At 54.8% G+C, this 57,346-nt stretch carries 50 protein-coding genes and 1 tRNA gene (1 of these 51 only partly in view); 25 read left to right on the forward strand and 26 right to left on the reverse strand.

Annotated elements, in window-relative coordinates; all coding sequences use genetic code 11:
• Positions 1 to 864 carry the 5' end (the start) of an SIR2 family protein gene (locus Q0915_RS08210; protein WP_299481899.1) on the reverse strand. It extends 894 nt beyond the left edge of the window, so only the first 864 of its 1,758 coding nucleotides appear in the window; its start codon is at positions 862 to 864; its stop codon lies beyond the left edge, outside the window.
• Positions 865 to 1,247: 383 nt separating this feature from the next.
• On the reverse strand, positions 1,248 to 4,937 hold the full coding sequence (locus tag Q0915_RS08215) for a vitamin B12-dependent ribonucleotide reductase (RefSeq protein ID WP_299481901.1): 3,690 nt from the start codon (positions 4,935 to 4,937) through the stop codon (positions 1,248 to 1,250).
• A gap of 635 nt (positions 4,938 to 5,572) precedes the next feature.
• Between Q0915_RS08215 and Q0915_RS08220 the strand changes: the two genes are divergently transcribed.
• From Q0915_RS08220 to Q0915_RS08230, 3 genes are all read left to right on the forward strand, one after another.
• Positions 5,573 to 6,298 carry a response regulator gene (locus Q0915_RS08220; RefSeq protein ID WP_299481904.1) on the forward strand — a complete coding sequence of 242 codons (726 nt, stop codon included), beginning with the start codon at positions 5,573 to 5,575 and terminating at the stop codon, positions 6,296 to 6,298.
• 238 nt (positions 6,299 to 6,536) lie between these two features.
• On the forward strand, positions 6,537 to 7,595 hold the full coding sequence (locus tag Q0915_RS08225) for a hypothetical protein (protein ID WP_299481907.1): 1,059 nt from the start codon (positions 6,537 to 6,539) through the stop codon (positions 7,593 to 7,595).
• Between the two features lie 378 nt (positions 7,596 to 7,973).
• A complete protein-coding gene (locus tag Q0915_RS08230) occupies positions 7,974 to 8,360 on the forward strand; it encodes an NADH:ubiquinone oxidoreductase subunit NDUFA12 (RefSeq protein ID WP_299481909.1) in 387 nt (128 codons plus the stop codon).
• A 148-nt stretch (positions 8,361 to 8,508) separates the two neighbouring features.
• Here Q0915_RS08230 and aat read toward each other — a convergent pair whose 3' ends face one another.
• The 5 genes from aat to Q0915_RS08255 form a co-directional block, all read right to left on the reverse strand.
• Positions 8,509 to 9,189, reverse strand: a complete 681-nt coding sequence (aat, locus tag Q0915_RS08235) for a leucyl/phenylalanyl-tRNA--protein transferase (protein ID WP_299481912.1) — start codon at positions 9,187 to 9,189, stop codon at positions 8,509 to 8,511.
• A 49-nt stretch (positions 9,190 to 9,238) separates the two neighbouring features.
• Positions 9,239 to 10,585: an acetyl-CoA carboxylase biotin carboxylase subunit gene (accC, locus tag Q0915_RS08240; protein WP_299481915.1), complete on the reverse strand. Its 1,347-nt coding sequence runs from the start codon at positions 10,583 to 10,585 to the stop codon at positions 9,239 to 9,241.
• A 14-nt stretch (positions 10,586 to 10,599) separates the two neighbouring features.
• Positions 10,600 to 11,073, reverse strand: a complete 474-nt coding sequence (gene accB, locus Q0915_RS08245; RefSeq protein ID WP_299482160.1) for an acetyl-CoA carboxylase biotin carboxyl carrier protein — start codon at positions 11,071 to 11,073, stop codon at positions 10,600 to 10,602.
• Positions 11,074 to 11,375: 302 nt separating this feature from the next.
• Positions 11,376 to 12,143: a DsbA family protein gene (locus Q0915_RS08250; protein WP_299481918.1), complete on the reverse strand. Its 768-nt coding sequence runs from the start codon at positions 12,141 to 12,143 to the stop codon at positions 11,376 to 11,378.
• A 59-nt stretch (positions 12,144 to 12,202) separates the two neighbouring features.
• Positions 12,203 to 13,453, reverse strand: coding sequence for a M48 family metalloprotease (locus tag Q0915_RS08255; protein WP_299481921.1), 1,251 nt, complete (start codon positions 13,451 to 13,453; stop codon positions 12,203 to 12,205).
• A gap of 401 nt (positions 13,454 to 13,854) precedes the next feature.
• On the opposite strand from Q0915_RS08255, the gene Q0915_RS08260 reads away from it, so the two are divergent.
• Positions 13,855 to 15,018, forward strand: coding sequence for an aminotransferase class I/II-fold pyridoxal phosphate-dependent enzyme (locus Q0915_RS08260; protein ID WP_299481924.1), 1,164 nt, complete (start codon positions 13,855 to 13,857; stop codon positions 15,016 to 15,018).
• A gap of 82 nt (positions 15,019 to 15,100) precedes the next feature.
• Here the strand turns inward: Q0915_RS08260 and Q0915_RS08265 are convergent, their stop codons facing one another.
• Positions 15,101 to 18,103: a ribonuclease E/G gene (locus Q0915_RS08265; protein ID WP_299481927.1), complete on the reverse strand. Its 3,003-nt coding sequence runs from the start codon at positions 18,101 to 18,103 to the stop codon at positions 15,101 to 15,103.
• Between the two features lie 664 nt (positions 18,104 to 18,767).
• Between Q0915_RS08265 and Q0915_RS08270 the strand changes: the two genes are divergently transcribed.
• From Q0915_RS08270 to prfB, 3 genes are all read left to right on the forward strand, one after another.
• Positions 18,768 to 20,069 (forward strand): N-acetylmuramoyl-L-alanine amidase, encoded by a 1,302-nt coding sequence (locus Q0915_RS08270; protein ID WP_299481930.1) that lies wholly within the window; start codon positions 18,768 to 18,770, stop codon positions 20,067 to 20,069.
• A 187-nt stretch (positions 20,070 to 20,256) separates the two neighbouring features.
• Entirely contained in the window at positions 20,257 to 22,701 is a 2,445-nt protein-coding gene (locus Q0915_RS08275; protein WP_299482163.1) for a penicillin-binding protein 1A, read from the forward strand.
• Positions 22,702 to 22,855: 154 nt separating this feature from the next.
• Positions 22,856 to 23,987, forward strand: a protein-coding gene (gene prfB, locus Q0915_RS08280) for a peptide chain release factor 2 (RefSeq protein WP_299481933.1) whose coding sequence is annotated in 2 segments (ribosomal slippage) — positions 22,856 to 22,924 and positions 22,926 to 23,987 — 1,131 coding nt in all. Because the reading frame shifts where the segments join, the coding sequence is not laid out codon by codon here.
• Positions 23,988 to 24,037: 50 nt separating this feature from the next.
• On the opposite strand, the gene Q0915_RS08285 is transcribed toward prfB, so the two are convergent.
• From Q0915_RS08285 to bcp, 3 genes are all read right to left on the reverse strand, one after another.
• On the reverse strand, positions 24,038 to 25,276 hold the full coding sequence (locus Q0915_RS08285) for a M23 family metallopeptidase (RefSeq protein WP_299481936.1): 1,239 nt from the start codon (positions 25,274 to 25,276) through the stop codon (positions 24,038 to 24,040).
• A 204-nt stretch (positions 25,277 to 25,480) separates the two neighbouring features.
• The gene (locus tag Q0915_RS08290; RefSeq protein ID WP_299481939.1) at positions 25,481 to 26,317 is read right to left on the reverse strand and encodes a ferritin-like domain-containing protein; all 837 of its coding nucleotides are present in this window, start codon (positions 26,315 to 26,317) and stop codon (positions 25,481 to 25,483) included.
• A 35-nt stretch (positions 26,318 to 26,352) separates the two neighbouring features.
• Entirely contained in the window at positions 26,353 to 26,820 is a 468-nt protein-coding gene (bcp, locus tag Q0915_RS08295; RefSeq protein WP_299481942.1) for a thioredoxin-dependent thiol peroxidase, read from the reverse strand.
• A gap of 244 nt (positions 26,821 to 27,064) precedes the next feature.
• Here bcp and Q0915_RS08300 point away from each other — a divergent pair, with 244 nt between their 5' ends.
• Complete coding sequence (locus Q0915_RS08300) at positions 27,065 to 30,310, forward strand: AsmA-like C-terminal domain-containing protein (protein ID WP_299481945.1); 3,246 nt, start codon at positions 27,065 to 27,067, stop codon at positions 30,308 to 30,310.
• A gap of 46 nt (positions 30,311 to 30,356) precedes the next feature.
• Here Q0915_RS08300 and tyrS read toward each other — a convergent pair whose 3' ends face one another.
• A complete protein-coding gene (tyrS, locus tag Q0915_RS08305) occupies positions 30,357 to 31,610 on the reverse strand; it encodes a tyrosine--tRNA ligase (RefSeq protein ID WP_299481948.1) in 1,254 nt (417 codons plus the stop codon).
• A gap of 584 nt (positions 31,611 to 32,194) precedes the next feature.
• Between tyrS and Q0915_RS08310 the strand changes: the two genes are divergently transcribed.
• Positions 32,195 to 32,464 carry a tyrosyl-tRNA synthetase gene (locus Q0915_RS08310; protein WP_299481951.1) on the forward strand — a complete coding sequence of 90 codons (270 nt, stop codon included), beginning with the start codon at positions 32,195 to 32,197 and terminating at the stop codon, positions 32,462 to 32,464.
• 138 nt (positions 32,465 to 32,602) lie between these two features.
• Positions 32,603 to 33,640, forward strand: a complete 1,038-nt coding sequence (locus Q0915_RS08315; RefSeq protein ID WP_299481953.1) for a P1 family peptidase — start codon at positions 32,603 to 32,605, stop codon at positions 33,638 to 33,640.
• 71 nt (positions 33,641 to 33,711) lie between these two features.
• On the opposite strand, the gene glnA is transcribed toward Q0915_RS08315, so the two are convergent.
• Both glnA and Q0915_RS08325 read right to left on the reverse strand, forming a co-directional pair.
• A complete protein-coding gene (gene glnA, locus Q0915_RS08320) occupies positions 33,712 to 35,121 on the reverse strand; it encodes a type I glutamate--ammonia ligase (protein ID WP_299481956.1) in 1,410 nt (469 codons plus the stop codon).
• Between the two features lie 125 nt (positions 35,122 to 35,246).
• The gene (locus Q0915_RS08325; RefSeq protein WP_006934743.1) at positions 35,247 to 35,585 is read right to left on the reverse strand and encodes a P-II family nitrogen regulator; all 339 of its coding nucleotides are present in this window, start codon (positions 35,583 to 35,585) and stop codon (positions 35,247 to 35,249) included.
• A 367-nt stretch (positions 35,586 to 35,952) separates the two neighbouring features.
• On the opposite strand from Q0915_RS08325, the gene Q0915_RS08330 reads away from it, so the two are divergent.
• The 4 genes from Q0915_RS08330 to Q0915_RS08345 all read left to right on the forward strand — a co-directional run bounded on the left by Q0915_RS08330 (position 35,953) and on the right by Q0915_RS08345 (position 41,420).
• The gene (locus Q0915_RS08330) at positions 35,953 to 37,500 is read left to right on the forward strand and encodes an NAD(P)H-hydrate dehydratase (RefSeq protein WP_299481959.1); all 1,548 of its coding nucleotides are present in this window, start codon (positions 35,953 to 35,955) and stop codon (positions 37,498 to 37,500) included.
• 88 nt (positions 37,501 to 37,588) lie between these two features.
• A tRNA-Leu gene (locus Q0915_RS08335) sits at positions 37,589 to 37,673 on the forward strand.
• Between the two features lie 128 nt (positions 37,674 to 37,801).
• Positions 37,802 to 39,175, forward strand: coding sequence for a DUF6538 domain-containing protein (locus Q0915_RS08340; RefSeq protein ID WP_299481962.1), 1,374 nt, complete (start codon positions 37,802 to 37,804; stop codon positions 39,173 to 39,175).
• A gap of 121 nt (positions 39,176 to 39,296) precedes the next feature.
• Positions 39,297 to 41,420 carry a hypothetical protein gene (locus Q0915_RS08345; RefSeq protein ID WP_299481965.1) on the forward strand — a complete coding sequence of 708 codons (2,124 nt, stop codon included), beginning with the start codon at positions 39,297 to 39,299 and terminating at the stop codon, positions 41,418 to 41,420.
• Between the two features lie 69 nt (positions 41,421 to 41,489).
• Here the strand turns inward: Q0915_RS08345 and Q0915_RS08350 are convergent, their stop codons facing one another.
• Entirely contained in the window at positions 41,490 to 41,936 is a 447-nt protein-coding gene (locus Q0915_RS08350) for a hypothetical protein (RefSeq protein WP_299481968.1), read from the reverse strand.
• A 323-nt stretch (positions 41,937 to 42,259) separates the two neighbouring features.
• Here Q0915_RS08350 and Q0915_RS08355 point away from each other — a divergent pair, with 323 nt between their 5' ends.
• Positions 42,260 to 42,757: a thermonuclease family protein gene (locus tag Q0915_RS08355; RefSeq protein ID WP_299481971.1), complete on the forward strand. Its 498-nt coding sequence runs from the start codon at positions 42,260 to 42,262 to the stop codon at positions 42,755 to 42,757.
• Between the two features lie 131 nt (positions 42,758 to 42,888).
• On the opposite strand, the gene Q0915_RS08360 is transcribed toward Q0915_RS08355, so the two are convergent.
• Entirely contained in the window at positions 42,889 to 43,371 is a 483-nt protein-coding gene (locus tag Q0915_RS08360) for a hypothetical protein (protein WP_299481974.1), read from the reverse strand.
• Between the two features lie 205 nt (positions 43,372 to 43,576).
• On the opposite strand from Q0915_RS08360, the gene Q0915_RS08365 reads away from it, so the two are divergent.
• Positions 43,577 to 44,203, forward strand: a complete 627-nt coding sequence (locus Q0915_RS08365; protein WP_299481977.1) for a hypothetical protein — start codon at positions 43,577 to 43,579, stop codon at positions 44,201 to 44,203.
• Complete coding sequence (locus Q0915_RS08370; protein ID WP_299481980.1) at positions 44,203 to 45,264, forward strand: ImmA/IrrE family metallo-endopeptidase; 1,062 nt, start codon at positions 44,203 to 44,205, stop codon at positions 45,262 to 45,264. The genes Q0915_RS08365 and Q0915_RS08370 overlap by 1 nt, the downstream gene beginning before the upstream one ends.
• A 37-nt stretch (positions 45,265 to 45,301) precedes the next feature.
• Here the strand turns inward: Q0915_RS08370 and Q0915_RS08375 are convergent, their stop codons facing one another.
• From Q0915_RS08375 to Q0915_RS08395, 5 genes are all read right to left on the reverse strand, one after another.
• Complete coding sequence (locus Q0915_RS08375; protein WP_299481983.1) at positions 45,302 to 45,895, reverse strand: hypothetical protein; 594 nt, start codon at positions 45,893 to 45,895, stop codon at positions 45,302 to 45,304.
• A gap of 86 nt (positions 45,896 to 45,981) precedes the next feature.
• Positions 45,982 to 48,258: a YCF48-related protein gene (locus Q0915_RS08380; RefSeq protein WP_299481985.1), complete on the reverse strand. Its 2,277-nt coding sequence runs from the start codon at positions 48,256 to 48,258 to the stop codon at positions 45,982 to 45,984.
• A 202-nt stretch (positions 48,259 to 48,460) separates the two neighbouring features.
• A complete protein-coding gene (locus Q0915_RS08385) occupies positions 48,461 to 48,688 on the reverse strand; it encodes a hypothetical protein (protein WP_299481988.1) in 228 nt (75 codons plus the stop codon).
• A 95-nt stretch (positions 48,689 to 48,783) separates the two neighbouring features.
• The gene (locus Q0915_RS08390) at positions 48,784 to 49,074 is read right to left on the reverse strand and encodes a hypothetical protein (RefSeq protein ID WP_299481991.1); all 291 of its coding nucleotides are present in this window, start codon (positions 49,072 to 49,074) and stop codon (positions 48,784 to 48,786) included.
• Complete coding sequence (locus Q0915_RS08395; protein WP_299481994.1) at positions 49,071 to 49,517, reverse strand: hypothetical protein; 447 nt, start codon at positions 49,515 to 49,517, stop codon at positions 49,071 to 49,073. The genes Q0915_RS08390 and Q0915_RS08395 overlap by 4 nt, the downstream gene beginning before the upstream one ends.
• A gap of 246 nt (positions 49,518 to 49,763) precedes the next feature.
• On the opposite strand from Q0915_RS08395, the gene Q0915_RS08400 reads away from it, so the two are divergent.
• Together Q0915_RS08400 and Q0915_RS08405 are read left to right on the forward strand one after the other, a co-directional pair.
• Positions 49,764 to 50,474 (forward strand): hypothetical protein, encoded by a 711-nt coding sequence (locus Q0915_RS08400; RefSeq protein WP_299481997.1) that lies wholly within the window; start codon positions 49,764 to 49,766, stop codon positions 50,472 to 50,474.
• A gap of 196 nt (positions 50,475 to 50,670) precedes the next feature.
• Positions 50,671 to 50,838 carry a hypothetical protein gene (locus Q0915_RS08405; RefSeq protein WP_299482000.1) on the forward strand — a complete coding sequence of 56 codons (168 nt, stop codon included), beginning with the start codon at positions 50,671 to 50,673 and terminating at the stop codon, positions 50,836 to 50,838.
• A 71-nt stretch (positions 50,839 to 50,909) separates the two neighbouring features.
• Here Q0915_RS08405 and Q0915_RS08410 read toward each other — a convergent pair whose 3' ends face one another.
• Entirely contained in the window at positions 50,910 to 51,146 is a 237-nt protein-coding gene (locus Q0915_RS08410) for a hypothetical protein (RefSeq protein WP_299482003.1), read from the reverse strand.
• Positions 51,147 to 51,166: 20 nt separating this feature from the next.
• Entirely contained in the window at positions 51,167 to 51,655 is a 489-nt protein-coding gene (locus Q0915_RS08415) for a helix-turn-helix domain-containing protein (RefSeq protein ID WP_299482005.1), read from the reverse strand.
• Positions 51,656 to 51,681: 26 nt separating this feature from the next.
• Between Q0915_RS08415 and Q0915_RS08420 the strand changes: the two genes are divergently transcribed.
• From Q0915_RS08420 to Q0915_RS08440, 5 genes are read left to right on the forward strand one after another with little or no spacing between them, the layout of a single operon-like run.
• Complete coding sequence (locus tag Q0915_RS08420; RefSeq protein ID WP_299482008.1) at positions 51,682 to 51,951, forward strand: YdaS family helix-turn-helix protein; 270 nt, start codon at positions 51,682 to 51,684, stop codon at positions 51,949 to 51,951.
• A complete protein-coding gene (locus Q0915_RS08425; RefSeq protein WP_299482011.1) occupies positions 51,948 to 52,493 on the forward strand; it encodes a hypothetical protein in 546 nt (181 codons plus the stop codon). Before Q0915_RS08420 ends, Q0915_RS08425 begins: the two co-directional genes overlap by 4 nt.
• Positions 52,490 to 52,732 (forward strand): hypothetical protein, encoded by a 243-nt coding sequence (locus Q0915_RS08430; RefSeq protein ID WP_299482014.1) that lies wholly within the window; start codon positions 52,490 to 52,492, stop codon positions 52,730 to 52,732. The genes Q0915_RS08425 and Q0915_RS08430 overlap by 4 nt, the downstream gene beginning before the upstream one ends.
• Complete coding sequence (locus tag Q0915_RS08435) at positions 52,729 to 53,292, forward strand: GcrA family cell cycle regulator (RefSeq protein ID WP_299482017.1); 564 nt, start codon at positions 52,729 to 52,731, stop codon at positions 53,290 to 53,292. Before Q0915_RS08430 ends, Q0915_RS08435 begins: the two co-directional genes overlap by 4 nt.
• Entirely contained in the window at positions 53,292 to 53,834 is a 543-nt protein-coding gene (locus tag Q0915_RS08440) for a hypothetical protein (protein ID WP_299482020.1), read from the forward strand. Before Q0915_RS08435 ends, Q0915_RS08440 begins: the two co-directional genes overlap by 1 nt.
• 58 nt (positions 53,835 to 53,892) lie before the next feature.
• Here Q0915_RS08440 and Q0915_RS08445 read toward each other — a convergent pair whose 3' ends face one another.
• The gene (locus tag Q0915_RS08445) at positions 53,893 to 54,720 is read right to left on the reverse strand and encodes a hypothetical protein (RefSeq protein ID WP_299482023.1); all 828 of its coding nucleotides are present in this window, start codon (positions 54,718 to 54,720) and stop codon (positions 53,893 to 53,895) included.
• A 68-nt stretch (positions 54,721 to 54,788) separates the two neighbouring features.
• Between Q0915_RS08445 and Q0915_RS08450 the strand changes: the two genes are divergently transcribed.
• On the forward strand, positions 54,789 to 55,133 hold the full coding sequence (locus tag Q0915_RS08450) for a DUF4326 domain-containing protein (RefSeq protein ID WP_299482026.1): 345 nt from the start codon (positions 54,789 to 54,791) through the stop codon (positions 55,131 to 55,133).
• On the opposite strand, the gene Q0915_RS08455 is transcribed toward Q0915_RS08450, so the two are convergent.
• The gene (locus tag Q0915_RS08455; protein WP_299482029.1) at positions 55,120 to 55,866 is read right to left on the reverse strand and encodes a hypothetical protein; all 747 of its coding nucleotides are present in this window, start codon (positions 55,864 to 55,866) and stop codon (positions 55,120 to 55,122) included. The genes Q0915_RS08450 and Q0915_RS08455 overlap by 14 nt on opposite strands.
• Before the next feature lie 71 nt (positions 55,867 to 55,937).
• Positions 55,938 to 57,146 (reverse strand): DUF6161 domain-containing protein, encoded by a 1,209-nt coding sequence (locus tag Q0915_RS08460; RefSeq protein ID WP_299482032.1) that lies wholly within the window; start codon positions 57,144 to 57,146, stop codon positions 55,938 to 55,940.
• Positions 57,147 to 57,346: the final 200 nt, after the last annotated feature.

Raw genomic sequence — 57,346 nt, forward strand, 5'->3', positions numbered from 1 at the left:
CAGCTGAACTGGCACCAAGCGTGGTGCAGGTCGCCCGGCCATCACCAGATCAAAGAGCGGTTGAGGCAGGTCAGTCGTTTTAGTGATGTCGGCGCTCAGTTCGTCAAAGGTCGCACACTCGACGACAGCTACGTCAACGCCGGCGAGCTGGGCCCGTTTCAGGAACTCAGACACAGAGGGCAGCAAGCGGGAGGCCGACGCGGTGAGCCAGTAAAGTCCATTCGGGAAAGGCGAAGGCGCATCAAGCACGGCGGTCAATGCTTCCATGATCGAGGCGTCGCGACCACTATAGCCGATAAATACCATCCCGAAACGCTTGCCGGCTTCCACCAAAACATGACGCATTCGGATGTCCTGCTGCTCTAACTCCGAACCCGTATTCTTGATCGAGGTCGACTGATAATCGCCATGAAGCTTGGCGATCATCGGCCAGTCGGATTCATTGAGGCAGCGCAGGGCTCGATCGGCGGAGTCGAGCGCTGCCACTGTCGGACGTTTCTGATCGACGACAGGAAGGATTGCGTTTGCGGAAAGTGCTGCCTCTTCAATCAGCGGATCGAAGTTCGTCGTGAACACACAATCTACTTTGCCGGCGGCCATCAAGCTTCCCAGCACCTTGTGCCCAAAACAGGGCGTACCCTTGGAGATCGCATCGTTTATGTACTGCCGTCGATGCCGAGGCTGCGGGTATACAGCTTCGAAGGCCGCGGCATACTCCATTGGGTCACCGTCGGGGGGCAGGTGTGAAGTTTGTTTGAAGAATGCGTCAATCCTGTCGATCCAGATGGGATCGGCTGTATCGATCTCCCGCTTCGAAAGGTTCGTCTCGCGGCAAAAGATCTGAGCCTTGAAATCCCGGATCATGGCGTATCCGGTTGGAATGCCGGCAGCTGCCGATGCGCCGGCTCCGAGGAACCATGCAACAAGATTTGGCCTAAGTTCGAAGGCGGTTGCGAATTGAGAGGCGGTTATTGTCGGGACTGGGTTGATAACTGCGTTCCTTCAACCGACTTACACGGAGAATATTACTCAGGGTTGCATAGCCCTGTAAAGTCGAACTGGCTGTTTCACACAGAAACGCTCTTAAGAACGGACATCGCAACCGACCGAAATCAACAGAATAGTGAAAACCCGCCCGATCGTCTCCGATGGGCGGGTTTTGTGTCCCTAGGGCCGTTTGAGCCATTTATTGGCCTAAATAGTCCATCCTATGCCGTCACGGACAGCACCCGACTAAATCGTGCTCGTCACGAGCAGCCGCTTGTCGAGCCGCAAGTGTCGCACTTCAGGCAGGTGCCGTTGCGGACCATCGTGAAGTTGCCGCATTCGGAGCAGCTTTCGCCTTCATAGCCTTTCATGCGGGCCTGGGCGATTTGCTGGGCCGCGGTCGACACCTGTGGGGCAGGGCTGGTTACGGTTGTTACCTCAACAGCCGCTGCGCCTTCAGCACCACGGGCAAAGGCGGTTGCTACCGCGGAGACCTGGGCAGCCGGAGTGTTTGCGGTCTGCACCGAAATGGCTTCCGTTGTTTCTCCGGCAGGTTCGCCAGCGCTTGAGACCAGACGGAACCTTTCGGTCTGTCCGCGCACAAGGCCGTGCGAGACGATCTGGCCACTCTGGCCGCGGTCTTCGCCCGAAGAGAGGCCTTCTCCGGTGCTGCCGAAGACTTCCGGTGGCACATGAGCAAGGTCGTGGCGGCCGAGATAGGACACGGCAAGTTCGCGGAAGACATAGTCGAGGATCGACGTAGCATTCTTGATCGCATCGTTGCCCTGGACCATGCCGGCCGGCTCGAACTTGGTGAAGGTGAACGCGTCGACATATTCCTCGAGCGGCACGCCATATTGCAGGCCAAGCGACACCGAGATGGCGAAGTTGTTGATGAAGGCGCGCAAGGCCGAACCTTCCTTGTTCATATCAAGAAAGATTTCGCCGAGACGTCCGTCATGATATTCGCCCGTGCGCAGGAACACGGTATGACCGCCGATCTTGGCCTTCTGGGTGTATCCCTTGCGGCGTGCCGGCAGCTTTTCCTGTTCGCGAACGACACGCTCGACGATCCGTTCCACGATCCGCTCTGCAACCACTTCCGCTTTTGCGGCCTGCGGCTTGGCTGCGATCTCCTCGATGGCATCTTCCTGCTCGTCGTCCTCGTCGGCCAGAAGCTGGGCATTGAGCGGCTGAGACAGTTTGGAGCCGTCGCGGTAGAGCGCATTCGCCTTCAGAGCCAGCTTCCAGGAAAGCATATACGCTTCCTTGCAGTCCTCGACTGTCGCATCGTTCGGCATGTTGATCGTCTTGGAGATCGCACCGGAGATGAAGGGCTGGGCTGCAGCCATCATGCGAATGTGGCTTTCTACCGAGAGGAATCGCTTGCCGATACGGCCGCACGGGTTTGCACAGTCAAAGACCGGGTAGTGCTCTTCCTTCAGGAATGGAGCGCCTTCCAGGGTCATGGCGCCGCAGACATGTGTGTTCGCCGCTTCGATGTCGGCCTTGGAGTAGCCAAGGAACGACAGGAGATCGAATTCGGCGTCCTCCAGCTGTTCATCGGAAACACCGAGCGTTTTCAGCTGGTCATCGCCGAGGGTCCAGCGGTTGAAAACGAACTTGATGTCGAAGGCCGACTTCATGCCGTCCTTTAGCTTGCCGAGGCTTTCCTCGGTGAAGCCTTTCGCAGAGAGGCCTGCCGGGTTGATGCCCGGTGCCTGGTCGATCGATCCGTGACCCACGGCATAGGCTTCGATTTCCCCGATTTCGGCTTCCGAGTAGCCGAGCACGCGCAGGGCTTCCGGAACGGCGCGGTTGATGATCTTGAAGTAACCACCGCCGGCAAGCTTCTTGAACTTCACCAGCGCAAAGTCTGGCTCGATACCGGTCGTGTCGCAGTCCATGACAAGACCGATGGTGCCGGTCGGGGCGATCACGGTCGACTGGGCATTTCGGTAGCCGTTCTTTTCGCCGAGCTCCAGGGCGCGGTCCCATGCTTTCCTGGCGCGCTCGATGATCCCCTTGTCCGGGCAGCTTGCATGATCAAGCGCGACCGGAGGTGTGTTCAGACCCTCGTAGCCAGTCGTCTCGCCATGCGCGGCGCGGCGGTGATTGCGGATCACCTTCAGCATGTGCTTGGCGTTTTTCTTGTAACCCGGGAAGGACCCGAGTTCGCCTGCCATTTCCGCGGACGTGGCATAAGCAACGCCGGTCATGACCGCTGTCAGGGCACCACAGAGTGCGCGTCCTTCATCGGAGTCATAGGAAATGCCAGACGTCATCAGGAGGCCGCCGATATTGGCGTAGCCAAGACCGAGCGTGCGGAATTTATAGGAGAGTTCCGCGATTTCCTTCGACGGGAACTGCGCCATCAGCACAGAGATTTCGAGAACGATCGTCCACAGGCGGACAGCGTGCTCGTAATTGTCGATGGCAAAGGACCGGTCTTCATTGCGGAACTGCATCAGGTTCAGGGACGCAAGGTTACAGGCCGTGTCATCCAGGAACATGTATTCAGAGCAGGGGTTCGATGCGCGGATTTCACCGTCGGCGAGGCATGTGTGCCAGTCGTTGATGGTCGTGTGATACTGAAGACCCGGATCAGCGGATGCCCATGCGGCATAACCGATCTGTTCCCAAAGCTCCTTCGCCTTGACGGTTTTCAACGTTTCGCCGGTGCGGCGCGCCGTGAGATCCCACTCGCTGTCTTCAAGGACTGCCGACAGGAAGCCGTCAGTCACCCGGACGGAGTTGTTGGAGTTCTGTCCGGCGACCGTCAGGTAAGCTTCGGAGTCCCAATCGGTGTTGTAGATCGGGAATTCGATCTTGGTGAAGCCCTGCCGTGCGAACTGCATGACGCGCTGGATGTAGTTCTCCGGCACCATCATTTTCTTGGCCGCACGGATCTCGCGCTTCAGGGCCGGGTTCTTGGCAGGGTCGAAACAATCGCCATTGTCGGCCTCGCAGTTGACGCAGGCACGCATGATTGCGGAGAGGTGTTTCTGACAGATCTTGGAACCGGTCACGAGCGCCGCGACTTTCTGCTCTTCCTTGACCTTCCAGTTGACGTATTCCTCGATATCGGGGTGATCGACATCAACCACGACCATCTTGGCCGCGCGGCGGGTCGTGCCGCCGGACTTGATCGCACCTGCTGCGCGGTCGCCGATTTTCAGGAAGCTCATCAGTCCTGATGACTTGCCGCCGCCGGACAGTCTTTCGCCTTCGGAACGCACGAACGAAAAGTTCGACCCGGTGCCGGAGCCGTATTTGAAGAGCCGCGCTTCGCGAACCCACAGGTCCATGATGCCGCCATCGTTGACGAGATCGTCCTGAACGGACTGGATGAAGCAGGCATGCGGCTGCGGGTGCTCGTACGCCGTTTTCGATTTGGTCAGTTTGCCGGTCTGGAAATCGACATAGAAATGGCCCTGGCTCGGTCCATCGATGCCATAAGCCCAGTGGAGGCCGGTGTTGAACCATTGCGGGGAATTCGGGGCGACTTTCTGAGTCGCGAGCATGTAGCGCAGCTCGTCATAAAAGGCCTGGGCATCCGATTCCTGTTCGAAATATCCGCCCTTCCAGCCCCAGTAAGTCCACGTGCCGGCCAGGCGGTCGAAAACCTGCCGCCCGTCGATCTCCGAGCCATAGCGCTCGTCTTCCGGCAGATCGCTCATGGCGTCTTCGTCGGCCTCATGACGCCAGAGGAAGGAGGGAACAGTGTTCTCTTCAACCGCTTTCAGCCTGGCTGGAACACCTGCCTTGCGGAAATATTTCTGAGCCAGGATGTCGGAGGCGACCTGAGAGAACTGGGCCGGAACCTGAATATCCGCAAGACGGAACACGATCGATCCGTCCGGGTTGCGGATCTCGCTCGTAGCTGTCCGGAATTTAATGCCGGCGTAAGGCGATTGGCCTTCCTTGGTATAGCGCCGCTCTATCCGCATTCTCAAAGTCCCCTTGTATCCCCAGCTGGTTCTGCCCGAACCAGTCAGTCCCGCATCTGATGTCCAGCGAAAAAGTCCGATTGCTCTTCTGCCGGATTTCGCTTCCTCAAAAGAAGCGCCTACCTCTATTTAGCGTATCGTGTTTCCGGGTCTACTATATATAGTAGTCGTCAACAGATTTGTCACGAAACGCGCTGTGAATTCGGCACACAAAACCCGTTCCCCGGATTGCCTGCAAAGCGAGGAATTGGCACGCGGATACTTTAGTGTTTTGGATGACCGAGGTGCCTGACAAGGCTCCCGATTACGCACATCGCAATAATGAAAAACTAATGTAAATGAATTCTAAAGGTCAAGGTGTCGACGACAACAGCTTGTGGCGAGCCTGTGGGCAAACGCAAAATATTGTGTGCCGGTGTGGATTGTGGGGAGTGGCGCGGGACCAGCGGGATGCTTTGGTAAATTGCGCTTGCATTCCGCGAAACGCGCAGCTGACTCACCGAGCGCACTTCCTTGTGGATGAGACTCATCCCGGTTTTATGAAAATTTGAAGAAAATCACGACTAGCGATTTCAGCGCGGTTTAAGCCGGCTTTGCTTTAGTGCGGGGATTACTGGGAAAGGGACCCGCATTTAATGAAGCATCACGCCGCCTTTGGCCTTGCGATGGAAGATATCGACGCGGTTGTCGTGGAAGACAGCAAACCGATGCAAACGATTCTCCGATCGATTCTCCTGAGCTTCAAGGTAGCGCGTGTTCGGGTTTTTGATTCGGTCGATGAAGCGCTGGAAGCGAGCCTTGCCGAACCTCCCAATGTGATTCTGACGGACTGGCGAATGGAGCCGACATCAGGATACCAGTTTTTGCGCCTTGTCAGGCACCGGCACATGGAGCCGCTTTGCTATGTACCGATTCTCTTCATAACCGCGCATGGCACGCGACCGCTGGTCGACAAGGCCTTGCGCGCCGGGGCACATCATGTGCTCGTCAAGCCGGTTTCGCCGTCAACGCTCTTCAAGCGACTGCGGTGGCTGTTGGCTGACGATCGGCCGATGGTTCTTGAGAATTCGGGTTTTTACAATATCTACGGCATCCAGAAGACCATGGACGAGCAGGCCGAGAAGATGCAGTCCTTGGCTGGTGCGCGGCTGCACCACAAGCTGGCGATCCAGAAACGCGCCGAGGTTGAGGAAGTCGTCGAAGAAGAGTTCGTAAAGAAACCCAAGGAAGAACCGCCGCCCGTGAAAGAACCGGTCTTCGCCGGCGTCAAAAAGGGTGGAACGAAGGCCAAACATTCCGCAGCGGCCCGGCATATCCGCAATGCCGAATACGTTAAATCCAAGGACCTGAAACTTCATTGAGACGTAGCGCCAGCGAAAGGCGCAATGCAACCGCCAGTGTCTGGTTAAGCAAAATCAGGATGCATTTTCAACTTGTGCAAACCAAGTTTGGTATGTCACGCTCGTTATGAAATGTTCTCAGGGAATTTTACCTGACAGCCGTAAAAGCGCGAAAACGCGCACAAATAATTGACAATGTAACATTTTTTTAGAGGTAACCCTGGCAGGGCAGATCGCGAATTATTTGGAGCGCTCCAAAATGATCGATGCAGCCACAAGGAAACGTTTGCTAGAAAAGCTCGGCTTCGTTCCGTCGATGGACGAAGTGCCTGCACACGATCAAGCACCGTGGCCACCAGCGGGTGGGCGGGAATATGATGTCTCAACAGGGCGCAAGTCGTGGGGAAGCATAGCAAGAGAACACAATCTCGATGCCGAAGACCTGATTTATTTTAATTTTGAGACCAGCGATCATAGAAAGATCAATTGGTATCTGCATCACTATGTTGGGTGCTGGCAATCGACAGACCGGAGGAACTTCGATTTCGAGGGCGCGTTTCCGGGCAAGATTTACGTACCACCCCCGAATTATGATCGAAAAGGTAGATTCTTGTCCGTCGAAGCAGCTAAATTCATAGCTGCCTATGCGAAAGACTATCCCTCGCTGGTTTGGACAGAGCGCGGGATTGCGGTGTCGAGTGGTGATTTGCGAAGTTTGGTGGCGCATTTGCACTCCGGTAAAATTCGCGTCGTTCGTGATAGTGAATTTCTTTCACGCGAAAACGCGAGAGCAGCTTACATGAAACCGTATATCGCGCAGTTTTACGGGTTCTCGAGTGCTGGTGCTGGGTTGTTGTTCGTAAAAGATGATTTTAAATTCAGCGATATTTTTGATGCACATACATTCATTCACGAAGCGACCCACGCTGTCTTCTGGTTAAAGGGATATCGGAACACCTCTGAGCTCGAAAATGAAGTGATGGCGCGACTTGCAGCGGAACTGTGGCACCACCGCCGATCTGAGGCGACATTCGACATGTGGTACGCTCGTGGTGAATTTCGTTTTAAGGAACAGTATGATTTGGCGAAGCTTCTCAAGGACTCCAAAGGTCAGCCAAAAGTAATTGACGTCTTCGATCGCCAAATACCTTTTTTTGAGTGGACGCTTGGCGACCATCGTAATCAAACACATGCCTGGAGAAATCCTGTTGAGAAACTTAAAGAAAAAATAGCAAAACACTATAATAGTATCGATCCAAGAAGCCCTACAACCGACCCCCGCATCAGGTATTATTTGCGACATAAAGATGGATTTTAGGGTCATTCTCTGGATGTATTTCACAGGTGTCGACACTAACTTCACTTAGATTGGGTTGACGACCTTCGAGCTTCAATTTTTCGCACGGTAGGACGAAGTTTCGGGTTCAACTTTTTTTGGAGGACAGAAAGTGCCCGGGACAGTGTAGAGCGGAACTTGGAACGTCTTTAAACCAATGCGCTTCTTGGCTTGCCAAAGGACACCGCCCTAAACACTGCTAGTGGTTAGCCGGTTCGAATTCCTTTGAATATGGCGTGCCCTGCGACAGTGCGGTACTGGACAGACGTCGTTCTTGGCGCCATAGTCCGCCGAACTCCGGTGCACCGGCTTGTTGAACCGGTCTGACGCCACTTGTCACCTAGGGACCTTCTGAGGGCCATGAAAACGTTTCTTCTCGAATTCTTCACCTGGTGGAACAGCCAGACGATGGGCACGCGCTTTTTCACCTGGCGCAAGGGTGAATTTGTCGGTGAGGACGAGGCAGGCAACAAATACTACAAGGAACGGGGCGGCAAGAAGCGTTGGGTGATCTACAGCGGTCTTGCAGAGGCGTCCGCCATACCACCGGGTTGGCACGGCTGGATGCACCATCGCGTTGACACGCCGCCTTCGGAAGAAACGTATCATCCCAAGCACTGGCAGCAGAAGCATCACGGGAACCAGACCGGAACGCCTGATGCGTATCGCCCGCATGGGTCGATCCTGACACCGGAAAAACGCCCCGAAGTCACGGGCGACTACGAGGCCTGGACACCCGGGAATTAACGAGACAGGTATTGCTGCATTTCAAAAAGCCCCGCACATGCGGGGCTTTTTTGGTTTTTTGAATGGAGTAGTTTCAACAGGTGCCGGCTGGTTTCGGGACCAACGGGACGGATATGCTCCTTACTGCCGGAAAGATCCGGAAGTCCGGTCAGCTGGCTTTCCAGCTGTCCAGCACGGCCAGCACTTCCTGTCCATTTGCCTGGGGTGAGAGCGCATAAAAGTCCGTTTCCAGCTGCAGGGCCTCGGCCAGCTGCTTGTTGTAGTCGGCCTGGGAAACTTCAAGCGTACCGAAGCGGCTGAGATGATCCGTCACAAACTGAGTATCGAGCAGGGAGTAGCCACCGACAGTCAACCGCGCCACAAGATGCGCGAGACACACTTTTGAGGCGTCGGTCTTGAAGGCGAACATGCTTTCACCGAAAAAGGCGCCGTTCAGGCTGACCCCGTACAGTCCACCCACCAGATCACCGGCCTGCCATGCCTCGATCGTGTGGCAGTAGCCCATCTCGAAGAGTTCACCATAGAGACGGCGGATTTCCCGGTTGATCCAGGTTTTCTGGCGGCCGGGCATCGGTTCCGCACAACCGTCGATAATGCGTTGAAAATCAGTGCTGACCCGAATTTCAAAGACATCGTTGCGAATGGTACGACGCAAGCGCCGCGGCAGGTGAAACGAATCCAGCGGAAGGGTGCCGCGATGTTCCGGCTCCAGCCAGAACAGGCCCGGATCATCTGCCGACTCAGCCATCGGAAAGAGCCCGCAGGCATATGCTTTGAGCAGCACCTGCGGCGTAATTTCCATTACGATGTCATCTTTGTAACCTGCCATATGGCCTCGCTTACCGGTTGCAAGGGGCTGTCCCTGTGCAAGCGTCCGGTCAGTTCGACTTGTCGGCCAGGTACTTCTCGAGCCAGTGAATGTCGTACTGACCGTTCGCGATCGCCTGATTGTCCACCAAATCGCGGAAAAGCGGAATAGTAGACTTGATCTCGTCAACGACAAATTCGTCGAGGCACCGGCGCAACCGCATCATGCACTCCACGCGATTTCGACCATGAACAATCAGCTTGCCGATCAAGCTGTCGTAGTAAGGCGGGATCTTGTAGCCCTGATAAACGCCTGAATCGACACGCACACCGAGACCGCCAGGTGGATGATAGTAGGTAATCGTGCCGGGCGAGGGTGCGAACGTGACCGGATCTTCCGCATTGATACGGCATTCAATGGCGTGGCCATCGAATTTGATATCGTCCTGTGTCATATCAAGATCGCCACCAGCGGCGATCCGGATCTGTTCGTTGACAAGATCAATCCCCGTGATCATTTCGGTTACGGGGTGTTCCACCTGAAGCCGGGTGTTCATCTCAATGAAATAGAACTCACCGTTTTCATACAGGAATTCCACGGTTCCGACGCCGCGGTATTTCAGTTTCCGCATGGCATTTGCCACGATTTCACCGATCCTGTCGCGTTGCTCGGAATTCAGGCTCGGGGAAGGGGCTTCCTCGAGCACCTTCTGGTGCCGGCGCTGTAGGGAACAATCCCGTTCGCCAAGGTGCACGGCATTGCCCTTGCCATCGCCGAGCACCTGAATCTCGATGTGACGGGGCTTGCCGAGGTACTTTTCCATGTAGAGCGCGTCGTCGCCAAAGGCAGCCTTTGATTCGGCGCGCGCTGTCGACAGGGCTGTCTCAAGATCGTTTTCGGTTTGCGCGACCTTCATGCCGCGTCCTCCGCCGCCTGCAGCGGCCTTGACCAGAACCGGATAGCCGATGCCGCGCGCGATTGCGTGCGCGTCGTCGTTGGCAGTTACTTCTCCGTCCGAGCCGGGCACGACCGGAATGCCGAGCTCCCTGGCCGTCTGTTTTGCCTGGATCTTGTCGCCCATGACCCGGATGTGTTCCGCGGTCGGTCCTATGAACTCAATATTGTGCGCTTCGAGTATCTCGGCAAAACGGGCATTTTCCGAAAGGAACCCGTAGCCGGGGTGAACGGCATCCGCGCCTGTGATCTCACAAGCTGCCAGCAGTTGCGGAATGTTGAGGTAACTGTCACGTGCTGCGGGCGGTCCAATACAGACGCTTTCATCTGCAAGGCGCACATGCATGGCGTCGGCGTCGGCGGTCGAGTGGACGGCAACCGTCGGAATTCCGAGCTCTTTGCAGGCGCGCAGAATGCGCAGGGCGATTTCGCCGCGGTTGGCGATGAGAATTTTGGAGAACATGGCCTGCCGGATCCTTATTCGACGACGATCAGCGGTTCGCCGAATTCCACGGGTTGGGCGTCGTCAACGAGGATCTGCTTGACGGTTCCGGTTTTGGTCGAGGGGATGTTGTTCATGGTCTTCATCGCCTCGATGATCAGGATCGTCTGTCCTTCGGCCACCTTGTCACCGACCTGGATGAATGACGCGGCACCTGGCTCGGGAGAAAGATACGCAGTTCCAACCATGGGCGACGTGACGCTGGAGCCGGATTTAGCCGAGCTTTCAGCAACTGTTTCTTCTTGCGGCGCAGCGGGTGCGGCGGCAACAGGTGCTGCGGCAACTGCCGGCGCTGCTACGCTGACAGGAGCATTGATCGAAATCTGACGCGCAACACGGATGCGAGTGTCGCCCTGTTCCAGTTCGATCTCAGACAGGTTTGTTTCGTCCAGCAAAACTGCGAGATCCCGGATCAGGGCCGTATCGAATTTCTTGTTATCATTACGCATCATGTCGTTTGGCTCTCGTACTCGATCCACAAAGCGTGAGACGCGGGGCGGCCGGTCTCATATTCCGCATGTTTGATGCGGCGTTCCGGGTGTTTCGGAAATGTACACTGGCAAATCCAAGCAAATACCGGTTCGGTCCGCATTTTTTCTACCGCCAAAATGAGGCGGCTATAGATTTTAGGCCCGCATTCGACGGAATGCGAGCCACGCTTCTTATAGGGATTCAATTGTGTCAGGAAAAGCCCTGATTACTTATTGATTTCGCTCAGCTGCGGTTTCCAACAAGCTTGAGAGGCCCTGACTCAGCAGGTTGTCTGGCCGCAATCCTTCATGGCATCGAGCTTTACGCGCAGCTCCTCGTATCCAACAGCACCCATAACGACTTCGTTGCCAACCACATATGACGGGGTTCCGGTCAGGCCAAGCCGATTGGCGAGCGTGTAGACCTCTTCGATCGTCTGCCCTGCTTCATCCGTTGCCATGGCAACCTGCAGGTCGGCTTCGGAAATGCCCACACCGGTTGCGGCCGCCATGGCGCTTGAAAGGTTCGCCTGTCCACGGCTCAAAAGCAGTGCTTCGTGGAATTCGCCATATTTTTCCGGTGCAACCGAATTCACGGCGACCGCGACCTGGGCCGCTTCAACCGAGCTTTGACCGAGGACAGGAAATTCCTTGAGTACGATTCTGAGCTCAGGATCTTCCTCGACAAGGCGCACCATATCGCCATAGGCGCGCTTGCAGAAGCCGCAGTTGTAATCGAAGAACTCGACAAGTGTTACAGAGCCTTCAGGGTTGCCGAGAACAACTTGGCGAGTGGAGTTGAAGAGAATATCCGCGCTGTCATTCAAGGCCTGAAGACGTGCTGCCTCTTCCGCTTCCTGTTCGCGGCGTTGAAGCTCGTTCAACGCTTCGGCGATAATTTCGGGATTTTCGAGAAGATACTCGCGCACGATATTTTCAATCTCGCTGCGATCCAGTTCCTGCGCGGCGACGATGCCTGGCATCGACGACACGAGCAAAACGAAGGCTGCGAAACACACGCGTTTCGAAACGGAGAAAAGGTGTATCATTGAAAACTCCTTGGGCGACAGGAATTTCCGTGCTCCGTCACCGTGCATGATTGTCGACGTCATCGTCGATTCGGCAGATTAGGTGGTTTGTACGCTACAATGTCGTCTGCTTGAACCCATGCGGGCGATCCACGCTTCAAACTTTTTTGAGCACGGGCCGCATAACGCTTTGCCGCATCAAAATCTCCGCGAACCATCAGACCCTTCGCCGTCGCCAGATCGGCCTCTGCGCGTTCCCCCTGGCGGCCATGTGCGATTGCGAGCTGGCTGTAGGCGACACCTGAGTTTGGATCCCGTTGTATGGCACGCTTCAGGACACGTTCGGCCTCGGCATAGTAGGCAGGGTTGTTGGCTCCCACGAGCGCATAGCCGAGCCAGACAAGAAACTGAGGTTCGTTCGGCTTGAAGGACAACGCCTTGCGAAACGGTGCGATTGCGCTCTTCGGATCGCCGCCTTCCAGCAGAGCCTGGCCCTTCAGTTCATAATAATAAGGGTTGTTCGGCTGTGTTCTGATAAGGGCGTCGATTTCCTTGACCGCTCCTTTTCCGCGGCTCTTCATGGCAGCGATTGCACGTGCGTAATTTGCCGCGGGGCTTTTGTCGCTGCGCGGGAAGGCACGCAAGGTTGCCGACGGATGACTGGTGAAGGCAAACAGCTTCGCGCGAACCTGGTCGTGACGGTACTGAAGGACGTAGTCTTCGGGTTGATTGAAATACTTGGACTTCTGGGCGTCGTTCAAGAGACCGGTATAGCGTTCCTGTGCCATAGGGTGGCTTTGGGCGTAAGGATCGGCGAATTGCTGAGAAAACAGCTGTTGCTCCGACATGCGCTGGAATGTTTTCAGCATGCCACGGGCACTTTGACCCGTTGCATTGAGATACCTGAGCGCGGCACGGTCGGCGGCAGCCTCTTCGCCGCGCTGATAGGCGAGCAGCGATCTTTTTCCAATGGACGGCGCACTTAGCGCGGCAGCGGCGCCGCCGGAGGCTGCACGACCGGAGCCGGATGCGGCACCAGCTGCCGCAGCGCCGGCACCAAGGAGCGTGCCGATAACTGCAATGATTTGTGCATTAGCAGCCGCCGCTCGCAGTCTCACAAGGTGTCGCCCGGCAATATGTCCTGTTTCGTGTGCAATGACCCCGATAACTTCCCCGGGGGCCTCGGCCTCCATGATGACACCGATATTGATGAACATGCGTCTGGAGTCGGGAACAAAGGCGTTGAAAGACTTGTCGTTGACAAGGATGATCTGAGGCTCAGATTGAGCGATTCCGGCAACCTTGAAGATCGGTATTGCGTAGTCCCGCAAAAGTGACTCCGTTTCCGCGTCCCTTACGAGTGGAAGTTTCCCGCGTTGGGCATGGGATGGCGCCACCATGACCGGAAGGGCAACAGCAACAGAGCAAACTGTCGCAGTTACTCTTCTAAACAAGCGCGTTGTGAACGGCTTATGAGGAATAGCTGAAGCTGGCTTGGAACCTGGCAAGTCTGAACTCCTGTCCGGTACCCTGATCAAGATACACCTATGCGAATGTGTGGCGAAGTTATGGAGGTGTTTTGTTTCGGTCAAGAAATCGTGCATGACAATTCGGAAAGGTTTCACGGGTACCAGGCGCAAAAGTCGTCTTGTCTGCGCTGCAGTCCATTGCCACGAAGTGGAAAATCCGCAATACGTCCGGAACACAAACAAGCCGGAAGTGCAGAAAATTCATGACAGACGACGCGTTTCAACCATCTTCGCGCAGCAACGTCTCGCCCTTCATCGCAATGGATGTCTTTGCTGAAGCCGCCCGGCTGGAAGCGGTGGGTCGCAAGATCGTCCACATGGAAGTGGGCCAACCGTCGGCTCCGGCGCCGAGAACCGCGGTGGAAGCCGCAAAGACGGCGCTGAGTCACGGGCGTCTCGGATATACCGAAGCGCTCGGCATTTTGCCGCTTCGCCAGGCTCTGTCCGGGCACTATAAACGCCAATATGGCGTTGAACTGTCTGCGGACAGGATCATGGTTACGACCGGGTCCTCGGCAGGCTTTAATCTCGCGTTTCTTTCTGCTTTCGACCCGGGCGACAGGATTGTGCTGACGGCGCCTGGATATCCGGCGTATCGCAACATTCTTAAAGCGCTCGGGCTTGTTCCAGTTGAAGTGGAGGTTGGGGCGGAAACGCGCTGGTGTCTTACACCGGAGCATTTGGACAAGGTGCGCGAAAGCGGTCCTGTCAGCGGAGTTCTTGTCGCGAGCCCGGCAAATCCGACCGGCACCATGATGGATGCCGATGCGCTCACAAACCTTGTTCAATATTGCGATGACGAAAAAATCCGGTTCATTTCCGACGAAATTTATCACGGTCTGGACTACGAACCGGGACAGAAGTCCGCGCTTGAGATTTCCGATAACGCCATAATCATAAACAGTTTTTCAAAATACTATTGCATGACCGGCTGGCGCATTGGCTGGATGATATTACCCTCCCAATTGGTCCGGCCGACTGAGCGCGTGGCACAGAATCTATACATTTCCGCGCCGGCAATCTCACAGCTTGCGGCAACCGCCGCTCTGGACGCTGTTCAGGAACTGGAAGAGGTAAAGGCAGGATACGTCGCGAACCGAAACCTGCTTCTCAAGGGATTGCCGGAAGTTGGACTGGACAAGATCCTGCCTGTCGATGGTGCGTTTTACATCTACGCGGATGTTAGCCGGTTCAGCGACGACAGCCTGCTCTTTGCCAAAAAAATGCTCCATGAAGCTGGCGTTGCTGCGACGCCAGGGGTGGATTTCGACCCGGTGCACGGTCACGAGTACCTGCGCTTTTCTTTTGCAGGAGCACACGATCAAATGAAGGAAGCTCTGGTCCGCCTGTCCGGATTTCTTCGTTAGGTGAGGGGCGGTCGTTTCAGGCCGGTATCAAACAAAAAAGGCGGCTTATAGCCGCCTTTTTCATATCTTGACCAGAATCGGATCAAAAGAACGAGCGACCGCGTTGCCACCAACCCACGCGCTTCGGTTTGTCTTCCTCGTCTTCACTTGAGGTTTCGCTCGTGACAACCGGTTCTGCGGGTGCAGAAGGTGCGGCTTCGGTCTTGTCTTCAGCTGTTTCGTTCGGAACGGGCTGTTCTGAGGTCGGGGTCTCGACGACGATTTCCTGCGGCTTTTCAACCGAGTCCGCCGAAACAATCTCTTCAACCACCTCAGCATCTCCGATTTCAGCAGCGTCTGTATTTGCAGGGTCTGCCGTCTCGGCCTCAGCAACCGAAGTCAACTCTTCAGCCTCGTTGCTTTCGGCGACAATTTCCGCACTTTCCGATTCAACGTTCGGTTCGGTTTCATTGCCTGTAGCAGGATTTTCATCTGAGACAGCGATCTCGGTTGCCTCGTTTGAGCCATCCGCTTCGTCAGATTGTTCTACGGGCTCATCATCTGAAGCTGGCTCATCGCTTTGCACGGTCTCGTCGTCGGACTCTTCGGCGGACTGGAACTCTGTGCCTTCGCCGTTGCGACGTCCACGCCTACCTCCGCGGCGACCACGACGGCGTTTGCGCCGGGGTTCGTCCTCGTTTGAGTCGTCTTCGTCACCACGGGCGTCTTGCGAGGATTGCTCATCGCTCTCGATATCATCAGATTCCGAGGCCACCTGACGCGTGTCGCCCCCGTCCTGGACATTATCCGATCCGCCTCTGCGACGCTTCCGGCGGCGTTTGCGGCGGCGGTCTGCGCCTTCGTCATCCTGCGCCTGTTCGTCGATGACCGGTTGTTCGGTGTCCTCGTCGATGATGTCAACAGTGTCGGGGTGCACGATCGGAGCCGGCGCCGGAACGCGGTCCCTGTCGATTGGGGCCCCACGTTCGAGCACATAGAGCTGACCATTGACCATTTCATCCGCGTTTACGGCAATCTCCACCGCAAACCTGATTTCAAGATCAGAGAGGTTCGAGCGTTTCTGATTGAGAATATAGAGAGCAACCTGGGTGGTGGTGCGAATGATCAGATTGTGGGAGGCACCTTTGAGAAGATTGTCTTCGATCGACCGCAGAACATGAAGCGCGACCGACTCCACAGACCGGATCATGCCAGTGCCCTGGCAATGCGGGCAGGGAGTAGTCGAACTTTCTAGGACGCCGGTCCGGATGCGCTGGCGCGACATTTCCAGCAGGCCGAAATGCGATATCCGTCCGACCTGAATGCGGGCGCGATCGTTTTTAAGGCAATCCTTCAGCTTGCGCTCAACGGCCCGGTTGTTCTTCGACTCTTCCATGTCGATGAAGTCGATGACAACAAGACCGGCCAGGTCCCTCAAACGCAGTTGACGCGTGACTTCTTCCGCTGCTTCGAGGTTTGTCTGTAGCGCGGTATCTTCGATATTGTGTTCACGGGTCGACTTGCCGGAGTTCACGTCAATCGAGACCAGGGCCTCGGTCTGGTTGATGACAATGTAGCCGCCGGATCTCAGTGTGACCTGCGGCGAGAACATTGCATCGAGCTGCGGTTCGACACCGTAACGGATGAATAACGGGGAAGGATCCCGGTACGGCTGAACATTCTTGGCATGACTCGGCATGAGCATGCGCATGAAGTCCTTGGCTTCGCGGTAACCGTCGTCACCCGATACCAGCACCTCATTGATGTCCTTGTTGTAAAGATCCCTTATCGAACGCTTGACGAGACTGCCTTCCTCATACACCAGGCTCGGTGCACTGGACTTTAACGTCAGCTCCCGGACATTTTCCCAAAGCCGCATGAGATATTCGAAGTCGCGCTTGATTTCCGCTTTCGTCCGGCTGGCGCCAGCGGTTCGAAGAATGACACCCATGCCCTCAGGAACGTCGAGTTCGGAGGCAATCTTCTTCAGGCGTTTGCGGTCTGTCGGTTGTGTGATCTTCCTTGAGATGCCGCCGCCGCGCGCGGTGTTTGGCATCAGCACGGAGTAGCGGCCTGCGAGCGACAGATATGTCGTGAGGGCAGCACCCTTGTTGCCGCGCTCTTCCTTGACAACCTGAACAAGGATGATCTGACGCCGCTTGATAACTTCCTGGATCTTGTACTGCTTGCGATGTGGTACGGAACGCTCCGGGACCTCTTCCATGGCATCTTCAGCGCCAACGGATTCTACAGCATCCTCATCAGAGTCGACGTCATCTTCGTCGTCCCGGCTCCGGCGCCTGCGCCGACTGCGGGTCCTGGTTGGAGCCTCAGCCTCTGCTTCAGCAACGGCTTCTAAAGAGTCTTCTTCAGATTCGTCCTCTGCTTCATCTGAAGCTTCCAGTGTCTCGGTTTCTCCAGCGGCGTCATCTGTGTCGGCATCGTCGCCATCGGCGCTCGCAGCAACTTTGGCTGACGCCTCGGAATCGTCTGAACCATCTTCGGAAACCTGATCGTCTGCGGCCCCAACCATCGGGGCTGAATCAGTTTCTTCGGCAGGTTCTGCATCCGTTGCCGACACTTCAGCTTCCGCCGCTGAATCTGCAGAGCTTTCAGTGTCGCTCTGAGCGCCGGCAGAATCTGTTTCAGTTTCTTCGCTTGAGCCTGTCGACCCGGCTTCAGCTTGCTGTTCGTCACCAGATGCGTCGGAAGACTCGATTTTCTCACTGGCTACCGTTTCTGCGGACTCGTTCTTTGCGGCGCGTGAACGGCGGCGGCGCTTCGGCTTTTCTTCTGCGTCCTGATCGTCGTTCTGACGCTCAGCAGCTTCTGCTGCCAGAAGCGCTTCGCGATCCGCGACCGGGATTTGGTAATAATCCGGGTGAATTTCGCTGAAAGCCAGAAAGCCGTGCCGGTTTCCGCCATATTCAACGAACGCTGCCTGCAGCGATGGTTCGACCCGAGTTACTTTTGCCAGATAGATGTTACCGCGAAGCTGCTTTCTGTTCGCTGCTTCAAAGTCGAATTCTTCAACACGATTCCCACGTACGACGACAACCCGGGTCTCTTCCGGGTGGCCCGCGTCGATCAGCATTTTGTTTGCCATTATTGAACGTCTCCACGGCAGCGGTGCTGTACGCGTTTCGTAAACGCGCATCGCCCGAAAGGAGAGCGGCTGCCGTACTTGTTTTGCTAAGATAGAGAAGGGCGTCTGCGCCCGGCGCGGTCGTCTGATCAACAAAAGCGGCCGCATGAGCGGAGCCTTGCTCTATATTGATCACTGTGTGCATCGCGCGGGTCCTTCGGGGCAACGCAGGCCCTTTAAGTTAAGTCGTTGTACTTTGCCGGTAGAACAGAGAGGGGCGTGCCGCTGCAACTGTTGCCGGTAGCGGAAAGGTTCGACTTTCTGATCCTTCTCCTGCGCTGATGACTGCCAAACCGGCAGGGCCCGATACGCAAGGAGTTGGTTCAAGGGTGTCCCGATACCTGATCCACAGCAATCGGACACGCTTCAAAGCGGCAGAACGGCCTCTGTTCCGTCGCAAGTATGCCCTGGATTGCGATGACGTTGTGGATAGATAACCCTGTTCGTCATCGGGGAAGGTATCAGTTTCGAACCGAAATCCGTAAGGTACTTTTACGATCCGCCGATCCGCTTTGCAAGCAGATGAAAAGGCATAAGCCATTTTCCTTCGTCGGGTTATATCGTATGAGGGGAGTGGGCGGGGTGCGATACTGAGCAGATCGTGCACAACATGGCCGGAGAAATTGTGAACAAAATCGGGACAAAACCTCAGGTGGCGGGTGATGAAACGTTGCTTAGGCCGGCATTCGGCTGGGCATTCCTTCCGATTGCATTGTTATTTTTCACTTTTTTTGCCTTGGCCGTGTCGAGCCCGGTGTTTGGAGCCGGCAAACCCGACCCGAAGGTCATTGGCGCGCGTGTGGCCGGCGATGAGACCCGGACTCGATTCGTTCTGGACATGAACACGCAGGTGACGCCGGCCATTTCCGGCCTTGCAAAGCCTTATCGGTTGATCATCGATCTGCCGGAAGTCGAATTTTCGTTGCCTGAGGATGCGGGTTCGTCAGGACGAGGAATGGTCACGAACTGGCGGTTCGGCCTGTTCGCAAAGGGCAAATCGAGAATCGTTCTGGATTTGAGTGGTCCCGTTCGTGTCGACAAAACGTTCTTTCTGCCGGCAGTGGATGACCAACCAGCACGTCTGGTGCTGGACCTTGTGCGTTCCGCCCCGGAGGAATTCGCTTCATTCGTTGAAGAATCGAGAGGCATCGCAAAGAGAGAAGCCCAGAAGACAAAGACGAAAACCGACAAGCTACCTCCGTCGGGAAGTGGCGACAAACCTCTGATTGTCCTGGATCCGGGGCACGGCGGAATTGACAATGGTGCGACGGGCGTCGGCGGAACGCTTGAAAAGGCAATCGTTCTGGACTTCGCCAATCTGCTGCGGGAAAAGCTCGAAGAAGCCGGTCATTATGATGTTCGCCTGACGCGTGAAGACGATACATTTGTCTCGTTGTCCCGGCGTGTTGAGATAGGGCACGAACTGGAAGCAGACCTTTTCATTTCGATCCACGCGGATTCGGTTCGACGCGGCCGCAAACTTGCTAGAGGCGCGACAGTCTACACTTTGTCGGACAAAGCGTCTGACCAGCTTTCGGAAGAACTTGCCGAAGTGGAAAACATGTCAGACGTCATCGCCGGTGTCGAACTGGACGAAGAGCCGACGGAAGTGACTGATATCCTGCTCGATCTGGCCAAACGCGAGACACGTTCGTTTTCGAGCTATTTCGCCAAGACCCTCGTTACCGAGCTCAAAAGCGCTGTCCGTTTGATAAAAAATCCGCACCGTTCCGCGGGATTTCGCGTTTTGAAGGCCCACGACGTGCCGTCGGTCCTCGTCGAGCTCGGTTATTTGTCCAACGAACACGATGAAAAGCTGCTGATCACCGAAGAATGGCGTGAGCGCATGGCCAGCGCGATGAGCGAAGCGATTCACGGGTTTTTCAGACCGAGACTTGCACGTCAGCAGACGACGCCTTCACAATGAATGCTTGGATTTGTCACGCAAATTGAGCGCCTTGTGTGGTAATTGCCTCAGCATCGCCATATTGGTGCACGAGGAAACAGTCATGTATTTGTGATAACCGGCGCACCAGCGTGTCGAGTTAAAGTTTACGTGCTAAAACGTGGCTTAGAGCAATGACGGGGAAAGACGAGCCCGCAATATGAAATTCTTGGTAAAATTTTTCGGCTACCTGTTCGGCATCGGAGCAGCTCTTGCCCTGCTGGTTGCTGCAGGGGTTTGGATGTATCTGCAGCACCTTGATGAGGACCTGCCTGATTATACGGCGCTCAAGAATTACGAGCCGCCGGTTATGACGCGTGTCCACGCCGCCGATGGTGCCCTGATGGCTGAATACGCGACCGAGAGACGTATGTTCCTTCCCATTCAGGCTATTCCTGACAAAGTGAAGCAGGCGTTCATTTCCGCCGAGGACAAGAATTTTTATTCGCACATTGGAGTTGATCCTGAAGGGATCGCCCGTGCAGCTGTCCGTTTCGTTCAAAACTATGGATCAGGGCGGCGCCCGGAAGGCGCGTCAACGATCACGCAGCAGGTCGCAAAGAACTTCCTCCTGACAAATGATCTGTCCATCGTCCGTAAGATCAAGGAAGCCATACTTTCGCTGCGTATCGAACAGGCCTACACGAAAGACGAGATACTCGAGCTATACGTGAACGAGATCTATTTCGGTCTGGGCGCGCATGGGATTGCCGCCGCTGCTCTGATTTATTTCGACAAATCCGTACACGAACTCAATCTTGAGGAAGTGGCTTACATGGCCGCGCTCCCCAAGGCGCCCAACAACTACCACCCCTTCCGATATACCGACCGCGCGATCGCCCGCCGGAACTACGTCATCGATCGCATGATTGAGGATGGCTATGTAAGCGTGGAAGAGGGCGAAGAAGCAAAAGACAAGCCGATTGTCGTTACGCCGCGGAAAAGCGGATCCCGGCTGTTTGCCGCCGAGTATTTCACCGAGGAAGTCCGGCGTGAGGTAGCGGAGATCTTCGGCGACACACGGCTTTACGAAGGCGGACTTTCGGTCAGGTCGACACTCGACCCTGACCTTCAGAAAATGGCGCGCAAGTCGCTCATGGACGGCCTGATCGATTTCGATCGGAAGCGCGGCAGCTGGAACGGTCCGATCGACCGTATCGGTCTAGGCGCTGATTGGGGCATTGATCTCTCCAAAATCGAGGCCCTGAGCGATATACCTGAATGGACGCTGGCCGTCGTGTTGGACAGCGGCAGCGATCAGGCAACGGTAGGCATCCAGCCGGATGTGCTGGTGAGCGGAAAACTCTCCGAGGAGCGCAAGACCGGACCGCTGTTCATCGACACCATGAAATGGGCGCGTGTTAGCGGTCGTGCTCCCGGTTCCGTGTCGGATGTGCTGGCACCCGGAGATGTTGTTTATGTCCAGGAAAGCCAGGTTGCTCCCGGTACCTTTGAACTTCGTCAGATCCCGAAGGTGTCTGGCGCGCTCGTAGCGATGGATCCCTATACCGGGCGCGTTCTTGCGCTGGTTGGAGGTTTCAGCTTCGCGCAGAGCGAATTCAATCGCGCCACACAGGCGTATCGCCAACCAGGCTCCTCATTCAAGCCGTTCCTATATGCCGCGGCACTGGACAACGGTTACACGCCCTCGTCAGTGATCATGGATGCTCCGCTGGAGATCAGTCAGGGTCCCGGCCTTGGCACGTGGCGGCCGCAAAACTACGGCGGCAAGTTCTATGGTCCCTCGACCCTGCGCACTGGAATCGAACGCTCCAGAAACGTGATGACGGTTCGCCTGGCGCAGGACATGGGCATGCCGCTCGTTGCCGAGTATTCCAAGCGGTTCGGCATTTACGACAACATGTTGCCGGTTCTTTCAATGTCGCTCGGCGCTGGTGAAACCACTGTTCTGAGAATGACAACGGCTTATGCGACGATCGCCAATGGCGGGCGCAAAGTGCGCCCAACGCTGATTGACCGTATCCAGGACCGATACGGGCGCACGATCTACAAGCACGATAGCCGTATATGCGACGGGTGTACCCAGAACGTTTGGGAAGGTCAGCAGGAACCGTCGCTGATCGACGATCGCGAACAGGTGCTCGATCCGATGACCGCCTACCAGATCACATCGATGATGGAAGGCGTGGTCCAGCGCGGTACGGCAACATCGGTGCGTGCCGTGGAGCGGCCGGTGGCGGGCAAGACCGGGACGACCAACGATGAAAAAGACGCCTGGTTCATGGGCTTCACGCCAGACCTCGCAGTCGGTGTCTTCGTCGGCTACGACAATCCGAAGCCGATGGGCCGCGGTGCAACAGGTGGGCAGGTTGCTGCTCCTATTTTCACCGATTTCGTCAAGAAAGCGCTCTCGGACAAGCCTCCTGTAGAATTCCGCGTCCCGCGCGGTCTGCAGCTTATCGCGATCAACCGCAGCACCGGTGGCCGGGCGTCCCCAGGTGCTCCGGGGGCGATTCTCGAAGCGTTTAAGCCCGGAATGGCACCGAATGACAGTTATGCGGTGATTGATTTCCAGAGTACGATGGGCGTTCCGACAGCGGTCTCGACGGAGGCACAGCGAGCGGTAACCGAGGGCACCGGGGGGCTCTACTGAAAGCGTGGGCGAGCTACTGGTTTCCGGAACAGGCGCTCTTCGTCCAATGACGGTTTACACTGCCAGTATGCGCGGCTAATGTCCCGCTCCAAGTTACGGCCCGGCGTCTTCGACAGAAGCCCGGGCCGCTTCACATAAAATAGCGAGGTATCCGATGCGCGCCGAAATGGAAGCCATCGTCGATGAAATCAAGCAGGCCATAAGCCTGCTGAGGAGGCATCTTTGACTGGGACCAGGCACTGGTCAGGTTAGAGGAACTTAACGCCCTGTCGGAAGATCCGAACCTCTGGAATGATCCCGGCAAGGCGCAGAAGCTGATGCGCGAGCGCCAGCAGCTCGACGACGGTATTACAGGCGTCAAAGGCCTTGAGCAGGATCTGGCGGACAATATCGAGCTGATTGAACTCGGCGAGATGGAAGACGACAAGGACGTCATCAACGACGCGGAAGACGCCTTGCGCGGGTTGAAGGACAAGGTAAACCAGCTGCAACTCAACTCGCTCTTGTCTGGTGAAGCGGACGGAAACGATGCCTATCTGGAGATCAACTCCGGTGCCGGTGGCACGGAAAGCCAAGACTGGGCGTCTATGCTGCTCCGGATGTACCGGAGATGGGCGGAAAAGCATGGTTTCAAGGTGGAAGTTCCGGCCTACAGCGACGGGGAAGAAGCCGGTATCAAGTCTGCAACCCTGTTGATCAAGGGTGAGAACGCCTATGGCTGGCTTAAAACGGAGTCCGGCGTTCACCGGCTGGTGCGTATATCGCCATACGACAGTAACGCACGCCGTCACACGAGCTTCTCCAGTGCCTGGGTTTACCCGGTTATCGATGATTCCATAGACATTGACGTCAATGAGAGCGATTGCCGCATTGATACCTACCGCGCCTCTGGAGCCGGTGGGCAGCACGTCAACACGACCGATTCAGCGGTTCGCATCACGCACCAACCGACCGGAATTGTTGTCCAGTGCCAGTCGGAAAGGTCGCAGCACAAGAACCGCGCAACAGCATGGGGCATGCTGAAGGCACGTCTCTATGAAGCGGAGCTGAAAAAGCGCGAAGAAGCGGCGAATGCGGAAGCAGCCTCCAAAACCGATATTGGATGGGGTCATCAGATCCGCTCATATGTGTTGCAGCCATATCAGCTTGTCAAAGACCTGCGGACCGGCGTAGAGAGCACTTCGCCGGGAGATGTTCTGGATGGTGACCTGAACAAGTTCATGGAAGCTGCCCTTGCACAAAGGGTCTTTGGAGGAGATCCGGTTGAAGTCGATGATATCGAATAATCATCGCATTCAGACTTAGCAACGTTTAACGGGGCCAGATGGCCCCGTTTTCATAGGGACAGCGCCGAAAGTTTTTCGCCTGCCGTCAGAAAGGTCCCGGGGTCATGCGGTTTGTCGTTCCGGCGGATCTCGTAATGCAGATGGGCACCGGTTGAACGACCTGTCGAGCCGACATTGCCGATCAAGTCTCCCGCAAGCACGTGATCTCCTTCAGCTACGTGCATGCGGCTCAGATGGGCGTAGCGCGTGACAAAGCCATTGGCGTGCTTGATCTCAACCATCTTGCCGTATCCGCCGGCCCACTTGGCGTTCAAAACGGTGCCAGGGGCTGTCGAATAGACGCGCGCGCCATACGGAGCCTTGAAATCGATGCCGGTATGCATCGCCAAGCGCCTGAGGAAAGGATCGACCCTCGGGCCATATCGGCTCGACACAGTCCCATTGCGCAGCGGGCGTTTGACGGGAAGGCGCAGTGCCGTGAACTTGACGCGCCGAAAGGTCTTAAGTGCGCTGTCGGCGCGTTTCAGGCGCCCGGGAAATGTTTTTCCGGATACAGGCGTGAACGGACCACCAATTGAGCTGTCCTTCATGAGCGCCGCGTTCACAGCAGGGGCAATCTTGTGAGTGATACCGAGTATGTCTTCGATCCGGCTTTCGGTCGCAACAGTGATAGCATCCACAGCGGCGGTGCTTTCAACGTCCATCTCTGAAATGTCTGCTTTTACCGCGTCCAGTGCGAACTGCTTTTCAGAGTTTTTTTTTAAGTCGCCGCGAGGTGCCGCAGGAGCCGGCGTGGTTTTCTGCAAAATGGTGAGCGGATCAACGCTTCTTGTTGCGCTTTCCCGTAAACCCAAGGCCTTCACAGGCTCCTCAATCAGCTCGCTCTGTCCGCCGATAGCCGATTTGTCATCGCTTTTGATGGATGCCAGGCCAAGTGAGTCGAGTGACGGTTTTTGCTGAGGAAGCGGTTTGTCGTTGCTGAGATAGATGCCAACGCTTTCGGCGCGTGCCACCAGGTCGGCGACAATCGCATGGCGCTGGTTCAGATCCTGCTGACGCCGAAGCACGTCCATGACCTGTATCTCGACCGTTTCCCGGTCGACCATCTGCCGGCTCGTAAGCTTTTCGATTTCCGTCCGCAGCCGGTCGATATGATCCTGGTATTCGAGAACGAGTTCCGTTCGCTCGGCAGTTGCTTCAGCCATCATGTCGCTTCGCATGAGATAGTAGCCTGCTGTGCCACTTAAGCCGAGCGTCGTCGCAACGCAGGCGAGGGCGCCACATATCAAGTGTATGGGCCGTACACTGTAGGTGGTGGATTTGGCGCTCCTGTCCAACGAAGAATGGTGTGTCGCCATTCTTGGCGTTTTGTGAGTCCGCATCTGTTTTCGGCGTTGTTGCATGATCACTCAGTCACTGTCTGCATTCTGCAAAAGAACTGAGGCTGATTAGAATTTGGTAAGGTTAATAAATCGTCTGCAACCGTGTCGAAATTAACCCGTCAGAGGGGCGAGGGGCTTGTAAAATCCAGGGGTTAGGCCCGCTTCCGATCTTGCGCGATCATTAAATGGCGGTTTCAAAGTGCCACGAAAATGCTTCCGCACGAAGAAATGAAAGGCCGACTCAGGTCTGATTCTCTGCCGGTCGCACAGGAATCGGAACCATTTTGCACCGAACGCCACGTGATTTTTTTCGTCGCGGTAGATGATCTCAAGGCACTTCGCAGTCTCCACGTCGCCAATCGCGCGCGCCTTTTCGATCATGGGCGGTGTAATGTCGAGGCCGCGCGCTTCAAGCACCAGCGGAATGATGGCAAGGCGTGCCGCCAGGTCGTGCCCGGTGTCCTGAGCGGCCTCCCAGAGGCCATCATGCGCCGGAAAATCGCCATAAGCGGCTCCCAGTTTTGCCAGACGGTCCTGCAGCATCGAGAAATGTTTCGCTTCTTCAAGACCGACACGCACCCAGTCGTCATAATAAGAGCGTGGCAGCCGTACGTCTGCGAAACGACCGATCAGGTCCCAGGTAAGATCGACGGCATTCAATTCTATATGTGCAAGAGAGTGGATAAGAGCCAGGCGCCCCGATTTTCCCGAAAGGCTGCGCTTCGGCATATCGCGTGGCGCTCTCAGTTCAGGTTTTTGAGGGCGTCCCGGTCGGTCCGGCATGCGCCCGTCCCTTGACGGTGTACCAAGAGATATTTCACGTCGGAACCAGGCTTTAGAGACGGCATACGCCAACTCGACCTTTTCTGATGTGTTTGCCGCGCGCACAATGGCCCTCGCCCCTGCCACCAGTGTTGAGGCAGAAGCATTGGCGACTTCGTCTGTCATGTTTTTCCCGACCGGATCGTGTTCGTTTGCCGGTTCTATAATGCGGTTGCGGCCTCAAGAACAGCGTCTGCGTGTCCGGGAACTTTCACTTTTCGCCAGATCTGGGCAATCATACCGTTCTTGTCGACCAAAAAAGTCGACCGCTCCACACCCATGTACTTCTTCCCGTACATGGATTTTTCCACCCAAACGCCATAGGCCTCTGCGGTTTTTGTATCGGTGTCAGCGCCAAGGCGTACCGCGAGATTGTGTTTGGCTATGAAATTGTCGTGCTTCTTTGCCGAGTCGGGTGAAATTCCGACGATGATAACTCCCAGCTTGCCGAATTCGTTGTTCAATTCGGTAAAGGCAATCGCCTCTTTGGTGCAGCCCGGTGTGTTGTCTTTCGGGTAGAAGTAAACAACCACCGGTGCACCCTTAAGGTCGCTCAGAGATACGCGCCCGCCGCCGTCGCTCTCCAGATCGAAGTCCGGGGCTGCGTCTCCAACTGCCAGTTCCTGCATCGCGTCATCCTTCTGTCATATTTTGTGCGTTGTTGCGGCTACCGGGTGCTGGCGTGCACACAGCAGTCGATTTTGAGGTGGGTTTCGAATTATCATAGGTCGCGTTGCGACTCGTTCAATGCGCGCTAGAACAAGTAATTGAAACTTTGCGCTCTTCACGAGCTAAAAGGCTGGCAACAGTCAGGAGAATCGACTGAGTTTGTTTCGTAGATCTGGCGTCGGAAAGAGCGTGGAAAATGCTGGGATGCGGAAACGTTTTCGCAGACGGATTTGGCTTGCTTGCGCACTCGTTCTTCTGCTGGCCGCCGGTGGCACGATTGCACTCTTTGCTTCTGGCCCGGTCCCGGTTCCATTACTTGGCAGCATATTAGCGTCTCAGGGCACACGAGGTCCTGTAACGCTGTCGATAGAACGGGCAAGTCTGGACTTCACCGCGCCGGAAGGTATTGAAGTCGTGCTGGAGAACGCAGTTGTTGAGATTGCCGGACCGGCTCCGGTGACACTCAATTTGCCCAAGCTGATGGTCCCGATGGACCGGGACGCTTTACTTTCAGGCAAATTGCGCTTTTCGGCACTCATTTTGGACAATCCCCGCATTCAGGTGAAGATGGCGGCCCGTCCAGCCAAAATTCCCGAAATCGGACCGCTCATGGAAGCGATCGACCGTACGAGCGACGTTGTTGACGATCAGTTCGCGCGGCGCGGATTGAGGCTTGTCCGCGTCAGGAATGGATCGGTAAACCTGGAAGGAAAAACTCCGCGCCGGTTTGAAGGTATCGATGCATATATAATGCGAACTGAAGATCGGATCATTAGGGCGAACGCGAAGATAACGGGAGATGTCTCTACATGGCGGCTCGAACTTGTTCGTGAAGCGGAAGAGGATGAAGCGGAAAAGACCATTGGGGTCGTTGTAAACGGAATTACGCTTGCAGAGCTGCTTGGACCAGACGCTTTGAACAAGCAGGGCAAGGGTCTCGGGCTTCCCGCATCGGCAAAGGTAGAAACCCGCCTCGACAACGAAGGAAACTTTCTGTCGGCCAATGCCGTCGCCCGGGTTCGGAACGGCTGGTTTCAGCTGGGTAAAACAATTGTTGCGTTCGACGATGCCGCGCTGTCGCTGCTGTTCAAGGCGGGACAGGATACCATCGAGGTTACGAAATCCCATGTTATCCGCGGGAATACGCGCATCTATTTCTCCGGAAAGATAAGTCCTGGCCAAGAGGACGCAGGCGACTGGTTGATCGGACTTGATGCGGATCATCCGCAATTCGGCTCTGCGGATGTGAATGAAGCTCCCCAGATGCTGGACGGTGTGAAGTTACGTGCGCGCTTCAATCCGATAAAGAGACTGATTTCGATCGATCGCTTCGTCGCCAGGTCCGGCAAAGCCATCGCACAGTTGGTCGCGTCGGTGGAAATAACGCGCGAAGGGCCGTATGTCGCGATTGCAGCGGCTGGAGAGAACATACCCATTGCCACTGTCAAGCAGGTGTGGCCCATCACGCTCGTGCCGCCGGCGCGCAGTTGGGTAAATGACAATATCAAGGGCGGAACAGTGCAACAGTTTTCCTATTCTGCTGCAATTCGCCCACCGGCATTCAATCATCGTGACCCGGATGCGGGCTGGTCCGGCAATGATATGGTCATGGAAATGTCATTCACGGATGGTGCCGTTACGCCCTTCGGCGCATTGCCTGAGGTCAGTGGACTTGAGGGTACGGTGCAGGTGGCCAATGAGGTGCTTACAGTCACCTCGCGCAACGGGGTGGCAGCCACGTTGGCAGGCGGTCAGGTGCAAGTTCCGGAAAGCGTTTTTGAAATTTATAATCTTCCGAAACGCGAAGGCAAAACGGCCAGCATATCGGCGAAAGTAGAGGGCGATGTCGAAAACCTCGCATCGGTTGCCAACAGTGATCCCTTGAGCATTGTCGACAGGGCAGGACTGCAGGAAGGCGGTGCAAGCGGTACCGGCAGCATCAACGTGGTGGCCCGGTTCCCGCTCGCCAAGGGCATCGACGTAGAGGACATCGACTGGCGGGCGACCGGTGAGCTCGCAAGTTTCACCGATACCAACCCGATCATGGGCCGGACGATAGAAAATGCGGATGTCCAGATAGACGCAAACCCTGACCAGGTTGCGATTACCGGCAACGGAAGACTGGATGGTTTGGCCGCAGATATTGATCTGATTGTGCCACTTGGCGAGTCAGGTGTTGCTGGCAAGCAGGATGTTGTTGTCTCTGTAACTGCCAAGCAGCTGAAGGAAAAGGGTATAGATCTCACGGCATTTCTGGACGGTGACCTCGTTTTGAGTGTGACCGGTGTAAGCGACGGTCAGAAATTCTCGGTCAATCTGCAGAAAAGTGAAATCGTCCTTCATGCACTTGGATGGCGGAAGGCAAAGGGTGTTCCGGCAAAAGCGACCTTCAAACTCACGGAGACAGAAGACGTTCAGCTGGTTCGTGATTTCAATTTGTCCCTGGAGGGGGCGACAGTTTCGGGTTCAATGCGCCTTTCAAATGCTGGCGAGCTGATCGATGCGTCGTTCGATACTTTCAGACTGCGGCCCGGAGATGATGCAGATGTCGACATCAAACGGACAGCGGACGGACGCTACGACATCATTTTTTCAGGGGCGGCATTCGACGGTCGCGGCCTGATCCAAAGCCTGACAAGCCCAGGTGGCAGCCAGGGCGCGGGTGATTTTTCTGAAGGCGCGCGAATTGCGGCTTCCATCGACCGGGTCACGGGCTTCAACAAGCAGACACTGCTGAATTTTACGGGAAAGATTGAGACTGGCCGCAAGGGTCTGCGCACCGCCGATATCAACGGAAAAATCAACGGGCAGTCCGATTTTGAATTCAAGGTCAGTGAACAGGGTGCCAGCCAGATCGCTACAGGACGGTTTGCCGATACCGGTGCGACCTTGAAGTTTCTGGACTTTTACGAACGCATGGAAGGTGGCCGGGGCATTCTCAGCGTTGCGATGGCTGACGAAGACAGCTGGGCTGGTGACTTTAAGGTTCGATCACTCCGCATTACCGAAGATCCCGCCATCAAAAGCATAAGGGAGCGCGAGCGCAACAACCTTGACCCCGACAATCCTATTTCGACCAAACGCACGTCAGACGGGACTGCAAATTTCGAAACGATGGATATCAATTTCACGCGCGAAGGCGATGTAATGACCATCATCCGTGGCGCTCTTCAGGGAAATGTGCTGGGTGGGACAGTGAGCGGCACGGTCAACCTGACGGAACAGACGTTGAGTTTGAGCGGAACTTTCGTTCCTATCTACGCTCTCAACAATTTCTTCGCGAAGATACCGATCCTGGGATTTGCTTTGGGAGGCAACTCGGGAGAAGGCTTGATCGGAGTAACCTACCGCCTGACCGGTTCCGTGTCGGATCCGGTCCTGACCGTCAATCCGATTTCCGCGATTGCGCCGGGTATTTTCAGGAAGATGTTTGAATTCCAGGCGAACTGAACGACCGGTCTTGGGACCGGTCATTCTTGCCCAGATCGGACCGGGATCAGACCGGCTTTAAAAGCACGTGCTTTTTCTTGCCAAGCGACAGTTTGATTATCCCGTCGCCGGTGATGTCTGCGGACGAAAGCTGGCGCCGGTCGTTGCTCTCGTTCTTGTCGTTGATCTTGACCGCTCCGCCCTTGATGTTACGGCGGACATCACCGTTCGAGGCGCAAAGGCCTGCAGTGACGAACGCACTCAAGACCCCGAGGCCTTCTTCCAGTTCGGCTTTGGGTATCTCGATGGTTGGCAAGCCTTCTGCCGATTGGCCCTCTTCGAACGCTTTCCGCGCTGTTTCCGCAGCAGCTTCCGCCTTCTGGCGCCCGTGTATGAGCGTGGTTGCTTCAGTGGCCAGTACCTTTTTGGCTTCGTTGATTTCAGATCCTTCAAGAGTGGCAAGACGGGAAATCTCGTCCATCGGCAGGACTGTAAACAGCTTCAGGAAGCGTTCGATATCCGCATCCTCAGTGTTGCGCCAGTATTGCCAATAGTCATAGGCGGACAATTGTTCTTCGTTCAGCCATACAGCGCCGGCTGCTGTCTTGCCCATTTTGGCACCTGAAGCCGTGGTCAGAAGCGGAGAGGTCAGCGCGAAGGCTTCCGTTTCAGTGAGCCGGCGTACAAGGTCGGTGCCTGATAGAATGTTACCCCATTGGTCCGACCCTCCCATTTGCAGCCGGCAGCCGGTCCGGCGGTAGAGCTCAAGAAAATCGTAACCCTGCAAAAGCATGTAGTTGAATTCCAGGAAGGACAAATGCTGCTCGCGTTCCAGGCGCAAGCGAACAGAGTCCCTCTGGATCATCTGATTGACGGAAAAATGACGTCCGATCTCACGCAGAAAATCCACGTAGTTTAGTTTCAGCAACCAGTCGGCATTGTCCAGCATGACGGCGTCGGTCGGCCCGTCGCCGAAATGCAGGAGTTTTTCAAAAACCTTGCGAATGCCGGCCTTGTTTTCCTCGATAATTTCCTCTGTGAGGATCTTTCGGCTTTCGTCCTTGCCGGACGGGTCGCCGACCCGGGTCGTTCCACCGCCCATGAGCGCGATCGGGCGATGACCTGTTTGCTGAAACCAGTGAAGCATCATTATCGGCACGAGGGAGCCCGCGTGAAGACTGGGCGCCGTGCAGTCAAAGCCGATATACGCGGTAACACATTCTTTCGAACACAATTCGTCGAGCCCCTGGGGATCGGAAATCTGATGAATGAAACCCCGTTCCGAGAGAACGTTCAGGAAGTCCGATTTGAACTCACGCATTGTGGTGTCCGTGCCTGTCTGTTGTGTTCGCCGGCTGGCTGTTCTTCGGACGTGCTCTAGCGCGTGGCTGGCGCGTTGTAAATTGCAGACAGACGAAAATCGGGTCTGTTCTGACCCGACCCTTTGCCAACGCTGCAACATGGTTCCTGTTGTGAGACGGCAGCGATCGTTTCAGTCAGACCATCCCCGGGCACTGCCTCAATCGGGTGTCGGACCCGCACCAGGAACCTCATGCATTGATAATTGAGTTCGCCTTGTTCCCAAGAAATGCGCTGGTTTTCCGAAAGCGTGCGCAGAACGGATTCATCGAGCAGGGCCTGGCAGTCTGCATCTGACTGAAAGGTTCCTTCATCCAGGACCGGCTGGACGTTCTGTCCTGTCAGTGTCTGTATGGATACGGCAAGTATCGCCCAATCTTGGTTTTCGGGTTTTGTTGTGATTGCGGCTCTTTTAACGGCTTTTTTGGCTCATTCCCGCGAATGTGACTTTGCGTGATGGCTATCACAGCGGCGTGAGGCGGCTGAGCGTAAGGTTGTTTCATCAGCAAGAGAGAGACTTCTGAAGATCAGTTGAGAGGAACCGTTATGTTTCGTAAATTTGCTATTGCCGCCGTAACCGTTGCCACCGTCGCGACCGCGGCCGTAACCATTGCCCCGTCCGAAGCCCATGCTAAAAACCGTGCCGGTGCTGTCGCTGCAGGCGCAATCATCGGACTTGCCGCAGGTGCGATTATCGCTTCCCAGGCACAGCCGCGTTACTACCAGCCGGTTCGTTGCCACAACCAGCCGATCCGCCGCTGGAGCCCTTATCAGCGTCAGTACGTCGTCGTTGGATACCGCCAGGTCTGTTATTGATCTGAGCGAGGTGCAGGGTTTGCCTGCGAAAACTCAGAGCATAACGAAGAGCCTCCTTCGGGAGGCTTTTTCGTATTGAGCAACTTTCAATTATCGCATTCAATACCGCGCATTCCTAACCTTCACTTGCGGTATCTCATGTCTTCACTGCTTTTTTCCCCGGCACGTTCAAAGGGCCTTTCCTGCGGCGATTTGCAACCTGGACCGGGAAACAAGATCACGGATGTTGAAGGTGTGACGGTTGGTCACCGGACGGTGTGGGAAGGCGACATCAGAACCGGGTTCACAGCCGTTCTGCCGCATCAGGGCAACCTTTTTCTGGACAAGCTGCCAGCTGCTGCCGACGTCATCAACGGATTTGGCAAGAGTGCCGGACTGATCCAGGTGGAGGAACTCGGGACACTGGAAACGCCCATTCTTCTCACCAATACCTTCGCTGTGGGCACCGGGATTAATGCTCTGGTCAGGCGGGAACTTTCCATCAACCCGGACATTGACCGCTCCGGTGGGACTGTCAATCCGGTCGTGATGGAGTGCAACGACGGATATCTTAGCGACATCAACGCAATGGTCTTGAGCGAAGCGGACGCTTTCGCCGCGTTGGATACGGCTGCGAACGATTTTGAGCAGGGCAGCGTTGGTGCCGGAACAGGAATGAGCGCGTTCGGTTTCAAGGGCGGTATTGGCTCCGCATCGCGCGTTATCGAGCTGGGTGGTCGCTCCTTTACGCTCGGAACCCTTGTCCAGGCCAATTTCGGCAAACCGGGTGACCTTATCCTTCCGGGCGGTCGCAAGCCTCGCCCTGAGGATCCCGGACAGAGCGAAGAACGTGGCTCGGTGATCATAATTATTGCAACCGATGTACCGCTGGAAAGCCGTCAGTTGAAGCGGGTCGCGAGGCGCGCCGCCGCCGGGCTCGGCCGGCTCGGAGCATTTTACGGCAACGGCAGCGGCGACATTGCCCTGGCATTTTCCACTGCGCAAAAACTTCCACATTTCAACGATGGCGATTTCATCGCGCGCGATGTGCTGCAGGAAGACAAGATTGATGTTCTGTTCAAGGCAGTGGCAGAGACCACTCAAGAGGCCGTGCTCAATGCGATGATCGCGTCGCCGGCGATGACCGGCTTCAAGGGCAGGCACCGACCGTCATTGGCAGACTGGCTTGACGCCTAGAGTCACGCTCCCAGCAACAAAAAACCCCGGCCGATTGGCCGGGGTTTCTTTTCCAACAAGAACGATTGTTCTTAGACGGAATAGTACATGTCGAATTCGACCGGATGCGGGGTCATTTCGAAACGCTCGACTTCTTCCATCTTCAGTTCGATGTATGCATCGATCTGATCGTCGTCGAACACGCCGCCGGCTTTCAGGAAGTCGCGGTCGGCATCGACGGATTCAAGTGCTTCGCGCAGGGAACCGCAAACAGTCGGGATTTCGGCCAACTCTTCAGCAGGCAGATCATAAAGGTTCTTGTCCATGGCATCGCCCGGATGGATCTTGTTCTTGATACCGTCAAGGCCAGCCATCAGCAGTGCGGAGAAGCACAGATACGGGTTGGCAGTCGGATCCGGGAAGCGAACCTCAACGCGCTTTGCTTTTGGCGAAGCGGTGAACGGAATGCGGCAGGACGCAGACCTGTTACGCGAGGAGTAGGCCAGAAGAACCGGAGCCTCGTAACCCGGCACCAGACGCTTGTAGGAGTTGGTCGACGGGTTGGTGAACGCGTTCAGCGCCTTTGCGTGTTTCAGAATTCCGCCGATGAAGTAAAGGCAGGTCTCGGACAAGTCGGCGTACTGATTTCCGGCAAAGACCGGCTCGCCGCCGTTCCAGATGGAAAGGTGGCAGTGCATGCCCGTGCCGTTGTCGCCAAAGACCGGCTTAGGCATGAACGTTGACGTTTTGCCGTAAGCGTGAGCGACCTGGTGAACGACGTATTTGTAGACCTGCATGTTGTCGGCACAAGAGGTCAGTTTCTCGAATTTCATGCCGAGTTCATGCTGAGCTGACGCCACTTCATGGTGATGCTTTTCAGTCGGTACACCCATTTCGCCCATGACGGAGAGCATTTCGGAGCGGATGTCCTGTGCACTGTCCACCGGAGGTACCGGGAAATAGCCGCCCTTCGTGCGCGGACGGTGGCCGAGGTTTCCGGTCTCGTATTCAGAACCCATGTTGGACGGCAGTTCGGAGCTGTCCAGGATGAAGCCCGTGTTATAGGGGTCCGCAGTGAAGCGAACGTCGTCGAACATAAAGAATTCGGCTTCCGGACCGATAAAGATCGTATCACCGAAACCGCCGGATTTGACGTATGCTTCCGCCTTCTTGGCAGTCATGCGCGGATCGCGATTGTAGCCTTCACCCGTGATCGGATCGATGATGTCGCAGAAAATCGCCATGGTGGACTGTGCGAAAAACGGGTCCATATGGGCAGATTCAGGATCGAGGATCAGCATCATGTCGGACTCGTTGATGGCCTTCCAGCCGGCAATGGACGAGCCGTCAAAAGCAACGCCTTCAGCAAACATGTCTTCATCAACAAGCGCAACGTCCATTGTCACGTGCTGCATCTTTCCGCGCGGGTCGGTAAAGCGCAGGTCGACGAATTTCACGTCCTTTTCCTGAATCTCCTTCAGGACGTCAGCGGCAGTGGTCATTATGTCCATCCCTTTGATTATCTTGTGAACGGTTGGGTTTTGGTCCGAGCCTTCAGAGGCGTTGGTATTTCTCTGTGTGGTAAGGCCGGGGTTCAGATCACCGGCGGATGCCGGAATTAGGTGGGTCAGATCGCGTCGATGCCGGATTCACCGGTACGGATACGGACAGCTTCCTCGATATTTGAAACAAAGATCTTGCCGTCGCCAATGCGACCTGTTTGCGCAGCGGAGCGGATCGCGTCAACCGCTTTTTCGACCATATCGTCGCCTAGCACAATCTCGACTTTTACCTTGGGCAGAAAATCTACGACGTATTCCGCACCACGATAAAGTTCGGTATGGCCTTTCTGGCGGCCGAAGCCCTTGGCTTCCGTCACGGTGATGCCCTGAAGGCCCACTTCCTGAAGCGCCTCTTTGACCTCGTCCAGTTTGAAGGGCTTGATGATCGCTTCGATCTTTTTCATCACCTTGTGTCTCTCTCCACATAACAGGCCGGATATGTCGGCGGGCTCATTGTTGGCCGGTGCGTTCGGGACAAGCGTCCGCGATTACCGGCGTAAACCGATGTGTCGTCCTTAGCATGATGCATGCCAATCTGAGGGTGCTTCTGGTAGTAATTTTCAAGGCGAAGATTTCCGCCAAGAAAAGTGGCAAATCCCGCCGTGGAACCACACTTCTGGTTTTGCTATCGAGGACAATATGCACAATTTTTGACCGTTTTGCCCAAAAATTATGCGATGAAGCGATTGGGATGTCGTCGTGCTGCTTTCATTGGGATAATCAGCACACGAGACGCACACACTTACCAGACGCCTGGAGCAATTGGTCGGGATGAATTTCAACGCCGGAAAATCAAGAGCCGTTTTGCTGACCCCTGATGAAATGGGTCATGCCGACAAGCAGACGATCGAAAGTGGAGTTCCCGGTATCGTTCTCATGGAGCGGGCGGGCCAGGCGGTCGCAGGTGTTGCGCGCAAGATTGCCCCGAAAGACGGCCGTATTCTTTGCCTGTGTGGTCCGGGAAACAACGGTGGGGACGGCTTCATCGCAGCACGCTGCCTGAAGGCGGCAGGCTTTGAGACTCGCCTGCTGCTTCTGAAAGACCCGGCAGGGCTCAGAGGTGATGCGCTCTTGGCTTTTGAGCGCCTTGATCCCGGGCTTCGGGGCGCGGTGGCCTACGCCGTAAAAGGCAACGAAATCGCGCAGGATCTTGTTGATGAACTCGCAGAGGCCGATCTGGTTGTCGATGGGCTTTTCGGAGCCGGGCTGGACAGGCCGTTGTCCGGTGCAATCCTCAAACTTGTCGAGTTGGTCAATCAGTCCAACGTTCCCGTGCTTGCGATCGACCTTCCTTCAGGTATCAGTGGATCAAGTGGTCAGATCCTGGGCGGGGCGATCAAGTCGCGCGCGACCGTAACCTTTTTCCGCAAAAAGCCGGGACATCTGCTTTATCCGGGGCGGGACTTGTGTGGTGCGGCAAGCGTTGCCGACATCGGCATCCTGCCTGAAGCGCTCGACAAGATCGCACCCGATACATTCGTGAATGGGCCGGATCTCTGGCTGGATACCTGGCCCCGTCCCTCGGTCGGTGGACACAAATACGTGCGCGGACACGCCGTCGTCTTTGGCGGTCCGATGTCGTCGACCGGCGCCGCGCGTCTGTCGGCCATCGCCGCGCTGAGGGCAGGGGCTGGGCTTGTGACACTCGGCTCCCCGCCGGACGCAATGATGGTCAACGCCTGTCATCTGACGGCAGTGATGTTGAAGAAACTCGCCAATGACGCGTCAATTTCCGAGTATCTTCAGGACCCGCGCCTCAACGCGCTTTTGATCGGCCCGGGCTTCGGGGTTGGCGCAAAGACGTGCGACACGGTCGCAGCTATTCTCGAGGCCAGGCGCGCAACCGTGCTGGATGCGGATGCGCTCACGAGTTTTGCCGGCAATCCCGGGCAATTGTTCAAGTTGATCAAGACGGCGAACGTGCCGGTCATCCTGACGCCGCATGAGGGCGAGTTCGCGCGACTGTTCCCGGATTTGGGCGGCGACAGGCTCGTTAAGGCCCGGCAAGCGGCGGAGCAGTCCGGTGCAGTTGTCATCCTGAAGGGGCCTGACACGGTAATTGCCGCCCCCGACGGGCGCGCGGCCATCAATGAGAATGCACCGCCATGGCTCGCGACTGCCGGATCAGGTGACGTTCTTGCCGGAATAGCTGCGGGTCTGCTGGCACAAGGCGTTCAAGGCTTTGAAGCCGCGTGCCAGGCAGTCTGGCTGCACGGGGAGGCGGGCGATGTCGCCGGGCCTGGGCTGATTGCCGAAGATCTCGGTCTGTCACTGAAAACAGTGATCGCAGGACTTGTGGACAAGACGCAGGCCAGGTGAGCGCGTTGACACCTTTTTCCTTTGACGGGAAAATCAGCGGTGCTATAGAAGCCCCGCTTCAAACGCGGAGCCCAAGAGCTCCAGCGATGCGGATGTGGTGAAATTGGCAGACACGCCAGATTTAGGTTCTGGTGCCGCAAGGCGTGGGGGTTCAAGTCCCTCCATCCGCACCACTTGCTTTCAGGCAAGTCATTGTTTTAATTTATAAAATTAGATTTGCTTGATGTAGAAATTCAAAAAATGTCGAAAAGTGATGTACATTTTGATGTACAAAATGATGTACATTTCTTAGCCTTCGGGCATGAGTGATCCCGACCGGTACCTGAAAAGTCGAAATGGAAAATGGTATTACGTGCGCCGGATTCCGGGGCATGTGCAGGACCTTGTCGGCCAATCCCGGATCAGTCTGACACTCAAAACAGACTCGCTTGAAACCGCCCGTGTGCGCCGGGATGCCATGGAGGAGGCGGACACTGCTTATTGGGCGAAGCTCATAGCGCAATCACCAGTGGAACAGGCAGAGGCGCGTTACAAGGCCGACAAGGCGCGTTGCATGGCGCTCGGCTTTGTCTGGAAGAGTTTGGACCACCTCGTCAGCGAAGCGGCCCCTGAAGAGCTGGTATCCCGTGTTCTGACAGTTGGAAACGGGTCGGATACTTCCAGGACCGCAAAGGCGGATGCGCTGCTCGGAACGGCCAGGCGGCCGACAATTGCTGTATCGAAGGCGCTCGAGGTGTTTCTGGCCGAGATTGCTCCAGATTTCATGCGCAACAAAAGCCCGCAACAAAAACGGACTTATCAAAAGGTCAAGCAACGGGCGGTGAACAATTTCATTGAGATCTGCGGCGACAAGGGCATCGCGGAGATCACTCGTGAGGATGCCGTCAAGTTTCATACCTGGTGGCAAAAGCGTGTCACAGGAGAAATTGTACCGAAATGCTCGCCCAATTCCGGCAACCGCGACGTCGGGAACATGCGCAAGCTATTCGACGACTATTTCAAACATATCGGCGAGGAGGATCTGCCGAACCCTTTCCGCAACCTGCGCTTCCGGGAGCGGAAGATCGACAAGAAGAAACGGCCTGCATTTCCGACTGATTGGATTCGCGATCGGATCCTGAGGCCGGAGACATTCAAGGGTTTGAACGATCAAGCAAGTGGGATCCTGCTTGTTCTCATTGAAACGGGATGCAGGCCGTCAGAGATCTGCAATCTGCCGGCGCATCGTATTCACACGGACGCCGAGATACCCTTCATTGAAATCGAGTTTCAGGAAAAGCGGGAGTTGAAAACGGAATCTAGCATTCGGCGAATCCCGCTCGTGGGTGTCGCACTTGAGGCGTTGAAGCACTTTTCTGAAGGGTTCCCGCGCTATCACGACAAGGAAGAAAACTTCTCCCAGATCGCGCGGAAACACTTTCGGGCGAAGGGCCTATTTCCGACCGAAGATCATGTGATCTATTCCCTGCGCCACTCTTTCGAGGATCGTATGAAAGAGGGGCGGATCGATCCAGAAATCCGGAAATTCATATTCGGGCACTCGATCGACCGCGAAGAATACGGAGAGGGGGCAAGCCTGCTGTTTTTGCAAGGTGAGCTGCGGCGGATTGCGCTGCCTTTTCCGAGGGAAATTTTAAATAAACTCAATGATATACTTCCCGATGAAAGTCTTTAGGCGCCATATCTTACGGTGCGTTGTGATTTACAGAATTTTAAAATGAAATTACACTTAAAAAGTGAGCGCGCAGCAGACCTGCACTCAAGTTGCTTGTGTGTAGCGTAAGTGATTGTGCGTCATGCACTATATTGGTTTGAACATTTTTGTGTTGGGTCATTTCATGGCAGAAGACGCTGAAGAACGAAGACGTAGTGAAGCGGGGCGTGCCAGTCAACTCGCGCTTAAGGCGGCCTCGAAAATTGCAGACTGGTGCGAGGTAAGGAAAGAAGTCGCACTACGCGATGCTGCGCTTCAAATGCGAACAGTCTGGATACTGTTAGCGGGAGGAGTTATTTTACTTCTGCTTTTGCCACGATTAGTTGCCCTAATTGACTACACAGCAGCCACGTTGCCACCCGACGCGGTGCAAGAAGCCGATGCGGCTCTTGCTTTAATGGAAACAAACAAAACTGAGATGAACGAGGAACTAAATCAGGCGCAGAAAGACTTAAATCTTAGAGAAACACAGCAAACAATCGCAAATAATAACCTTGAAGAAGCGGTTAAAAACTTTCGTACTCCGTTTGAACATCAGTTGTCAGTTTGGAAACGCGCAACACCAAACGATCTGTCGATACAAACAAGAACAATATACCAAAGAGATAAAGGTCCGATCATCGTCGCTGGTAGCGAAGGTACAGAGTCAAACTCAAATATTTTGTTTCTTGTTTCTTCTGAAGGAAAGGAATGGATGGCTGTCCGCGCCAAAGATGGGGGTGAGACAATCAACGGTCGTATCTACGCCATCTCGTCACTGCCAGATGGTGATTTTATTGCCGCAGGGCATGAGATCATTGGAGACGTCAGAATGCCAATATTTCTTCGCTCGAAAGAAGGAACAGAGTGGACAATTCAGCGCCCGGCTGAGTCAGGCTCTCGTATCTCAGGCTCGATTTTTGCGATATCGCGATCGAATAGTCTTGGATTTTTCGCTGCGGGATATGAACAAGTTGGAGAAAAGAGAAACATTCTCTTTTTTCGATTGTTGGACGGCAATGAGTGGGTTCCCTTGCGTCCAGATAGGTCAGGTACACGTATCGAGGGCACTGTCAGATCAATCTTACCCGCTCCCGATGGTGGGATCATGGCAGTAGGATACAGCGGTGATCGTGAGAACCCAAAGACTCTCATTCTCAGTTCTGTGGATGCAATAGAATGGCTAACTGTGCGACTAGATGAACCGGGAGGTTATATTCGGGGTCGACTTTTTACGCTCGCGCTCGATCCTCAAGGTGGCTTTATCGCTGCTGGCCTTCGTCAGGTCGGAAGTGTGAGCACAATCTCTACCGCCTTTAATCTCAATCCTTTTCCAAGCTCGACAGAAGTTCTAATTCTTCGCTCTCAAGATGGTAAATCATGGCAAGCCCTAAGGCCCGAGGAAATGGGCGGGCGTCAAGGTGGTCTGTTGTTTCACCTACTAAACGTGCCGGACGTTGGAGTGTTGGCTGCGGGTTCCGCAGACACGGCTCGTGGCGAACAACCGCTAATTTTACGCTCTTCCACTGGCGAAGCTTGGGTTCCAATTCTTTTTTCAAGCATTACAGAAACGCGTGTACCAAAAAATTTTTGGAGGCTCCTTTCCACAGCAGACGGTACCCTTTTAGCAGGCGGAGACGGTACCTCGATTATGCGCTTAACCCCAGACTTGCGAGAGGAGGTTCAAGAGGCAATCCTCACTGGTGAAATCGAAGAAGATTTTACCGTTCCAGATAGATCAATCGAGACTTCTGAAGTTGTGCGACAACGTAACAGTGATTTGAAATTCGCTATTGAACTTGTGGAGCAACAACAAACTATTGTAGATCAGGCGCAAGAGTCATACACTAGGCAGACAGATGCTGTTGAACAGATCACAAAGGCAAACATTAACTTAGAGAATGCCTTGCGTCGAACAGAGCCTGTTCGTCAAGCGAGTTGGATTGCGACAAGACTGGGCGTCATTGCGCTGATTATCTTTCTGGTTCAGATCAGCGTAAATCGCTACCGTTATTTGCAGCGTCTTGCGGACTTTTACGATGGCCGTGCCCAGGCGTTCCGCATGCTCGCAAATTCAGGGCCCACCGCTGCAGGAGCTATTCTTCATGAGGTTTCATTGAATGATCTGATGGCAGGACTATCGCCAAGTTCGATCGGGTTTGGCCGAGCACCCGAGCCGCCCACTCAGCAGCTCATGTCCGTTCTTCAGGCTGCCGTTAAGAAGTGACGGCTGTCACGGCTGAAAACTTCTAGGCCAACGTGTTTCAGTCGTCACTCTACATGCAGGTTTAGGGTGTCACCAATCAACCAGGCGTTCTTTTGGAACGCATTGGATCTGGTCTTCCGAGGGCTGTCTGTGCGGGTATTTTGCCGTGGAATCTGCCGGACAGATCGGTTTTTCGATCGCGATGAACCCCTTGTTGACTATGCATTTGGCGAATTGGCGATTTCGCAGTTTCTGATTGGGGTCGTAGCTGTAAACAGAGCCAGGTGTGTAGCCGCCGCCGACGGTGCTGCAGCTGACCGAGTTGCCGATCGGCGTGCAGGTCGTGTAGCCGGGATTGTAGTAGCCCGGCGTCGACGCCACGGCCGTTGATTGAGGAACAGCTTTCAAGGCAGCAATATTGCAAGCATCTGCTGCGTTCTGGCGTTGTGCAAAGGTGGAGCCCTGCTTGTACAAAATGGTCGTCGGGCCTGTCTGGCAGCCGGCGAGCAACAACAAGAATACAATCGATAAACGCATAAGAAGTCCCCCAGTCGACTACAACCAGTGCACAGATTCCTTCGAAAAATCAATAAGCTTACACGCAGGGATACTACTTATACGCGCTCTTTTCCTTTCATTTGCCGTCGATGGACAGACGGGACACAGTTCCGTCGTGCGAGGTTTTTTGCGCGTTAATCAATCCTCATGATCTCCGCACTATCACTGTGATGAACACACGTGAAGAGGATTTCCAGCCGGTGCGTGGACGCAAGTTTGGTTCCGTGATTCCGTTCCCTTCTCGACATCCCAGACGAGGATCATCGAGTCGGAGGGGCAGAAGGCGTTCGCTTGGTTGGCGGTTGCCGAGACGGCTTTGGCTGCCGCTTATGCTGGCTCTTGCCGCACTGGTGATTTATGGCCCGCAGGACCAATCTCTGATCAACGACCTTGGCGACGAGCTAGTGGCGACCTGGGTGCGTTTTACACGTTCCGGCGAGGGGCATATGTCGTGTGTTGGCATTCAAGCGGTGGATGGCGACACCATCAAATGCCTGGGTGGCAAAGGCATGCGCGCGCTCGGTGACGGAACACCCAATCGATCCGGTTTTGACACACCCGAGATTTTCAGCCCGAAATGCCCGCAGGAGCGCGCGCTTGGTGAAGCAGCCAAGGCCCGGCTGCAAGAGCTTGTTTCGCAAAGCGGTGTGACGGTGACAGATTCCGGCAAGCGCGACCGGTACGACCGGCGCCTGGTTTGGATCAACCTACCTGACGGTCGTACAGCAGGGTCAGTGCTGGTTGAGGAAGGGCTCGCCCGGCCATGGTTTCCCGGGTACCATGCGAACTGGTGTCGTTAGTCCTCCCAAGAGAGAGTTTTTGCACAATTGTTGTCTGGTTTATGGAGCAATCAATCCAAGCCGGAGCGTCGTGGTGATGACCAGAGCGCAAGCGAGGCAGAGTGTTGCAGAACCTATTATGAGGACTGATCTCAGTTGGCCTCAACGTTTCGCAATCTTTCGGTCACGTCAACAACGCCGGGAAGGTCCCAAACTGCATCCCTTAGCAGAAATTTATGACTGTTTGTGTGTTCAATGTAGTCCGACTGCTCGCGAACGATGGCTACCGGAACCAACGCAGCGCGGAAGACACGGTAGTCGTCATCGAACAGGACGCCGGCGAGGATGTCGAACCCATCCAGGTCGCGGATAGAGGACAATTGACGAGACTTGTTGCGACGATGAATACGTCGTCCCTTGATTTGATAGCGTGTTCCGTCATCGCTGGTTGCATCAAGTGCCTTTACCGAGTTGTCAGCTTGCGCCCAACCAAATGCCCTGCAAAACAAGTATTCAGCAAGATCACCGGTCGGGTTGTTCGCTGAACGCAACACCTTACGACTTCGCAATTCCTCCATAATCGCAACATGCAGAGCTAGAAGTTCGAGAATGGATTTGGCGCGAAGATTTTCCATTACCCTTAGGTACCCCGGAAGCAGCATGTTAGCCAAACTTGGTGGCTTTTGCATTTGTATAATGATCTTGGACCACCGATCCCAGCCAGTCGTGTAGTGGTCTTGGCTATCCGGAAGCTGTGGAAGACCCAACGGCGCGCAGTTTTTGCTTGTCTTTAAGATTTGCAACATCATATGATGTCGAAAATCTTAAAGGAGCTGATTCGTGCCAACCTTCAGAACTGTTACTGTCAGCGTTTTAGCGGAAATTGAAACGCGTTTAGCGGATTTTGGACTTGTTCGAGACCAATTGCTTACAATCGCTCGAACTGCACGCGCTTATGCTGATGATGCTAGTCCTTCAATGCCGCTCAACGCTGCTGGTTTACTTTCCTATATCTACGGGGTTGAAGCACTGCGTCAGCAACTTGTTGGGCCGGACTATTTCCCCGATCGGACGTGCGGTATCGAAGGCGTCATTCACCGGGATCGTTCCATTCGTCTCGCGTTTCAGAATGTGGACAAATGCTGCGTCGACATGCCCCCTATACCGCGGAACGAGAAGGGAGGCGGCGCTGCAAGTCTCTCGGCTCCAAGCCTTTTTGTGCATTGTGGCATAGAAGTCGGCCCGCTCACTGGTGTCAGGCAAGACGGCGTATTGACCTATTATGTAATGGTCGGACTTGATGGCAGTGTTGAATTGTCCTGCCCGATTATCGACAGGGGAAAATATGTGGATTGGCATGAGCGTATTTTCATCTATTCCCCTGGTGGAGAATGGGAAGCAGCGCCTGACGCCGACAAAGACCCAATCGAGGACTTCGACATTAGCGTCTCCTTCAAGGAGGTATGATGTTCAATTCGGATCGGTTGAAGACGGCTCGCGAGAGGCGGATGCTGTCTTCGAAAGAACTTGCCGAACGTGTCGGCGTCTCTGTCGTTACTTTTTCGAAATACGAGAATGGCCATGAACCGGACAAGTTCATGGCCTCGCGACTTGCAATGGAATTGGGTTACCCAATTGATTTTTTCTATCGTGATCAGCTCGAACGATTGGATACAAGCACTATTAGTTTTCGCAGTCTTGCGAGGATGAAGGCAAAGGAGCGGCGGGCAGCAGAGGCAGCCGGTGCGCTGGGAATTGAACTGTACGAGTGGATTGATACCCGGTTTAATCTTCCCCAAGCCGACTTGATCGATCTGAGCAAAGAACGGCGGCGACCAGGCATTGCAGCGCGTCTGTTGCGCCAGCATTGGAATTTGGGCGACAGGCCAATTGGCAATGTGCTTAAGCTCATCGAGTCGAAAGGCATTCGCGTGTTGTCGCTGTCGGAAGCGACCAAAAACGTTGATGCCTATTCTTTCTGGCGCGGTAATCACCCTTACATTTTTTTGAACCAGCAGAAAACGGCTGAGCGATCCATTTTTGACACCGCTCACGAGTTGGGGCACCTGGTTTTGCATCATCATGCAGGAGCAAAAACGGATAAAGAGGCTGAAACTCAGGCCGATAAATTCGCATCAGCATTTCTGATGCCCGAAAACGATCTTATGGATTACGCTCATATCCTTACGGCAGGTCAGATCATCACAGCCAAAAAGAGATGGAAGACCTCCGCGATGGCGCTGGCATATCGCCTTCATGGCTTGGGGTATCTTACAGAATGGCAGTATCGGTCACTTTGCATAGAACTAGGAAAGCGAGGGTATCGCAGTGGCGAGCCTGATGGGATCGAGCGTGAAACATCGACTGTGCTTGCCAAGGTCCTTTCAGCGCTATGGTCAAAGCGCCTGACCAAAGCCGATATTGCTGACGATCTGGGAATTCCGCTGGAAGAACTTGAGGCGTTGATTTTCCGGTTATCTCAAGAGCGGCCCAAGCCGGCGTCGTCTGGGTTGAAGGTTGTCAGATAGTTCACAGACTTTGATAACCTTTGTGGCAGGGAAAGTATCAGTCAGAAACGTGCTCGAGCGTGATTGTGTTTACCGCGCGAGTTCGAGTTTCGGATGTGAAGGATTCCGGTATGTCGGTGCAGTTGTCGACAGGGCGGCCGTAGGAAAGGATGAGTTCGGCGTTGCCGTCTTCTGATGCAATGAGATGCTGCGTCAGATAGAAAGGAAGCCGGATGTCGAAGCCCCGTTCTGTGACGAACTGGGCCTCTGGGTTGTCCGCCAGAGACAGGGCTGCCTCTGCCGGGATGCATTGCTCTTGCAAGCCAAAAGGTATGCCGTCGATCAGTCCTTGAGGAAGATGGTCATAGGTTAGGATACCATTTTCCGCTTCCAGTCGTTCAGCGTGGATCAGGATTATGTCTGATCCGTCTGCAAAGGCGGCAAATGACACCTGGAACATGCGGCCATTGCTTTCCTGGCGATGATGCAGCTCTCCGAGGGGGCGAAATGTTTCGCCGATCGTGATGTGGAAAGCAGCCTCGTGTGTCGTCGTGACCGTGTTGTCATGACGATCGACGTAGTCAAAATCAGCTGCGTTGGCTTGGATAGAAACAAACATCAACGCGGCAAACATGAAGGCCTCGAGCAACACGTGCCTGGTTCCTTTAGCCTCGTCAAACAAACGAGACGTGCTGCAGGTTTGTTTTCCTCGGTTCCGTGGTTGGCAAGCCTTTGGCATCACTTTCTGGAAAGAATTGCTTTTGCCATTTCGATGGCCTGGTCGGTTGGGGTGTTGCTTTTGCCGAATTCGACTTTGTCGGCGCCGAGGGTTTGGCCGAGGTTGGCGAGGGTTTCTGGCGTCCATTCATCGTCGTTCTGGACAAGTTCCAGGGCGTCGGCGCGCGCGTGATAGAAGCCGGCGAGCCTTACGTTGTAGCGATAGAGGCCCCCAAGGGTGGCGAGCAGGAAAAGCAGCAGGATCGCTTGCGGTGCGCGTTGACTGAGGATCTGCCAGGCGTTCTGGGTTTCGGCCTGGCGCAGAGCGATGTAGGCATCAGAGCAGGCGGTAGTGACATCTACATTGGTGCGCTCTGAGGTCTCTTTTGTTGTGGCGCCATCGGTTGCTTCCACCTTCTCAAAGTTGGATTTTTCAGTGCTGGCGGCGCCTTCCCGGCAGACTTTCAAAAAGCTCGCAAAATCATCGCGTCTCTGTTCTAGTGAAAAGCCACCTGACGCGATCTGGTCCGCGGCTGCTTGTGCGCGTTTGAGCTGTGCTTCTTGCGCAAGTCTTTCCTCGATCGGGGCTGCGGTATCAATTTTGTTTATTTGTGTGGGTACTTTGAAGGAATCAGCAACATGGTCCGGCAATTCGTCGATCAATTCGCGCATCTTTGCATCGCCCAAGTAACCGGCATCAATATTCTCGGTGGCGAGTTTTTGCTTATACCTGTCGTCAATCAAAACGACCGTGCCTTTGTGTCCGAATGCTATCAGTGCTTGTTCACCTGGCAGCACTCGGAGATCAAATAGTTCCAGGGTCAATCCGGGTTTACTTGTCTGCCACGTGTTCCCACCATCAGTGGAGCGCGCGATTATCCCTGTGTTTTCAGCTTCTAAAAAACCCAGCGCGAACAGCGTTTGCCCATCACGGAGTTTTCGGACCCTATAGAGGTAGGCAGGAAAACCGATCTTTTGCGTCTGCCATGTGTTCCCGCTATCGGTTGAGCGAGTTATCGTCCCAGGGCTACTCGGGGCGATCAATGTATGTCCATCATTCAGCACTAGAAACTCAGCCGGGGCCCCTGCCGCCCCGATACTGCTCTCACGCACCTGCCATGTGTCGCCTCCATCGATTGAACGCACTATTGTGCCGAACGAACTTATCGCGATCAACGTTTGCCCATCAGGAAGCACTTCAAGAGCTTCTAGTGGCGTAATTATCCCACTCTCGCGCGCGAGCCACGTTTTTCCACCATCGGTTGAGCGCGTAATTACGCCTTGACCTTCTCGTAGGTTTCCACCGACCGCGACTAGTGTCTGCCCGTCTTTCAGAACTCGGAGATCTCTAAGGTTTCCCATTACTCCGCTCTCACGTGCCTGCCAGGTGTTCCCGCCATCGGTAGAGAGCGTGATTACTCCTCCCATAAAACTTAGGCGGTCTCCTCCCACTGCGACCAGCGTTTGTCCGTTGTGCAGCACGCCGAGCGCTAGTAAGGACTCAGTGACACCACTCTCACGTACTTGCCATGTGTCCCCACCATCGGTGGAACGCGTAATTGCACCGCTACTTCCTATTGCGATCAATGTTTTATTATCAGGGAGAATTTGGAGCTTAAGAAGGTTCTCCACGACTCCACTCGCGCGCGCTTGCCATGTGTCTCCACCATCGGTTGAGCGCGAAATTACGCCGCCGTTTCCTATTCCGACCAGTGTCTTTTCAATGGGGATTACTTTTAGATCATTTAGGTATTCTACTACTCCACTTTCACGTACCTGCCATGTGTCTCCGCCATCGGTTGAGCGTGTGATCACTCCTGTACCATCTTCAATGTTTCCACCCACTGCGACCAATGTTTGACCATCTTCTGAAACTTGAAGGTGCGTTAACACTCCGGCGACACCGCTTTCGCGTTGCGTTCCGATCCAACTCAATTGATTCAAAAGTGCGTCCCACTCAGCGTTTCTAGCCCGGTCCATGTCGAGAAGCTGCGTTTCCAATAAGTTAGCTTCAGCTAAGTAAGCACGTCGCTCACCATCTTGGATCTGTTGCCAGAGCGGCACGCCAACATAGTAGCCGAGACCAAAGAAGATCGTGACGATGAGCGCGCCCATGAGCCAGGACGCAAACTTGTCAGCCCGAAATGCGCGGCTTCTCTGTTTCAGGATGAGAGGACCCAACGGTCCTTGGGCGGCTGTCCAGTCTGCGTCGCTCGAGGCTTTCTGCCAGATCTTGCGCTGTTTGGCCGTCGGCAGATCGCCGAACCGCGGCGGGTGCATATTGTTGTTCGTAGTCAAAACCAACGCCCCGTTTGGTTGTAAAATTGCCTACGCCGTGAGTAGATCCAAAAGCCACCAAAGCCTTATGAAAAAAATCTCTAGTGACATTTGGGCGAATTGAGAAATTAGGCTTTAAACAATCTTTGATGTTACATTCAGTTTCAAATTATATTGCCAGAATTTCAAGCCAATACAACAGCGCAGTGCTGACCGGTAGAACCTAGCGGCTGTTGCGGGACCGATTCCTCGCCCTGACCCGCGACATGGCATCGTCGTTGGCGAGGAGGTCGTCGCGGATCTGTTCCAGACGGATGTAGGCCGGTAGCAGGTTGGGGCGGGGGCCGTCGATGAGGGCGGCCAGGATGTCGAGCGCGCGATCGACATTCTCGATGGTCAGGATGTCTTCCCGGCTTTTTTCTCGTTCGTCCTGGAACACCTGGGCGCGCATGGGAGCCATTCAATCCCTTGCAGCGGTAGAAAAGCCCGTGAGCCGGAGATTGGCGCGCGCGCGGGCGTGGCAGCTAGAGGGCTGTTTGTGAGCGCTCAAAGAACTGACCCCCGAACAACCCAGAAAAGAACCTCGCCGACAGCGATGCCGGCGGCGAGGCCAAGGGGCAGACGTTTTGCCAGGGCATCAGCCTGCACGAGAGATTTCCTGGTTTTCTGAGGGGAAGTTGGTTTTGATGTCTCCGGCCATTCGCCGAAGCTTTGGTGTGCAGAGCCTTTACCGCTTTTTTCGACGTTCCAGAAAACGGCTGCGACGCAGGCCGCGGCGATTGTCATGCAGGCAAACGGGGCTGTGCCGGTCACAAAGGCAATGAGCTGCTCGGTCATGTGACGTTCGCCTTTGGAGTCTCAGGTGCCGTTTCGGCGAGCTGTGCTGCGTGCTCATCAACCGGGGCAGGGCCGGTGACTGTCTTGCCGCTTTTTGCGAGTGCCTCGGCGATCGCTGCCAGGGCTTCGGGCTTGCCGTAGATGACGTGGTCTTCTTCTTGGCCGGAAACGTGCAGGCAGAGGCTCTGGACCTTCTGGCCGCTGACGACTTCCTCGCTGCCATCGTCATGGGTGACGATCAGGGCGCGAGTCGGGCTTTTGGCGCTTTGATAGAACCGGATCTGCGCTGCCAGGCTCTCCATGCATTTTTCGAAGGAGTCGAGCAGGATCTCGACGTGCCAGATCCTGTCGTCGGCCGGCAGGTGCTTGTTCTCGTTGAACCAGGCAATGCCCTTTTTCAGCATCTTGAAGGAAGAAACGGTGTTTCGGATGCTGGCGGTCATTTGTTGTGAGCCTGTTCGGTTTCGTCTTTGAATAGACGCTAACAAGCCAGACGCTGGTTCCGAAATGGAATTGAAACTGAAATTTTCGGCGAGGATATACATGCTGGTGGACACTTACAGTTCCATATCATTCACTTTCATTAATGAAAGCATAACTTACAATTAAATGCAATTCCGAAAGTTGACCTGTCTTGCGCGTGCTTGAGTCGCCTGTGAATATGCCGCCACTCAGGTGGGGTGATTTGGATGGAAATCGATAGGCTTACGGTGAGCCGAGTCATTGAGCGGCTATACGAACGGGCGCGTCAAAAGGGTATTTGGCTGGAACAGCGCCGCGATTTCAAAGTGCTTGAAACTCTGCTTGAGGGTATTCCGGACAAACAACTCACGGAGCATTTCCGAACCAGTCTCAACACCTATACGCCGCCGCAAGCCTTTTGGCTCGGCGGCTACAATTCAGCTGGCGATCTGGTTGCGGTGGCCGCTGCCAGGTTGGACGAGCTTGGATCCTGGACGCTTGAACGCTATTGGCGTGAGTATTGGTCGCGCTGTTACCCGCACTCAGATCACAGGCAGGCGGAGTTGGCCCCGAAACAATACCGGTTTGCAAAAGGCATTAGCGGGAGTGTTGTCTACTTTGGAGACATGTGGGTTTCGAAAGGTCATCCGGAAACTCAAGTATCCGACCCGTTCGCAAAAACACTTCAGCTTCTGGCATTGCTCGAGTGGAAATTTGACTGGTGTTACGCCTGGGGACGGCCGAAGTTTCTGCAAAGAGGTTTTGCTGAAAAGTGCGGCTTTGCCAAAACAGGGCCGGGCATCAACTGGTTGCGTGCTCCATCAACAATTGATGCCGATCTGAAAGTGATGGCGAATTCTCACGAGGACCTTTTGGATCTGGTGGACCTTTTAGCTTCTGAGCTTCTCGGAGGATCGAGTAGCAATAAATCCACCTGAGCCCGCCCGGTGCAGTGAAGGGGAGCAGGATTCGCTCTGTTTTCAACCACTGGAGGCCACCCGGTAAAAGGTAGACGCTGCCGATGACGTCGTAACGCGGCTCGCCTTTGGACGCTTCCACGTATGACAGTCGGACAAGGTTTCGGTATTGGGGTTCTATCTCGAGCTTTGGCTGCGGCACTTTGGGATCCGCCGCATGCGGCAGAAGTTTCGCAAACAGGCTCTCGGTGCCAACATGAATGATATCCGGACTGTCTGTCGGTTCGTGGACGGTCTTCAGGATTACGAGTTGAGGCAGGTATTCCACGATCGGCGACGTCTCGTCCGGCATCTTGCCGTCCGTGTCGCGCCAGAGACGGTATAAAAATGCCGCAATACCGTCCGCGCTGCCACGCATCAGGTCATCAACGGGAAGGTTTTTGACATAGTTTTCGATCATTGCAGCGTGGTTGGTCGATCTTCTGACACCAGATCCTCACCGGTTGCCATAGATGCTTCGAGAATTCTGTGTCTGATGAGAATTGTCAGCTCGTCACGTTCGTCTCGCGCGAGTTTTTCAATTCGGGAATGGCCGAACAATACCTGGCAGTAAGCAACTGCGGCTAGTATGGCGCCATGTTTGCGGAGAATTTCAAGGACTTCATCTAACTTGTCGCTGCGGTCGTCTGGCACTGGGGCGATCCCTCAAGAAATCAGTGCTCTTCTTCGGAGCCTTTTTCAAATTGTGTTTTCCGAGTTAACAACTCATTGTAGTATTTTTCAACCAGATAGTTAAAATCCTCAAACGACGCAAGCCCGCCAAGCTGGGTCTGTTCGAAGTTCCGCGCCATGTCGTGTGCGACCTGAAAAAGCGTCCGGTCCAGTTTCTTTCCGGGTTTCGCATTTTGGTTTGCCGGCTGAAACCTGTCGTCGTCAAACGGATCGCCTTTCCCGGACAATAGCCAGTCCAGGCTGCAGCCGAACACGTTCGCGATCTGCTGCAGGTTCTTCTGCGTGATTCCCTTGTCCTGTTCCCAGTTACCCACAGCGCCGCGCGACAGTGAAATTCTGTCAGCGAATTCCGCCTGTGTGAGGCCTAAAGCCTTGCGTATGTGTCGAATTCTGTCACCGGTCGTGTCCATACCGGACATCATGCCGCGCTTTTTGAAAGAGGTCGATGAAATTATAGCTTGAATAGTCATGAAAGTAATGCTTTCAATCTGTCATTATGGAAAGTGAATCTCAACTTGGTCTTGCGACTGTCCTGAGTGTTTGTAACGGCCCTTCGTCGCTATCGAGAAAACTCGGAGGGCACCCGACACCGCAAGCCATTTCACAGTGGAACCGCGTACCTGCGGAGCGTGTACCGGAGATTTCCAATGTGACAGGTGTTCCTCGCCATGTAATCCGTCCTGACCTTTATCAGGTACCATCATTAGCTAGAGAACAAAGCTCGTCATCCCCACAAACCTCAAAAAATGTGGGGGTGGATCCATGACCGGGTTTGGTGGTGGGGCTGATCCCATCCGGCAGATGCTGAAGGTGTCAACGCATCGAAGTGTCAAGCAGGCGGGCGGTCTGGATGCCTTTGCCGATATTACCCGCGTTGGCCGCAAGACGCTAAATGACTATTCCAACACGGGCAACGATCGGCATCGCGAGACGTTCATGCCGGTTGATGTGCTGGCAGACCTGATCCTAGATGTGAAGGAGCGGGGCGAAGTGCCGCCCTTGCTGATTGTTCTTTGTGAGCTGGCGGGCGGCACCTTCGTGCGCGTTCCGGAACCGGACAAGACCAAAACAGCGCCGCAGCTTGAGCTCGCCGCGCTTGGGGCCCGGCACTGGTCGTTTCCCAGCCTGATCAGCCGCTACATGGCCGATGAGATCGGGTCCGATGATTTCGCCAGGGAAGCGCTGCCGCTGGTGACCCAGCTTCTGAACGATCTTTCTCAATTGAAACAGCAACTCTTGAGCGTCGATCGGGATCTCGGATCTGCGTCCGGGACGGCGGCGGGGATCAGAACGAGGGCAGGGGAATGACCCGGCGCCTTCATGACTATTCCCCTCACGAACTCACTGGCATGGCGTCGCGGCTGAAGGTGCTGGCGGCGAACAAGAGAAGCTGCGCGGACATTTCGGAAAAGGTGGCGCTCGCCGGAAACGGGTTTTCCAACGCGCCGGCGGTGGCGCGCGGCTATCGCCAGGACGCGGCCATGCTGGACGCCGTTGCCGGTCTTCTCACCCAGATCTCCAAAACACGAACAGGAGCCGGCCAATGATCAAGCGGCTGTGGAGCAAATTGTCTTCAGCGGAAAAGGCGGAGGTGTGCCGGCCGCTTGCGGCCGAGGGCCTGAGCGGGGCGGAGATGGCGGCGCGCATTTCGGTTTTGTACGGGCGGGTGTCGCGCAACGCGGTGATCGGCGCGTGTAACCGGAACGGCATTTTTCTCGGCAAATCGATCCAGGGGAGGCGGGCCAAAGCACCTGCATCCAAACCGGCCGCGAAGGCCAAAGGCTCACCCAAAGGTGCGCGCAAGGCGGCAACAGCACCCCGAAGAACCTATCCGCAGCGGGTGAGCCTTGCAGCCGCGGCCGGGATGAGCCGGGAGGAGCGGGCAGAGCTCAGCGAGAGCAGCACGCGGCCGGAGGGGCCGGTTGCCTTTGCCGAGCTTGGGCCCCGGTCCTGCCGCTGGCCGGTCTGGGGCTTTGACGAGACAACGGAAAAGGGCGGGTTTTACTGCGGCGCGGCCTGTTCAGCTGATGCTGCCTATTGCCCGGCGCACAGCCGCCTTGCCTATGCCGCGCCGGAGCTTGTTCTCAGTGAAGACGAGGCCGCGTGATGGGGAAGCGGTCGGACTTTCTGCGGGTGAAGAACGAGTATTACCGGACGTTCGATCCGCGGGCCTGTGCGCCGCTTGGGCCACTGCTGCAGCACTATGGCGTTAGCGACTATGCCGAGCCGTGCTGCGGGCTGGGGGATCTGATCTGGCAGCTGAAAGGTCTCGGGCTCAAGTGTCTTGCCCGCTATGACATCAACCCGCGCCGGCCGGGCATACCCTTTGGCGATGCGCTGACGCTTTCCAGGGCGGATCTGAACGGGGCGGGGAACATCATCAGCAATCCGCCCTGGCTGCGGCCGATTTTGCATGCGCTGATCGCCCGGTGTGCCGCGATGGTGCCGACCTGGTTCCTGTTCGATGCGGACTGGCTGCACACCAAACAATCGGCTCCCTTCATGGACTTCTGCACCGACGTTCTGTCAGTCGGCAAGCTGCGCTTCATGCCCTCAACCAACCAGGATAGCAAAGACAATTGCGCCTGGTACCGGTTCGACCAGGAGGCTGCCGGCAAGCCAACGGTGTTTCACGGGAGGGTGGGGTGATGGGGTTTAGATTGGTGAATAGTGTACATGACCACTGGTTTGTACCTTTACATCGGTATCAGGCAGAATTTGTTTTTTCTTTTGCTTCTTGCTCGTTGTCGATCAATACAGTGGGAGGGCGAGTTTGATGGTCTTGATCATCTGTTCCAAGTATTCGGCTTCTTTCTTTCCTAAGACTTTGGTTGTGTTGATTTGCAGCAATCACCAAGTCAGACAAGGATTTCAAGAGCGGTTTGAGAATCTTTTCGACAGATTGGGTAAAGGTTTGGGGGCGATCCTCTCCTTCCTTAGTCACCTCAATATTTGCACCTTCAACTGCTTTTCTCGTAAGAAATTCTATCATATGGGCGTAATGGGTAACCTGACCCAAAGAAACGTCAATTTTATCTCTTGTTTGTTGAAGTTTAGTACTTTTGCTCAAAGATATGGGCGTTTCGGACCAAATCTTACGGAATACTTTTACCTCGTCTCGAAAAGTTTTTGTTGCACTCGCAAGTTCGTTCAAGTCGTTTTTTCTTATGAATTCAAGCATATTGGTCGTTCCAACAGCGATTCCGATCAAGTCACCTGTTGCAGCCAGTTCGTGCTTAACCCTTTGGGCCACATCATCGTAGTAAACCTCCATGTCTCTTTCGTGAGATTTGGCCATAATCTTCAGTTGTGCCTGCATTCTGGTAACTGTGACCCAAGCAACTCCAATAGCAATGACGCCAGTGAGCAGCGTTTGCCAAGTGTAAAGGACACAATACCAACTACCGCCGCTGCAGGCAGGATCTATCCAAAAATCACCTTCGATAGGCGGCCACCAAGTACTGAAAATAATACCCGTCACAAATCCGCACAACGCACCAAACAAAAGCGCAAAGCGTTCGTTCGAATTCTTCATGCATTACCCCTTTGTTGCAACCGTATCTTGCGGAGTTTTGACGGGCTCGGCAAGGGGATGGTGTTGTGATGCCGAAGCGGATCCAGATAACGCGGAACCAGCCCTGGCGTGCGGCCAATCCGGTTGCGGTGATTGTCGACCGCACCACGAAATGGGGCAATCCGTTCATGGTTGGCGAGCCTCTTCCCGACGTGCCTGACCAGCTGATCGACGCCGAAAACGCGTGCCAATGCTTTGAGATTTTCACGATGCCCGAACTGCCGGTCCATGAGCTGAAAGGCAAGGACCTAGCCTGCTGGTGTCCGCTCCCGGCTCAGGGGCCGAGACAGGCTTGTGCGCCGTGTCAGGTAGATGTTTTGTTGAAGCATGCGAACCGGTGTGGTCCGGAAGTTGGTGACGCTAGTGTTTATTAGAAGATTCAACTTCTTCAATACTTTTTGTTTCCTCAAGAAGTTGTCTATTCAACGCAATCAGAGAGTCACTAAAAGATTTAGAGAGGTCGATGATGGTCTCAATGTTTTCTTTTTTTATTACTTCCTCAATTTTCTCAACCAGTGGGATGTTTCTATTCAAGAAGAATTCTTCTCGAATCTCTGTTATTTTGCCGCAAAAATCAAGAGTTTCTCGTTGAATGTCGATTACATTGAATTTCACCTCCGAGGCCGCTCTGCTGAGATTTTCAGATCCAATTGCTGTCCAGTGGGTCGAGCGTATCAAATAGTCAATATTTTCAGCTGCTTCCCACCAATCATCGAAGAATTTGTAGATCTTCTCTGCGATTGCGTATTCATCACCGGAGCAGCTGTCAGCCAGCAAAACCAGCGGATTTTCGACATGCATCACAGCGCGAAAATGGTTGCTGCGCTTTACATGATTTCGAAGCTTTTTTCGAATTTCGACTATGGTTTCAAGTTTTTGGGCTTTGCTTTGAGTAGACTTTTCTTTCATGTCGAGAAGCAACGGCCCAAGTTGCGTTATACCAATCCACAACGCGACCCCCCCTGCAAACCGGCCGCTCAGTGCGCTAGTCCAAGCCTGCAGATTTGCCCAGCCACCAGTCGCGGCGCCAATAAGAATTCCTGCGATCAAAATTGCAAGGAACATCATTCCTTTAGCAAAATCGTCGGGTCCAAGTTTTCTGGTCATCCGCTCACCCCCTATTTCAACTCAAACTTGCCGAGTTTCGGCATGTTCGGCAAGAGGAGGGTGGCGTGATGTCAGCTTTGTTTGCTCACGAAATCGGCGATGGTTGGGGGCTGGAGGTCCTGCTCTTTAGCGCCGGGGATGGGCCGGAAGAGCGCGTTGAGCATGATTGCCCGGTCTTTTTCGTCGTGAACTTTCTCTTCTGCTGCGAGGCGAATAAAGGTCTTCGCCATAACACTGCGCTGTGCAGCATCGTCTGCAAGTGTGAGGTTTTGAAGCGTAAATCGACTGACCAGCCGCAAAATCCAAGCGTAGCCAAGTGCCGGAAGTGTAAAAACCAAAAGGCTTCCCCATGGCAAAGTACTCCCCGCTGGCAACATCGATTTCACCACCGCTGTAACCGCGTCAAAATTTACGATGCCGGCGAGGATCGGAACCGCAATCATCCCGAAAAACAGAATGGCCCCTATCTGAAACCACCTCTTGTGGTTATCTGCTTTTTCGTCCCAAAGCTCCATTACGTCCTGAAGTATGAGATTTTCGACGAGCTCGTTTTTTTTCTGATCGAGCATGCTGGAGCCTTCGGTCTGTATACGCTCAAGCATCGTTTCACCCATCTCATGGACTTTCCGAAGCTCAGTGTTTGCGCTGTCGGTATGTTTCGCGCCATTACTTTGAAGGTCGTTTATGATATCATTTTTGGTGTTCTCAATTTCTTTCAGTACCGCAGTTTTTTGCTCCTCAAGCTTTGCAACCAAGTCTTGATTAAATCGTTCGCGTTCACCTTCAACGAACTTGGAAATTTCGTTCACTGCCAACTTGAGTCTGCCTTTCAATTCCGGACTGTCCTTGTAGGAAAGTGCGTCGATCGAAAGGCGAATATTCGCGTAATACAAGCCAGAGGACGTCAGTGCCATGGCGAGATCTCTGTTTTCAATGTCGATCTCCGCGTTTCGCGGAATTTCAATTCCAGTTGTTTCGAAGAGGATTGCCGCAACATCGAACGCTGTTGGCGTAAGTCCAGCTTTTTCGAATTCAATTTGTGCGTGGTTCGCCAAGTCGTCTGGGTAAGATTTAATCGGCTCAAACCCCGGGATGGGACTAAGCCTGAAAAGCATGCTGAAATCTTCTTGGGAAATTTCAGGAAAAAGTTCTCGAATAATGACAGTGGCAGCCGCAACGCCCAAATTTTGACCCTCGCTATCCAAGGTGTCTCCGACTGGAAGTTGTCTGCGAATTTCGAAGAAAAAGTCGCGCCAGAATACAGCGTGTTCAACGATCATTGCGGTGTTCCATTTAATCAGAAGCAAAGTTGCGGCAACTCTCACTACAACTTGACGAGTTTCCCAAATCAGCGCAAGGTGACAAGGTCCACACGAAAAGGGTGTGGATCGGGGTTGGAAGCCCGTTTGTCCAAAGGCGCTCGACGCGCCACGGTCCTTTCGGGGCGCGTTTTTTCGTGCGCGTTCCCAAATAGGAGCGT

The sequence above is a fragment of the uncultured Roseibium sp. genome, from assembly GCF_947494555.1.
GTDB lineage: Bacteria > Pseudomonadota > Alphaproteobacteria > Rhizobiales > Stappiaceae > Roseibium.

What these genes read in the sequence shown, in the direction of transcription:
- tyrS (WP_299481948.1), bottom strand. Translation starts at nt 31,610, where the DNA reads ATGCGTGAGTTCAAATCGGACTTCCTGAACGTTCTCTCGGAACGGGGT.
- Q0915_RS08250 (WP_299481918.1), bottom strand. Translation starts at nt 12,143, where the DNA reads ATGATACACCTTTTCTCCGTTTCGAAACGCGTGTGTTTCGCAGCCTTC.
- Q0915_RS08265 (WP_299481927.1), bottom strand. Translation starts at nt 18,103, where the DNA reads ATGGCAAACAAAATGCTGATCGACGCGGGCCACCCGGAAGAGACCCGG.
- aat (WP_299481912.1), bottom strand. Translation starts at nt 9,189, where the DNA reads ATGGCAGGTTACAAAGATGACATCGTAATGGAAATTACGCCGCAGGTG.
- Q0915_RS08460 (WP_299482032.1), bottom strand. Translation starts at nt 57,146, where the DNA reads ATGATCGTTGAACACGCTGTATTCTGGCGCGACTTTTTCTTCGAAATT.
- Q0915_RS08450 (WP_299482026.1), top strand. Translation starts at nt 54,789, where the DNA reads ATGCCGAAGCGGATCCAGATAACGCGGAACCAGCCCTGGCGTGCGGCC.
- Q0915_RS08345 (WP_299481965.1), top strand. Translation starts at nt 39,297, where the DNA reads ATGCACTATATTGGTTTGAACATTTTTGTGTTGGGTCATTTCATGGCA.
- Q0915_RS08330 (WP_299481959.1), top strand. Translation starts at nt 35,953, where the DNA reads ATGAATTTCAACGCCGGAAAATCAAGAGCCGTTTTGCTGACCCCTGAT.
- Q0915_RS08230 (WP_299481909.1), top strand. Translation starts at nt 7,974, where the DNA reads ATGAAAACGTTTCTTCTCGAATTCTTCACCTGGTGGAACAGCCAGACG.
- Q0915_RS08225 (WP_299481907.1), top strand. Translation starts at nt 6,537, where the DNA reads ATGATCGATGCAGCCACAAGGAAACGTTTGCTAGAAAAGCTCGGCTTC.
- Q0915_RS08340 (WP_299481962.1), top strand. Translation starts at nt 37,802, where the DNA reads ATGAGTGATCCCGACCGGTACCTGAAAAGTCGAAATGGAAAATGGTAT.
- Q0915_RS08360 (WP_299481974.1), bottom strand. Translation starts at nt 43,371, where the DNA reads ATGGAAAATCTTCGCGCCAAATCCATTCTCGAACTTCTAGCTCTGCAT.
- Q0915_RS08315 (WP_299481953.1), top strand. Translation starts at nt 32,603, where the DNA reads ATGTCTTCACTGCTTTTTTCCCCGGCACGTTCAAAGGGCCTTTCCTGC.
- Q0915_RS08395 (WP_299481994.1), bottom strand. Translation starts at nt 49,517, where the DNA reads ATGACCGCCAGCATCCGAAACACCGTTTCTTCCTTCAAGATGCTGAAA.
- Q0915_RS08385 (WP_299481988.1), bottom strand. Translation starts at nt 48,688, where the DNA reads ATGCGCGCCCAGGTGTTCCAGGACGAACGAGAAAAAAGCCGGGAAGAC.
- Q0915_RS08220 (WP_299481904.1), top strand. Translation starts at nt 5,573, where the DNA reads ATGAAGCATCACGCCGCCTTTGGCCTTGCGATGGAAGATATCGACGCG.
- Q0915_RS08435 (WP_299482017.1), top strand. Translation starts at nt 52,729, where the DNA reads ATGATCAAGCGGCTGTGGAGCAAATTGTCTTCAGCGGAAAAGGCGGAG.
- accC (WP_299481915.1), bottom strand. Translation starts at nt 10,585, where the DNA reads ATGTTCTCCAAAATTCTCATCGCCAACCGCGGCGAAATCGCCCTGCGC.
- Q0915_RS08405 (WP_299482000.1), top strand. Translation starts at nt 50,671, where the DNA reads ATGCGGCAGAAGTTTCGCAAACAGGCTCTCGGTGCCAACATGAATGAT.
- bcp (WP_299481942.1), bottom strand. Translation starts at nt 26,820, where the DNA reads ATGCAGGAACTGGCAGTTGGAGACGCAGCCCCGGACTTCGATCTGGAG.
- Q0915_RS08215 (WP_299481901.1), bottom strand. Translation starts at nt 4,937, where the DNA reads ATGCGGATAGAGCGGCGCTATACCAAGGAAGGCCAATCGCCTTACGCC.
- Q0915_RS08350 (WP_299481968.1), bottom strand. Translation starts at nt 41,936, where the DNA reads ATGCGTTTATCGATTGTATTCTTGTTGTTGCTCGCCGGCTGCCAGACA.
- Q0915_RS08390 (WP_299481991.1), bottom strand. Translation starts at nt 49,074, where the DNA reads ATGACCGAGCAGCTCATTGCCTTTGTGACCGGCACAGCCCCGTTTGCC.
- Q0915_RS08300 (WP_299481945.1), top strand. Translation starts at nt 27,065, where the DNA reads ATGCGGAAACGTTTTCGCAGACGGATTTGGCTTGCTTGCGCACTCGTT.
- Q0915_RS08440 (WP_299482020.1), top strand. Translation starts at nt 53,292, where the DNA reads ATGGGGAAGCGGTCGGACTTTCTGCGGGTGAAGAACGAGTATTACCGG.
- glnA (WP_299481956.1), bottom strand. Translation starts at nt 35,121, where the DNA reads ATGACCACTGCCGCTGACGTCCTGAAGGAGATTCAGGAAAAGGACGTG.
- Q0915_RS08400 (WP_299481997.1), top strand. Translation starts at nt 49,764, where the DNA reads ATGGAAATCGATAGGCTTACGGTGAGCCGAGTCATTGAGCGGCTATAC.
- Q0915_RS08260 (WP_299481924.1), top strand. Translation starts at nt 13,855, where the DNA reads ATGACAGACGACGCGTTTCAACCATCTTCGCGCAGCAACGTCTCGCCC.
- Q0915_RS08420 (WP_299482008.1), top strand. Translation starts at nt 51,682, where the DNA reads ATGGAAAGTGAATCTCAACTTGGTCTTGCGACTGTCCTGAGTGTTTGT.
- Q0915_RS08310 (WP_299481951.1), top strand. Translation starts at nt 32,195, where the DNA reads ATGTTTCGTAAATTTGCTATTGCCGCCGTAACCGTTGCCACCGTCGCG.
- Q0915_RS08415 (WP_299482005.1), bottom strand. Translation starts at nt 51,655, where the DNA reads ATGACTATTCAAGCTATAATTTCATCGACCTCTTTCAAAAAGCGCGGC.
- Q0915_RS08445 (WP_299482023.1), bottom strand. Translation starts at nt 54,720, where the DNA reads ATGAAGAATTCGAACGAACGCTTTGCGCTTTTGTTTGGTGCGTTGTGC.
- Q0915_RS08290 (WP_299481939.1), bottom strand. Translation starts at nt 26,317, where the DNA reads ATGACAGACGAAGTCGCCAATGCTTCTGCCTCAACACTGGTGGCAGGG.
- Q0915_RS08430 (WP_299482014.1), top strand. Translation starts at nt 52,490, where the DNA reads ATGACCCGGCGCCTTCATGACTATTCCCCTCACGAACTCACTGGCATG.
- Q0915_RS08325 (WP_006934743.1), bottom strand. Translation starts at nt 35,585, where the DNA reads ATGAAAAAGATCGAAGCGATCATCAAGCCCTTCAAACTGGACGAGGTC.
- Q0915_RS08425 (WP_299482011.1), top strand. Translation starts at nt 51,948, where the DNA reads ATGACCGGGTTTGGTGGTGGGGCTGATCCCATCCGGCAGATGCTGAAG.
- Q0915_RS08455 (WP_299482029.1), bottom strand. Translation starts at nt 55,866, where the DNA reads ATGACCAGAAAACTTGGACCCGACGATTTTGCTAAAGGAATGATGTTC.
- Q0915_RS08370 (WP_299481980.1), top strand. Translation starts at nt 44,203, where the DNA reads ATGTTCAATTCGGATCGGTTGAAGACGGCTCGCGAGAGGCGGATGCTG.
- accB (WP_299482160.1), bottom strand. Translation starts at nt 11,073, where the DNA reads ATGCGTAATGATAACAAGAAATTCGATACGGCCCTGATCCGGGATCTC.